This window comes from Pediococcus ethanolidurans (assembly GCF_964062635.1).
In the GTDB taxonomy this organism is placed as follows: domain Bacteria; phylum Bacillota; class Bacilli; order Lactobacillales; family Lactobacillaceae; genus Pediococcus; species Pediococcus ethanolidurans.
Genome location: NZ_OZ061250.1, coordinates 1,960,833 through 2,018,503 on the forward strand (window position 1 = coordinate 1,960,833; position 57,671 = coordinate 2,018,503).

Genomic DNA, 57,671 nt, shown 5'->3' on the forward strand with positions numbered 1-57,671 from the left:
TCCCAACCTATCTACCTGATCATCTCTCAGGGGTCTTACTTCCATAAATGGAATGGGAAATCTCATCTTGAGGCGAGTTTCACACTTAGATGCTTTCAGCGTTTATCTCATCCATACATAGCTACCCAGCGATGCTCCTGGCGGAACAACTGGTACACCAGCGGTATGTCCATCCCGGTCCTCTCGTACTAAGGACAGATCCTCGCAAATTTCCTACGCCCGCGACGGATAGGGACCGAACTGTCTCACGACGTTCTGAACCCAGCTCGCGTACCGCTTTAATGGGCGAACAGCCCAACCCTTGGGACCGACTACAGCCCCAGGATGCGATGAGCCGACATCGAGGTGCCAAACCTCCCCGTCGATGTGAACTCTTGGGGGAGATAAGCCTGTTATCCCCAGGGTAGCTTTTATCCGTTGAGCGATGGCCCTTCCATACGGTACCACCGGATCACTAAGCCCGACTTTCGTCCCTGCTCGACCTGTCTGTCTCGCAGTCAAGCTCTCTTCTGCCTTTACACTCAGCGAATGATTTCCAACCATTCTGAGAGAACCTTTGGGCGCCTCCGTTACTCTTTAGGAGGCGACCGCCCCAGTCAAACTGCCCACCTGACACTGTCTTCCGCCACGCTTAGTGGCGCGAGTTAGAGGGTTCATACAGCGAGGGTAGTATCCCACCAACGCCTCCACCGAAACTAGCGTTCCGGTTTCTATGGCTCCTACCTATCCTGTACAAGCTGTACAAACACTCAATATCAAGCTACAGTAAAGCTCCATGGGGTCTTTCCGTCCTGTCGCGGGTAACCCGCATCTTCACGGGTATTATAATTTCACCGAGTCTCTCGTTGAGACAGTGCCCAGATCGTTACGCCTTTCGTGCGGGTCGGAACTTACCCGACAAGGAATTTCGCTACCTTAGGACCGTTATAGTTACGGCCGCCGTTTACTGGGGCTTCATTTCAAAGCTTCGCCGAAGCTAACTCATTCACTTAACCTTCCAGCACCGGGCAGGCGTCAGCCCCTATACGTCATCTTACGATTTTGCAGAAACCTGTGTTTTTGATAAACAGTCGCCTGGGCCTATTCACTGCGGCTGATCTTGCGATCAGCACCCCTTCTTCCGAAGTTACGGGGTCATTTTGCCGAGTTCCTTAACGAGAGTTCTCTCGCTCACCTGAGGATACTCTCCTCGACTACCTGTGTCGGTTTGCGGTACGGGTAGTTAAACTCTAACTAGAAGCTTTTCTCGGCAGTGTGACATCAGGAACTTCGTTACTTTAAATTTCACTCCCCATCACAGCTTGTCCTTAAGACTGAAAGCATTTAACTCTCAATCAGACTTGCTGCTTGGGCGCACATATCCAACCGTGCGCATTCCTTAGCCTCCTGCGTCCCTCCATTGTTCAAACAAGTTTAACTAGTACAGGAATCTCAACCTGTTATCCATCGTCTACGCCTCTCGGCCTCGACTTAGGTCCCGACTAACCCTGGGTGGACGAGCCTTCCCCAGGAAACCTTAGTCATTCGGTGGACAGGATTCTCACCTGTCTTTCGCTACTCATACCGGCATTCTCACTTCTAAGCGCTCCAACAGTCCTCACGGTCTGCCTTCGTTGCCCTTAGAACGCTCTCCTATCACGCCACCTTACGGTGGCATCCACAGTCTCGGTAATATGTTTAAGCCCCGGTACATTTTCGGCGCAGAATCACTCGACTAGTGAGCTATTACGCACTCTTTAAATGATGGCTGCTTCTGAGCCAACATCCTAGTTGTCTATGCAACTCCACATCCTTTTCCACTTAACATATATTTAGGGACCTTAACTGGTGGTCTGGGCTGTTCCCCTTTCGACGATGGATCTTATCACTCACCGTCTGACTCCCGGACATAAATCAATGGCATTCGGAGTTTATCTGAATTCAGTAACCCAAGACGGGCCCCTAGTCCAAACAGTGGCTCTACCTCCATGATCCTTAATCCGAGGCTAGCCCTAAAGCTATTTCGGAGAGAACCAGCTATCTCCAAGTTCGTTTGGAATTTCACCGCTACCCACACCTCATCTCAGCACTTTTCAACGTACACGAGTTCGGTCCTCCAGTGCGTTTTACCGCACCTTCAACCTGGACATGGGTAGGTCACTTGGTTTCGGGTCTACATCTACATACTCAGTCGCCCTATTCAGACTCGCTTTCGCTGCGGCTCCGTTTTTTCAACTTAACCTGGCATGTAAACGTAACTCGCCGGTTCATTCTACAAAAGGCACGCCATCACCCCTTAACGGGCTCTGACTTCTTGTAGGCACATGGTTTCAAGAACTGTTTCACTCCCCTTCCGGGGTGCTTTTCACCTTTCCCTCACGGTACTGGTTCACTATCGGTCACTAGGGAGTATTTAGCCTTGGGAGATGGTCCTCCCGGATTCCGACGGAGTTACACGTGTTCCGCCGTACTCAGGATCCTGAACTGAGGGATCTTCATTTTGCCTACGGGGCTATCACCCGCTCTGGCCAGTCTTCCCAGACTGTTCGGCTATGAAAATCTTTGGTAACTCAAATGTTCAGTCCTACAACCCCAGGAAGCAAGCTTCCTGGTTTGGGCTGTTCCCCGTTCGCTCGCCGCTACTTAGGGAATCGATATTTCTTTCTCTTCCTGCGGGTACTGAGATGTTTCAGTTCCCCGCGTCTACCTCCAACCACGTTATGTATTCACGTGGTGGTAACAACGGATTAATGTTGTTGGGTTTCCCCATTCGGAAATCTCCGGATCAAAGCTTACTTACAGCTCCCCGAAGCATATCGGTGTTAGTCCCGTCCTTCATCGGCTCCTAGTACCAAGGCATTCACCATGCGCCCTTTATAACTTAACCTAACTTTACCTGCGGTAAAGTGGTCTTGAGTTTAGCGATTATTTTTTGAACTAATCTTGTTTTAAAACTCTATAAAACGCAGTGTTCTCGGTTTAATTACATTATAATAAATAATTAAAATTAGAAAATTTTTCGATATTATTTAGTTTTCAAAGAACAAGTTTTGAGAGTAAACCTCTCAAAACTAAACAAAGTTTCGACAATGTGTAGGTTTCCGTTTCTAAATATCCTTAGAAAGGAGGTGATCCAGCCGCAGGTTCTCCTACGGCTACCTTGTTACGACTTCACCCCAATCATCTGTCCCACCTTAGACGGCTAGCTCCCGAAGGTTACTCCACCGGCTTTGGGTGTTACAAACTCTCATGGTGTGACGGGCGGTGTGTACAAGGCCCGGGAACGTATTCACCGCGGCATGCTGATCCGCGATTACTAGCGATTCCAACTTCGTGCAGGCGAGTTGCAGCCTGCAGTCCGAACTGAGAACGGTTTTAAGAGATTAGCTAAACCTCGCGGTCTCGCAACTCGTTGTACCGTCCATTGTAGCACGTGTGTAGCCCAGGTCATAAGGGGCATGATGATTTGACGTCGTCCCCACCTTCCTCCGGTTTGTCACCGGCAGTCTCACTAGAGTGCCCAACTTAATGCTGGCAACTAATAATAAGGGTTGCGCTCGTTGCGGGACTTAACCCAACATCTCACGACACGAGCTGACGACAACCATGCACCACCTGTCATTCCGTCCCCGAAGGGAACGCCTAATCTCTTAGGTTAGCAGAAGATATCAAGACCTGGTAAGGTTCTTCGCGTAGCTTCGAATTAAACCACATGCTCCACCGCTTGTGCGGGCCCCCGTCAATTCTTTTGAGTTTCAACCTTGCGGTCGTACTCCCCAGGCGGAATGCTTAATGCGTTAGCTGCAGCACTGAAGGGCGGAAACCCTCCAACACTTAGCATTCATCGTTTACGGCATGGACTACCAGGGTATCTAATCCTGTTCGCTACCCATGCTTTCGAGCCTCAGCGTCAGTTGCAGACCAGAGAGCCGCCTTCGCCACTGGTGTTCTTCCATATATCTACGCATTTCACCGCTACACATGGAGTTCCACTCTCCTCTTCTGCACTCAAGTCTCCCAGTTTCCAATGCACTTCTTCGGTTAAGCCGAAGGCTTTCACATTAGACTTAAAAGACCGCCTGCGCTCGCTTTACGCCCAATAAATCCGGATAACGCTTGCCACCTACGTATTACCGCGGCTGCTGGCACGTAGTTAGCCGTGGCTTTCTGGTTGGATACCGTCACTGCATGAGCAGTTACTCTCACACACGTTCTTCTCCAACAACAGAGTTTTACGACCCGAAAGCCTTCATCACTCACGCGGCGTTGCTCCATCAGACTTGCGTCCATTGTGGAAGATTCCCTACTGCTGCCTCCCGTAGGAGTCTGGGCCGTGTCTCAGTCCCAATGTGGCCGATTACCCTCTCAGGTCGGCTACGTATCACTGCCTTGGTGAGCCTTTATCTCACCAACTAGCTAATACGCCGCGGGTCCATCCAGAAGTGATAGCCGAAGCCATCTTTTAAAAATCAACCATGCGGTTAATTTTGTTATGCGGTATTAGCATCTGTTTCCAGGTGTTATCCCCCGCTTCTGGGCAGGTTACCCACGTGTTACTCACCCGTTCGCCACTCACTTTATAGTTAAAATCATCTTCGATGCAAGCATCTCAAAATCAATTAACGAAAGTGCGTTCGACTTGCATGTATTAGGCACGCCGCCAGCGTTCATCCTGAGCCAAGATCAAACTCTCATATTATACTTGAGTTTTAACAAGCTCATTTGTTGTTTCATTGTTTAAAGCGAATTGACTTCGCAAATTGTTTGCTTCAAAATTTTCATTTGAAGACCCTACACATTTTGTTTCGTCGAAACTTTGTTCAGTTTTCAAAGGTCTACTATGTCGCAGTTGGAAGCGCTAAACGTCTCAACGCAACTATTTAACTTTATCATCTGTTTTTGTAAAAGTCAACAACCAAATTCAACTTTTTAAAAACATTTGATTATCATTTTCAGAAGCAACGTCTCTCAAAACGACCTTGAACATCATATCAAGTAATCCGGCTACGGTCAAGCCTAAATCTTTCAAATTTTTTAAGTCAGCTTTCAAAGCTCTTGTCTCCCTTGACATAGAGCTGTTTTTATTTTTTTGAGATAGATAGCAAAACCGTCCTTTCAAATGAAAGGACGGCTTATAAATTACCACTATACTTTTTTACAACCGTTCGATTTAATTTGTCTGGTCTCGTCACCAACGCAAATATTCCACCAAACATACCAAAGTAATAAGTTAATAAACGCCAAATTAGCATTGCAAGAACTAACTTACTATTACTGTGAATAAAACTGGAGAACAAGACATCAAAACTATATTCTGCGCCACCCGAACCACCAGGAATCGGGAAAATAGAGATTACCATCACAATCAAAACATGTAATGAAGTTACCATAATGATATTTATACCAGTATAGCCAAGCGACAACATAATATAGTATGGGACTAAGTAGTAAAACAGCAACTGAAAAAAGGTCATTACAAAAACTTTAATCAGTAATTTCCACTGCGATTTAATGCGGACACTTTCCAAATAAAAAGTATCTACCTTTTTATCAAGTGAAACTTTCCACTTATCATAACGATCTTTCTTCACAAACCAACCAATTGGAATCATGATCCAACTAATTAATTTTTTTGTAAAACCATGCCAGTACATGACCAGCAACAATCCAATAATAACTGCAAAGTGAATAAGAAAGCCAAATACCACAAATAAAGACAAATAACTCATTTTTTCAGCAATATAGTTAAATCCAATCAACAAACTAAACATAAAGTTAATCACTATCATTGCTTGAAAAACCACAAATTTCATTAAAAGGACCGAACTTGCTCTACCAGCTTCAACACCGCTTTGCATTAATGCCACTAGCTGTGCCGGCTGTCCTCCTGATGAAAAAGGTGTAATTCCATTAAATAACTGTTCAATCAAAGGAATCCGAATTGCATCCCGGATGGAAAATCTATCCCCGTTACTGACAACAAACATTTTGGTAATCACGGCTTCAATCCCAAAATAAAGTAACATACAAATTACGGCAACCAATAACCACTGAACATGAATATGCACAATGTCATGCAGCAATTGATTTAAATTGACATTTCGCAACGAAAAAGCAAAAATACCGACTCCTAAAGCCAGCATAATTACGAGTACAATTTTATTTCTCTTTGACATTGATTTAGCCCTCTCTTGCCTGACGCATATAAAAGCCATGCCAGATATTTGCTAAATGCGCTTCCGAGTACTGTTCTGATGCTTCATTGGATTTTTCACGAAGTTTCGCTAACGCAGCCGGATTTTTAGAAAGATACTCAATTTGTTTCTGCATATCCGTAACATCTTTTGCTGGATCGTAATAGCCTTCAATAATGGCATGATACAAGTCTAAGTCACGAAGCAGAACCGGTGTCCCGCAACTAAAAGCTTCTAACACCGACATCGGAAATAATTCATTATATGAGGGAAGTAAAAAGAGATTAGCAACGTTATAGTAATTTACTAACTTCTCCCGATCAACAATTCCCGTAAACTTCAGGTTTGCAGGCGGGTTGTCTACCACTTTTTTTAATTCTGTGTAACCATCTGTCATTCGACCAAAAGAAAAGCCTCCAGCCCAAATAAAAAGGATGTCTGGATTATCTTTTGCGAGTTTAATAAAGTCTTTAACGCCTTTTCGTTCTTGAACTTGGCCAATTCCCAAGATCACAAATTTATGTTCGTCAATATGCATTTGTGCTCGTAATTCTTTTTTCTCTGCCAAATTCATTTCATAAAATTCACTCTTATGCACAAAGTTAGGAATATAAGTTATCTTGTCTTCGGGAATTCCATAAGCCGTTAATTTAGGAATAAAGGTTGGATTAACTACCACAATATGATCCATCCGTTTATAGAACGCAATTATATATTTATAAAAAATACCCCGAAACGGTTGTGGAATCTTTAGACTTCCGTCAATCGTCTCAGGCAAAAAATGGACATAACCAATCTTTCTACCTCTGCCTGGCATAAACGTCGACAAGTAGAACTGTGGGTCTATCGTATGATAATGACTAATTTCAGAGCGACTATATTTATTGATACTTATTTTAAATTCATCCGGGAAATGTGTCTTGAGCAATGAAACCAATTCTTCATATGCGCTACCTACACCTTGACCCTTAACTTTTGTTGCTGAAGAAAACATATTAATTCGCAAATCTTTTCCCCCTTAGTCAGAAAAGCTTGAAGACTCTTCTCGATCTGCATATAAAACTAGTGAATCTTTGTAGAAATCGACAACCTGTTTACCAAAATGATCCGCTGAAATATCATAAAGTTTGCGTTCCCGTGGTTCTGGATCCTCAAAACTAACCGGATGGGTTAAATAGTTTTCCGCAAAATGAATGAATTGTTTCTCAGTTTCAAAGGTAACACCCAAAGAAGGATCATCTAACAATTGATCTGTATATGGACTAGATTTAACAACTACTTTGAGTCCAGCCGCAAGTGCCTCAATATAGGTTAAACCTTGCGATTCTGAATCTGATGCAGAAACAAATAGATCTGCCATTTGATAATAGCGATAAACAATATCATTATTAATTTCACCGGTAAACCTAACATGATCGGTAATACCTAAGCTCTTTGTTTGTTGTTCCAAACTTTCTCGTGCTGGACCATCCCCAACAATTACCAATAAACTATCGGGAACCTTCTTTAAAATTTCGGGAAATGTTTTAATAACTTCTTGAATATTTTTTTCATATGCTAAGCGGCTTAAAGAAAGTAAAATTTTCTTTTCTTTAGGAAAGCCGTACTTTTTTCGCCAATCAATTTCTTCGTGTTGTGCATAATGATTCACATTAACACCAGTTGGAATGACGCGAATTGGTGCCTTCACACCGTAACCATTCAAGGTTTTGATCACACGTTCACTTGGTGCAATAACCCCAGTCAAATGATAGCAAAAAGCGCGTGTTCCTTGTTTAACATGATAAGGTCGCAGCAAATGACCATTTGCCACATAATGTAAATAGTCTTCATACATTGTGTGATAAGTATGCACACAAGGAATTTTTAAATTTTTAGCAACAAATTTTCCAATCCAGCCTAAAGAAAACTCAGTCTGAGTATGAACAATATCTAAATTTAATTCTTTTGCAACTTGATAAGCCTTGAACAAACCGCTCACAGCTATTCTTCGATCTGTAAAAGAAACAAAAGGAATGCTTGGAAAACGGAAAATATTTCTCTCATACACATTTTTATCCACTTTGGGATCTGTTGTGGTAAAAATGTACACTTGATGCCCCTGTTTTTCGAGTTGCTCTCTCAGTGTTTTAATGGATGTTGCGACACCACTCACCTGCGGGTAATATGTATCTGTAAAAATTCCTATATTCACAAGTATCCTCCCAAAAAAACTATCTACTTAATCAAGTTTAATTATATTGGTTTCATACGCGTTATGCAAACAACTCTAATATTTAATCCTACTCTGACAAAAATTCAAGTAAAAGCTGATTAAATTTTTCTGATTGTTCTGCCATAACAATATGACCACTTTCATTCACAACTTTAGTTCTTATCTTAGAATTTAATTTTTGAACTTCAAAACCAAAACGATAATCGAAATAAGGACTTTGTTTTCCAACTACCAACAGCATCGGAATTGATAACCGTCTTAACACATCACGCCAATCTTGAACTGCGTGATTAATTAAAAGCTCGTAATCCAGCCTGCTATCAAAAGGATGACTTTCCGTCACTTTTTTAACAAGGATAAAGGTGTCATCATCAATATGTTTAAATGTTGATGAGCCCAGTGGCTGTTGTAACCGTTGTTTGAAGTTTTGCCAATTTAGACCTTTAAAACCAAAATACCAATCGTGATCATTAATCATTTTTGGTGATTGATCAACTACCACCACTCGCTTAATTTGGTTACTCGAATACAAAGACAAATAGGCATAAACAACCGCCCCGCCCATCGAGTTACCTACTAAGATTATCTCCGTTAGTTTTAGTAACAAACACAATTCATGCACATCTGCGGCTAATCGTGAAACACGTAACCCCCAATTGACATGTTGTGACACTCCCTGATTGCGGAAGTCCATGGTCACAACTCGATAATTATGCTGAATCAACGCTAATTTTTGTCGATGCCAAATTTCTTTTGATCCACCGAAACCAGTCAAAAAAACGATTACCGGACCCGATCCTTCATCTTCATAATTTATCTTTACTTCGTCACTTGTCTTAAAATACATTCTTCTTACCTCATTGTTTAATCGGTTTTAGTATACCAAAAAAATCTCCTCAGGATTCTATGATCCGAGGAGATTTATACAAATCTAAATTTTGTTACTTAAGGGCATCGTTAACGAGTTTAATTACATCATCATTAGTTTCTGCTTCAGTAACAGCTTTTTCAGCTAATTTCTTCATTTCTTTAGTGTCAAGACGTTTCATCAATGAACGTGTCTTCAAAACTGAAGTTGCACTCATTGAGAATTCATCCAAACCAAGTCCCATTAAAATTGGAACAGCAGTCTGATCGCCGGCCATTTCACCACACATACCAGTCCACTTGCCCTCTTTATGAGAAGCATCAATTGTGTTTTTAATTAAACGCAACAAAGATGGATTGTATGGTTGATACAAGTAAGAAACTTTTTCATTGCCACGATCTGCAGCAAATGAATATTGAATCAAATCGTTTGTACCAATACTAAAGAAGTCAACATATTTTGCCAACTTATCAGCAATCATTGCAGCGGCAGGGATTTCCATCATCATACCAACTTGAATGCCGTCACCAATTTTAGTTCCAGCTTTAACCATCTTCTGTTTTTCATCTTCATAGATAGCTTTAGCCTTCTTAAATTCAGCTACAGTAGCAATCATTGGGAACATGATTGCCAATTTACCATAGGCAGAAGCCCGCAGCAATGCGCGTAACTGAGTTCGGAATAAATCAGTACGATCCAAACTAATACGAATAGCACGATAGCCTAAGAATGGGTTCATTTCTTCTGGAAGTGGTAGGTATGGCAATTGCTTGTCTCCACCAATATCCATCGTTCGAACGACAACTTGTTTGCCCTTCATGCCTTCAACAACTTTTTTATATGCTTCGAATTGGTCATCTTCGCTTGGAAGTTCACTTGCATCCATATACAAGAACTCTGAACGGAATAAGCCAACTGCTTCAGCACCATTATCAACAACACCCTTAATATCATCAGGGGTACCAATGTTAGCAGCTAAATCAAAATGGACGCCATCCTTCGACAATGTTTTTTCATCACGAAGTTTTTCCCATTCAGCTTTTTGAGCCAAAAAGTCTTTTTCCATTTTTTCATACTTAGCAACTTCATCAGCATCTGGATTGACAAGTGCAAGTCCATGCATCCCATCAATAATAACTGTGTCGCCGGCTTTAATATCAGTAGTTGCTTTTTCACTTCCAACAATTGCTGGAATTTCCAAAGTTCGTGACATAATTGCTGAATGAGATGTACGACCACCAATATCTGTAATGAATCCTTTAACATATTTACGATCCAACTGTGCAGTATCGCTTGGTGTCAAATCATGAGCAACAATCACTACTTCTGAGTCAATTAATGCTGGATTAGGCAACTTAACGCCGAGTAAATGACTCAAAACACGCTTAGTTACATCGCGGATATCACCCGCACGTTCTTGCATGTATTGATTATCAGTCATCGCTTCAAACGTTTCAATAAAGCCATCTGTTACATCTTTTAATGCTTGTTCAGCATTTACACTGTCATTTTTGATCTTGTCTTCAATATTACCAATCAATTCTGGATCTGAGAGAATCGTAATGTGAGCCTCAAAAACTTCGGCTTCTTCTTCACCAAGGCTTTTAGCAGTCTTACTTTTAATTAACTCTAGTTCTGCTTTAGATGCATCCAAAGCGTCATGGAGGCGCTTAATCTCAGCATCTGGATTATCAATTGTTTTCTTATCAAATGACAGATCAGGGTCGACAAGCATATATGCTTTCGCAATTGCAACGCCATCACTGGCTGCAATTCCCTTCAATTGTTTTGCCATTAGTCAGAAAGTCCTTCCTTTTTCATTGTATCTGCAAGTGCTTCAATAGCTTCTTTTTCATCGTCACCATCAGCGGATACTGTGACATCAGCATTTTGACCAACACCTAATGACATAACACCCATGATGGACTTCAAGTTAACTGATTTGTCTTTGTATGTTAATTTAACATCAGCATTGAATTTGCTGGCTGCCTGTACTAATAAAGTAGCTGGACGTGCGTGAATACCTGTTTCTGCAATAATATGAAAGTCTCGTGTTTCCATTATAAATCGATCTCCTTTAAAAATATAAGTTTTAGTAAGGGCTTTCTTTTTAAGTTATAAAACGAACATAGCATTCATCTTACTAACAATTAATCAGCCTTTCCCATTGATGATAGCAATTTCTCGAATTTTTTACAAGCCCTTTCACGAATAAAAGCAAAATTATTGCTCACCGTTTTCATTACTTTCAAAGTGATAAACTACTTTTCCATTCCGTTGGGCTGATCCAATAACTCGTTTCCGTTGATCATACTTCATATAGATAGGTTGAAATTCTGAAAATTCATCAGGTTCGACCGTCAGTTCCTTAATTGTCCCCTGTCTTAATTGTTCCAATAAATTAGAAAAATCTCGTGCCATTCAATCACCTACCTTTCAAAGTAAACCTAGTTTAATCGAAAAAAGATGAAAGTTCAAATGTTGGCACTCTAGCTAGTAAAGTGCTAGGATAATTTTTGGACCTACAGAAGTGCCTTGCAAGTAGATTTAAAGACGAATTGTTTTCAATACAAATTACTTGCAGATTTTTTTTGGCGCGTTATAATGTGGTCATGGTCAAAGTTGGTCAAACAATTTTTGATCTTGATTCTGTGAAAGGAGACAGCAAGATGTTATGTCAAAATTGTCATAAGAACGAAGCAACGATTCATCTGTACACTAACGTCGATGGACAGCGGATGCAGATTGATCTTTGTCAAAATTGCTATCAACTTCTAAAACAACAAGAAGGAAATAACTTAGGAAACGGAGGTGCCGCAAACATGGCACAAGACCCATTTGGATTTGGAAATTTGGACGATATTTTCCGTGCAATGCAAAATGGAAATGTCGAAAATCCACAGGGATTAAATCAACAGGTTCCCCCTACCCAACCAAGCGGTCCCACTGGTAACAACGGTGATAATCAGCGTAATGGTCAAGGTGGCCTTTTAGGTCAATATGGTCTTAACTTAACCGATTTGGCTAAAAAAGGAAAAATCGATCCTGTCATTGGTCGTGATTCAGAAATTTCAAGGGTTATTGAAATTTTAAATCGCCGAACTAAGAACAATCCCGTTTTAATTGGTGAAGCCGGTGTTGGTAAAACAGCTGTTGTTGAAGGCTTGGCTGAACGAATTGTCGCTGGAGATGTTCCACAAAAATTAATTAATAAACAAATTATTCGTTTGGACGTGGTTTCATTAGTTCAAGGAACTGGTATCCGTGGTCAATTTGAACAACGGATGCAGCAACTTATGAAAGAAGTCGAAAAGAACAAAGACGTCATTATCTTTATTGATGAAATTCACGAAATTGTTGGTGCTGGTAATGCTGAAGGCGGTATGGATGCTGGTAATGTTTTGAAGCCAGCTCTTGCCCGGGGCGATTTTCAGCTCGTCGGTGCAACCACTTTAAATGAATATCGTGATATTGAAAAGGATGCTGCCTTGGCACGTCGTCTTCAACCAGTTCAGGTTGATGAACCGAGTGTTGAAGAGTCCATTCGAATTTTAAAAGGTATTCAAAAGAAGTACGAAGATTATCATCATGTTAAATATACAGATGACGCTATCGAGGCTGCCGCAAAACTTTCGAAACGCTACATTCAAGATCGTTTCTTGCCTGATAAGGCAATCGATTTATTGGATGAAGCTGGATCTAAGAAAAACCTCACCATTAACACAGTGGATCCCAATACCATCCAACAAAAAATTGATAATGCTAAAAAGTACAAGCAGGATGCTTTAAAAACTGAGGATTATGAGAAAGCAGCCTATTACCGTGATCAAGTTAACAAACTAGAAAAAACTAAATCTGGCGCAACTAATCAAGGTCAAGTACCAACTGTCACCGACAAAGATATGGAACAAATCATTGAAGAAAAAACTGATATTCCAGTTGGCGAATTACAAAAACGTGAACAAGAACAATTAAAAAACCTCGGTGATGACTTACGAGCACATGTCATTGGTCAAAATGAAGCTGTCGAAAAAATTGCCCGAGCGATTCGTCGAAATCGAATTGGTTTAAACGGGACTGGTCGACCAATTGGCTCCTTCCTTTTTGTAGGCCCTACTGGTGTTGGTAAAACTGAGTTGGCCAAACAATTAGCTAATGAGCTCTTTGGCTCAGAAGATTCCATGATTCGGTTTGATATGAGTGAATACATGGAGCCACATTCAATTTCTAAATTGATTGGTTCGCCTCCTGGCTATGTTGGCTATGAAGAAGCAGGTCAATTAACTGAGCAAGTTCGCCGTCACCCATATAGCTTGATCTTGCTTGATGAAATTGAAAAGGCTCATCCCGATGTCATGCACATGTTCCTTCAAATTCTTGATGATGGTCGTTTAACGGATTCTCAAGGCCGAACGGTTAGCTTCAAGGACACAATTATCATCATGACTTCTAATGCTGGTAGTGGTGATGTTGAAGCAGATGTGGGCTTTGGTGCTGCATCTGAAGGTACAACTCATTCCATCTTGGATAAGCTGGGTAATTACTTTAAACCTGAATTCTTGAACCGTTTTGACGATATTGTTGAATTCAACTCCCTTACTAAGGAAAACTTAATGAAAATTGTTGACTTAATGATTGGTAATGTAAATCAAATGTTAGCCGTGCAAGGTTTACATGTTCATGTTACAGAACCAGTTGAAGAGAAATTAGTTGAGTTAGGTTACAATCCGAAGATGGGTGCGCGTCCACTGCGTCGTGTTATTCAAGAACAGATTGAAGATCGTATTGCAGATTATTATCTAGATCATCCGGATGCTAAGAACCTTGTTGCTAAGATCGCTGACGGCAACATCACCTTAGCAGTTGAGAATGAAGCCGATGCAAAGGCTACTTCAGCTTCTTCAAAGGCTTAATCACTATCTATAAAATAAATACTCGTATGAAATTGATTACGTTAAATCGTAATCAATTTCATACGAGTATTTTTTGTACATATTTTTATTTTGAAGAAGATGATGACGTTGAAGCAGAAGATGATGAAGATGAACTGCTACTACTGCTTGAACTTTCATTTGCCAATTCGGGTGCATCCGTCTTATAAAGATCTAAGGTTGACTTACCCTTATTTTTCTTCAGTAAACTAGTTGGTTCTTTGGATTGTGCTTCACTTAATTGTTTTAAGCCTGCTGATTTTTTATAGTCATAGTTAGACTTATCAACTGTCTTAAACCAACTGTGTTTAGAAAAGCGTAATAAGTCACCATTGATTACCGAGTCAGATAATGACAATTCCTTATTAACGTATGCCTGAATTTTAGCCACTTCTTTTTTCTCTGTCGCCGTTTTATTCGTTATTTGCTGCCCAGTTTTAGTAAAGTATAAATCATTCCCATACTTCGTGTACTTCGGTGAAACAAAATCACCATCTCGGAAAGAAACAATTTGATTACGATCCTTGGATAGTAAATCCTGACCAAATTGAATTGCCCCTGAATCATTGATCCCAAGCAAGTTCATTAATGTTGGCAAGACATCAATTTCACCACCATAAGTATGGTTAATTCCGCCCTTTAATCCGGTCATATGAATCATGAAAGGTACTTTTTGGAACATTGCCAAATTGTAATTATCAATTTGTTTTAATCCTAAAATCTTCGCAATTGCAGCCTTATGGTTATTTGAAATACCATAATGGTCACCGTATAGAACTAGCATGCTATTTTTCTCTAAACCAGATTTCTTCAAATAGCTAAGTAATTCACCAATTGATTGGTCCAGATAATGCGCCGTTTGGACATATGGGTCTACCGTTGGATCTCCAGTATCCCAAGCTTTAATTGAAGAATCCTTTTTCGAAATTAGGTAAGGATAATGATTAGAAACCGTAATTAATTTGGCGTAGAAGGGCTGTGGTAACTGCTCAACGTACTTCATAGCATCTTTCAAGAAGATTTTATCCTTCATCCCATAGCCACTCACATAACCTGGTTTGATTTTATAATATTCCTTACTGAAGAAGTACTCGTACCCAAACGATTTATACGCATTATCCCGATTCCAGAAACTTGGCACATCGCCATGGAATGAAGCCGTGGTATATCCATTTTGATCTAAAATAGCCGGTGCACCTTGGAAAGTGTTGCTAGTGCCGTCTATAACCATCGCAGCACCTTCAGGTAACCCAAATAATGAGTTTTCCAACATCATTTCTGCATCAGCTGTTTTACCCTGTCCTACCTGATTAAAGAAATTGTCAAAGCTTAGCGTATCTTTTTCATGATACAGCTTGTTTAAGTTAGGCGTAATTTCTTGTCCGTCCCACTTTTTATCAATCACAAACTGCTGCAAACTTTCCAAATGGATGACAAAAACATTTTTTCCTTTTGCAACACCCTTGTACTGAATGTTTGAAGAAACGTGATGTTCTTTCAAAAACTTTTCAATTGGTTTCAGCTGATTATCTGATGCTTTTGATTTCCGTTCACTATTTTGATACGTCTTAATGGCATCATAGGCTGTGTAAGTCTGTAAACCTAAATATTTCACAATATAATTATTATCAAATATTCTGGTTAAAAGCCCTGAACGGTTACTATAAGCCATTCCTAGGTTCACTCCAAACACACCAATGGATAAAATAGTAGTTGCAAGTGCATAACGAAACTTAAACGGCGTACTATCAATTCTGATAAAGCGAATAAGTAATAAGAGAATCAAAAAAGCAACATCCACGAAGACCAAAAAGTCAGTTCCCCGCATAATTGCCATTAAACTTTTTCCGAGGTTATCAGATGTTGAACCGGAACCTTTGATCAGATTAAAAGTAATAAAGTCTGAAAACTCACGATAATACAAGATATTTGCAAACAACCAAGTTGAAAGAATAGCATCCATCAGGATCATCCACCAATAAGCCCAGCGTCCCCGAAAATACAAACCAATTCCAAAAAGAAATAAAGCCGTTGCAATTGGCGAAATAGCCAAAATTAATTCTTGCATATTACCTTGAGCACCCAAATTAAATTTCATTTGGTAAGCCATGTAGGATTTTATGCAAAATAAAATAACGGCGAACAAGAAAAATCCAAATCGAGTATTTAATCCCCGTCGAATCTTATGCCACGCTTGACTCATAGTTGAACCTCCATTACGCATCAACAGTTAAATTTGAACTTTAAAATCGTTCATATATACTAAATAAGTATAACTGAAAATTAGTTTTTTTAATAGACCTTTACTCTGCATTTTAAGAGATTTTAGATAACTTTAAACTCCATTTAATCAAAATAGTTCACAAAAAAAGACCAATTCCAAGTTTTTAAAAATTGGAATTGCCCTCTTTATAATTGCTTAGATCATAGTTTAGCCGTTAACTTAATCTCTGGATACTTGCTCTTAAACCAGCGCTCAGCAAACTCATTTTCAAATAAGAATAATGGGTTATCCATGCGATCCTTCACCAAAAGATTCCGTGAAGATGACATCTTTTCATCCAATTGCTCCGGATCAATCCAGCGGGCAATTTTCTTTCCCATTGGCTCCATCACAACTTCTGAATGATATTCGTTTAACATTCTAAATTGGAAAACCTCAAATTGTAATTGTCCAACCGCACCTAAAATATAATCACCCGTATTATAATTTGTATATAATTGGACGGCACCTTCTTGAACTAATTGTTGAATTCCTTTATGGAATGATTTTTGTTTCATAACATTTTTAGCTGCCACATGTACAAACAATTCTGGTGTAAATTGCGGTAGTTTTGCAAATTGAATGTCATGCTTGCCAGAATAAATAGTATCACCAATCTGAAAATTACCAGTATCATAAAGACCAACGATGTCCCCAGCTACCGCCTTTTCCACTGTATGTCGTGCATCCGCCATAAACTGGGTTGAATTCGATAGCCGAATCACCTTACCAGTTCGATGCAAAGTAACGTCCATCCCCCGATCAAATTCACCAGAGCAAATACGCACAAAGGCAATTCGATCACGATGATTAGGATTCATATTAGCCTGAATTTTAAAGATAAATCCAGAGAACTGGGCATCATCAGGAACAATTTTTTCTTCGGCTTGATCCACATGCGCTGCTGGTGCTGGCGCATATTTTAGATACGTATCTAAAAATGTTTTAACCCCAAAGTTTGCCAACGCCGATCCAAAGAAAACAGGAGTTAGTTCACCTGAAGCAATCTTGGCCTCATCAAATAAATTACCTGCTTCACTAAGAAGATCCATATCATCTTGGGCATCTTGATAGGCACTATCTTCAGTTAAGGAATACTCAGTTGAAAGTTTACCTTCTTTATCTAGCGGCAAATACTGATTTCCTTGATCATCTTTGCGATACAAAACTACACGGTTGTTATAACGATCATATAAGCCGCGCAACCCCTTGCCCATTCCGATTGGCCAATTCATAGGATAAGCATCAATTCCTAAAACTTCTTCCAACTCATTTACCAAATCTAACGGTTCACGACCGTCACGATCCAGTTTATTCATAAACGTAAAAATTGGAATACCACGCATTTTACAAATTTTGAATAGCTTTTTTGTTTGTGGTTCAATTCCCTTAGCAGAATCGATCACCATAACGGCTGAATCGACTGCCATTAGGGTTCGATACGTATCTTCAGAAAAATCCTCATGGCCTGGAGTATCCAAAATATTAATTCGTTTACCTTGATAATCGAACTGCATCACAGAGCTGGTAACTGAAATTCCACGCTTCTTTTCGATTTCCATCCAATCTGATTTCGCGTAATTGCCAGACTTACGGGCCTTAACTGTTCCGGCCTCACGTACGACTCCTCCAAACAGCAATAATTGTTCAGTGATTGTTGTTTTTCCTGCATCAGGGTGAGAAATAATGGCAAAGGTTCGCCGTTTTGCTACTGCCTGATCTAATTTTGTTTCGTTCATAAATGCCTTCCTACTTCTTAATTGTGTTTATAATATAATCTACTACTTTTCGAGACGAGTCACCACTATTGATCGCACAAAAGCGGTCATAAAACTGCTGAAAACGTTCATTATTCGTCATATCTGCGTGTGTTAGTGCATTTTTCATTTCTGTAAACATGTCTGCTTCTGAATGCACAATTTTACCTGGAAGCTCGTGTTCATAATCTAAATAGAAACCACGCAACTCATTTTTATACATTTCATAATCATATGGATAAAATAATATCGGCCGTTTTAAATAGGCATAGTCAAAGAAAACAGAAGAGTAATCGGTAATCAACAGGTCCGAAACTAAGTATAACTCACTAATATTAGGATAATCGGAAAGATTCAAAACGCAATCCTTAAAGTCAGAAACATCAATTTGGTTTGCAATTAAATAATGCATCCGCAAAATGAGAATTGTATCTTTGCCATATTGTTCCTGAAATTTTTGCAGACTAAATGGTAGTTTAAACGTGTACTTACCAGTCGTAATAAATGAATTATCTCGATAAGTTGGTGCATATAACACCACTTTCTTATCTTGAGAGATACCCATTTTTTCTTTTAAAGCATTAATTTGATCTGCAGTTGTATTAATCAATTCATCATTACGTGGATAACCAATTTTCAAAATTTGATTTTTATATCCAAAAGCAGATCGGAAAATATTAGTTGAATAATCATTAGGGCTAATTAACGCATCCCACCGATTGGCCTCGCGAGTAAAGTTACGGTGATAGGACAAAGTATCTGTTCCCGGCATTGTCACTTGCTTAATATCTAATCCTAATTTTTTCAAGGGCGTCCCATGCCAAGTTTGTAAGTAAAAGGTAAACTTGGACTTTTTAACCCATGATGGATAACGAGCATTGCTAACCCAGCTTTGTGCACGCCGCATAACAGACACCCATTCTACACTATTTCGAACGACATACTGCATGCCGTGTTCGCGACAAAAGCTTTTAAGTTCCGGATAAATTGACCAAATTAAATTATAACCTGGATAAAACTGTTTAAACACCTGATAAACGGCTAACGGACTGTCAGAAACCTGTCGTCCACCAAAACTTTCAAACACAATTGTTGGTTTTTGGTACGGAAGTCGCTGTCGTTTGAATAGTCGTTTGATAAAATGTAATTTTACTTTTGAAAGAACCATCTTTGTCAACGAAAGCGGTCGTTTTATTTGTGAATAGAATCGCTTTGTTAGGCGTTGAGTCGTACTTTCTGGGATGGGTAGGGAAACTATCAGCATATTGTCGTAAGCCACATCTAAACAAACTAGACTGCCGTTAATATTTTTAACAAAATCACTATCTGGATCAAATTGTGTGGTTATTCCGACCCGTTGTTTCAAACTCTCGCCATTAAATTTATAACTAATCAATACTTTGTACTGTTTACCCACAATCAGTTCAGTAATTGGAATTTTAAATGCAAATAGATCTGAATAGCGACTCAAATCCTTTGTAATTTGAATAATGCGCTTCTGGTCCGTTACATCTTGCATCGTCATCACAATATTTTGTAAGTGTCCTTCATTAATTTGTTTTGTTCCAAATAACAAAATTCCATCGGCTACATGCTGTACATTTTTCAATTCAAACAAGTCGGCATTAGTGCCATGATAGACCTCGATATTTACATAACCAGCAAAGTCTGTTTCAAATCTTTGAAACAGATTTAAACCCAGTTGCTTATTTGCAACAAACTCATTTTCAACCTGAACCGTTTCAAAGTGATCATTTTCTTCCCACTGCAAATACAATTCCCAGTCAAAACGGAGCTGTCCGGGAAAGCTGCCTTCTAATTGTTCAGAAGGTAGCTTAAACTGCAGCATATTACCATCAATTTCCACATGCTTGATCATAAAGCTTTCTAATGATTCCTCTTCAATAAAAAACATGCGCAAATTTTTGACTTGTTGCGTTAGATCGATCAACTCAATTTCGTAGCGCTGTTCCTTAGCTTCTGTTTGCACATTAGACAAGATTGCCCGCATAATACTACCTCCTCTCTTAATAATTAAAGGTCTTTACTGTTTCCAAATAGGGACTCAATGGCTCAACATCTTTCAAGTCCATAAACACACCCGTATCCTGGCCGTTGTTGGTCAATTGTCGAATTTGCTCAGCATAAAATTCAAACACATCTTGATAAGGGCGCCACGTAACATAATCATGCACACTATATTGTGCATTCACAATTTCGATTTGAACCGTATTTCGTGGTGTACCTTTAAATATTTCTTGATTGATGGTTGCCCCCCGTGTTGCAAACTCACTGTCACTTGCAACTTTGAAACGATGGGACTGAGACGGTTTTACCACAAATTGATACAATTTTTGTTGGCGATTATTTAACACTTCATACGTAACTGGTTGTCCTTCTTGAAAATGAACCACTTCACGAACCTTTTGTTGATCATCAAAATAGTACTGTGCCAGTAACTTGCCATTATCAAAGCTTTTAAACAGATTCAGTTTATTAGCTCTAAAAGTCTGTTCACCAATAAGTGCATGATGATCAAAAAATCGCTCGACTGTCTTTTGTTCGGTTAAACGAAAACTTTTTTTCTGCAAGTGATTCGTTTGAACAGCCTCCAAGCCCTGCAAATCTGTCGTAATTCCTTGTTGGTCTTGTAATAACTCAAACCAATTAATAATCTGGGCTTTAAAATGACTATCATTTATTTTTCGAGTCAACTTCTCAGTTATTTTAGATGCCAAATGAAAATCTAGAATCATCACCAAAACAGTTACTTGAATTTGATTGTTTGTTAGTTTTTGTATTGTTTTTAAAAGGTACGGATTCTTAATTGAAACGGAATCCGTCACCAAGATTAAGGCTTTTTTCATCACAAATCCTCTTGTTATCTAAAATTCAATTTATTATCCATACTTTCAAAAATAGGACTAGATATAAGAAAAAACTGAGGAGAACCCCCAGTTTTTGTTTAATTGTTATTTTTTACTATCCTTTGCAAGACCTAAGTCACGCTTAATCTTTGTTGTTGAAATACCCTCGGTGCGTGGCAGGTAAACGACCTTACAATAGTCCTTTAAAAAGTCAAACTTACCTTTCCAGTCATCGCCCATGACAAAAATGTCAATGTCACGTTCCTGAACATCCTTAATTTTTTGATCCCATCCAGTTTCTGGAATCACTTCATCCACGTAACGAATGGCTTCCAAAATATATTTACGATCTTCATAACTTGTATATGCTTTTTTGCCTTTTAACGCGTTAAACTCATCAGTTGACACACAAACTGTCAAATGATCACCTAATGCTTTGGCACGTTTGAGCAAACGAATATGTCCCTTATGAATTAAATCAAAAGTCCCATACGTAATTACTTTCTTCAATGTTCATTCTCCTAAGACTGTAATATTAAATACTTTCCAATATTACCACAAATATGTTAACCCATTCCAGTAAATTCAACCTAATCACAAAGATTTTTCTAAGATTTTTCTAAAGGTTGAAACTACAACAAGACATCTCGTTGCCTGATACAAAAACGTTCGCAGTAACAAAGTTAGATTAACATGCCGTCTTCCAGCAAATTCAGGCTGGAACGTAGTGGGCACGCCTTAGAGCCGAAAACCACGTCTCTAAGCTCGGCCTTTATCTAAGCGAAACCCGCTAAGATAAATGTCACTACTGAGCCCATTTGCTTCCAGACTCAGTCTAATCTTTGCAATCAATACATCGATATAGAAGTTATGATATCAGTGTTACTGAGCATTATTGAAGCATCAAACAATCGTAGTCCGGAGGCGATTGGTCTCAGGGGTGAAATTATTCTTAGTAATTTATTACTTAGAATAAGGCCGAGTTTGAAGACAAGTGTACCTCTTGGCTTCAAATCGTGCCCACTATTACACATAAGGGTTAGTTTTCATGCCGAAAACTTTAATGTTTCATACGATGTCGATTCTTGTGGCAAAAATCAGCCGCAAGAACTCGCACCCCGTTCCAGATCGAGTGAGCCGCAGGACGGCAGTTAATCTTTTTTATAGGTTTAGCCGGTTACCAGTAGTTATTGAAGTGATTTTGATACTTTCAATCTTTAGTTAAGTTTGCTTACTCCTGACTGTTCAGTATCCAAATGTGATAAACAAATTCGACAATAACCTTAACAACTGCATATGCCGGAATCGCTAAAATCATTCCCGGAATTCCCGCAATCTTTCCAGCTGCTAACAATAAAATAATGATTGTTAGCGGATGAACCTGTAAACTTCGACCAATAATATTAGGATAAATTAGGTTTCCATCAACCTGTTGAACGATCAAAACAACCACAATAACCCAGACAACCTGCATAGTCGAATCCGTCAGTGCGACCAAAAGAGCGGGAAAAATACCAATATAAGGCCCAACATAAGGCACAATATTGCAAATGCCAGCCACAACACCCAACAACAATGCATATGGTTGCCCGATAATCACGTAACCAATTGCCGTAAACGTTCCAACAAACAGACACTCTAATACCTGACCAGCAATATATGAAGACAATGTTGCACTCATCTTATCAAATAAATCAACAATCGTATCCGCGTTTTTAGTTGGCAGTAGTCGTTTGACAGTTGGCATCAATTTCCAACCATCTTTTAACATGTAAAACAACATAACTGGAACCGTGATAATAACAACTGTGACACTAGTGATAGTTGAAATTAGCGTCCCAATACTGCTCGTCATTGTACTAAGAATTGACTCGGCATATGTACCGATTGAGCTGTTCATTTTCTTGATATAAGGATCTAAATCGACATTTTTGATCCAGTCAGAATGTTCAAGAAAATGTTGTGAAGCGGTTTGCAAATTGCTTGCAATTGAAGGCAAGCTTTCAATTAACTGCGCCACCTGATTAACCAATCTTGGGATCATCCAACCTAATGCATAACCAATGATTCCAATCAGAAGTAAGAAAACGATGACCACTGCCCAGGTATGATTAATATGAAACTTTTTATACTTAATTTTTTGAATTAATTTAACCAACGGATTCAATAAATAGAATAAAAACCCAGATAAAATAACGGGAACGAATACCGTTGAAATAAATGTCCCAATTGGTGCAAACAAAAAATTGATTTTCGTACAGACATAAATTAACGTTGCCACAATCAGTAATTCAAGTGTCCAAAACATTAAGGGAGATCGTCTAATTTTATCAAACATCGCGTGACTCCTTTTCTCTCATTAAAAACAAGAAATTTTGATTCTTGTCTTCCATTCCATAACGTTTCCATTATAGCCTATTCACCACTCTTTTTTCATAACCTTTACATTACATTGTTTGTGAAAAATAAGTAGTTATCTTTTCAATCTTTAAGTTTAAAAACAAACTGACAATATTTGAATGATCAAACATTGCCAGTTGTATTTTATGCAGACTCGGGATCAATTTACTTGATCCGTTTCATATCACGATCAAAATCAACGCTGGTTATTACGTTGAACAAGTTCCAGATAACGATGGTACCAGATGTTAATAAATTCATTTGAAAACGGTCCAGTTCCTTGATCAATCCAATCAGTCAGTGTAACTACACTAGAACGAATAATTTGATCAGTATCTTTTGGATAATGCCACTGACGGCTAAATCGTTCATATTCATCAATATCTAATAACTTTCGATCCCCATTCGGATAGACTTTTACATCTAAATCGTAATCAATATATTTAAGTGCCTCTTCATCTAACACATATGGAGAAGCCAAATTACAATAATTTGATACGCCGTTTCTACGAATCATGGTGACCACGTTAAACCAATAATTTTTATGAAAATAAACTATGGCTGGCTCGCGAGTTACCCATCGTCTCCCATCATCTTCAATGACAAGTGTATGGTCGTTACAACCAATAAACTCATCATCGCTATTCTTTAATACCATTGTATCCCGCCACGTCCGATGCAAACTACCATCGTGTTTATAGCTTTTGATCGCAATATAGTCCCCTGCTCTAGGTTTCTTAGATTTGCGATTCATTCTATGACACAGCTTTCTAATTCTGAGGGTTTAAATCTTAGAATTCCACTCATCATTATATCAAAAAAGACCAGCAGACGAAAGAACGAGTGCTAGTCTTACTTAATTTATTGTCAAACCCTGTAGTTTTAGTAAACGCCATTGAGTAAATTTTGATAAATCTGATGGCATTGCTGTACTAAAGCAGATTTTTTCATATGGTAATTGCTCAACATGATGACTGCGTTTTGGCCATCTTTACTGATCATCATGCCACTTTCTTCACCATAACCAACACCATGACTCCAATAACTATTATTTTGAGCTCCATACAGACCACCACCATAATTTTTAATGTTGCCTTCCGCATCATGTAAAATTGCCGTATTTTTGGTAGTTAAAAAGCGTGCCTGTAAAATAGCGCGGCTAACTTTGTAAAAATCACTGGCATTCATATACACATTCCCGGTTGCCAGTTCATTATGCTGATTGGCCGGTGACTCATGAAACGTTTGTAAATAGTTTACCGAATCGTCCTTCGCAGTTTGATTATGATACGGTGTGGACAGCCACTTAGCACGTTTTGCCATCATTACAAAACCTGAATGGCGCAAATGTAGTAACCGGATGATATGCTGGTTAAACAACTGATAGTAAGAATGATGAGAAACTTTTTGCAAAATCCCTGCTAACAACGTGTAATTAACCGGTGCGTAGTACCATTTATGGTTTTGCTTAGGTAAAAAAAGTACGTGATGAACAGCGTAATCTACCACCCCATCTCCGGAAAGAGAACGCGTTGAAAACTTATGAATGCGCAATCCCGTCATCATATTTAACATGGCTCGAATCGTAATTTTCTTTGCTCCGGGTACTTGTGGATAGAATTTAGATAAATGATCCGTTAAGCTCAGTCGACCTGCCTGAACTTGTTGCATCAATAACATTGCCGTCATGGATTTTTGCATAGACAGGATCTGATATTCTGAATTGACATTGTTGAATGCTTGCTTTTGAAAATTAGCATAACCGTAACCCTGATTGTATACTGGTTGCCCGTTTTGCACAATCAAGATAGTACCTACAAAGTGATTGGCACCGAGTAATGGGTTAAGCGCCTGTTTTATTTCTTTTGATCTTTGCGATAGCTTTGGTTGCTGAGAAATAATTCTCCGTGGTACAAATGTTTTCGGAACAAGTTTGCGTGCGGGAACATCTTTTGTTGAACGATCATAAAAAGTTGGATCACCCATTCGCATAACTCGATAATTGTGATAGGCAAATTCCACACTTCCAACCAACACACCAAAAATTAAGACACCTAATAATCCCCACCATAAATACTTTTTCATTTTTTCTCCCCCATAAATCTCTTATTTATTTAATATCTTCTTGTTGATCAAGTAACTGATTGATCGCATCTGATTGAAATCCTTTCCCATATAGGGTTCGTTTAGTACGCATTTTACGTTGCGAAAAAGCATAACGCCGGTTACGATGCCAAACCTTTTCAAATTCACTTTTTAATTTTTCATCCTCTAACTCAGGATCAATTTCAAAGTGCATTTGATCCAAAATTTGCGTAATCACATCTCCTGTGAACCCCTTCGTCATTAACCCCTGACGAACTTTTTGTTTCATTTTTGAAACAGGTTCACGACGATAACGATGACTTAATTTTTCACCAATTTCAATTCCATTTTCGACTTGATCTTCAGCAGAATATTCTCTTAATCCCGTTTCAATATCATTTTCTAAAACGCCTTTTGTACGTAGATTACGTTTAATAACAATGGGACCCTTATCAGAAGTTCGTGCCATTGTGCGTACGTAACTAGCCGCATACTGCAGATCATCCACCAAATCTAATTCCCTTAATTTTTTCAAAGTGGCTTCAATCGTTGGCTCCGGAATTTCATTTTCACGAAGTTTTTGTTCGACTTCTTTTTCTGTTCGTAAGTGCCCTGATAAATAAGTTAGTGCACGTGAATACACCTTAGAAACATCATCGGCTGCCAAAATTTCAGCCTTTAACTTTTTATCAATTTCCATCCCCTTGAAAATGCGATACTTAATCATCACATCTTCGCTGATTGGAAACGCATAGTGATCATCTAAATAAACATTATATCTGCCTTCACGTTTTTGTGTCGTAATTTTTGTTACCTTTGGAGTCGTTTCTTTTTCTGCCATGGTGAGCCTCCCTGCTGAAAACATTCACTAAACTGCATTTGTCTGCTATAATTCTTTAGGACTTATAAGGAAAAGAGGAACTAACATGCCAACTGCAAAAGTTGTTTTTGCAACAATTACCGGTAATAACGAAGATTGTGCCGACATCATTGCTGAAGCACTCGAAGATCTCGGTGTTGAAGTTGATGAATCTGAGATCTCACAAACGGATGCTGATGAATTTGAAAATTTTGATATTTGTGTTGTGGTTCCATATACCTACGACGAAGGTGCTTTACCTGAAGAAGGAATGGACTTTTATGAAGAACTGCCCGATTTAGATCTTAAGGGTAAAATTTTTGGTGTCGCCGGATCAGGTGATGTCTTCTATGAAGAATTCTATTGTGTTGCGGTTGATGCGTTTGCTAAAGCTTTCAAAGCTGCCAACGCTAAACAAGGCGCAGAACCCGTCAAAATAAATTTAGCACCTGAGTCCGAGGAAGATCTTAATCAACTTGATGCATTTGCCAAAAAATTAGTTGATAGTTACAATGCTTCCCAAAACTAACTAATATTTAAAAAAGATTGGAACAGTTTATCGGTTTCAATCTTTTTTTATACCTCGTTGTCTGAAAATAATTAGTTTACTGAAAATATAATTCACAACCACCACAATCACATTATCAACGATTTTTACAAGTAGTTCGTTTTGATCCATCAGGGAAATGCCAACCCACATAATTGCCACATCCATAAAGTAGGTCAATAAACGAAAGAAGAAAAAGGATCCTAGTTCGCGCCAAAACGCACGCCATGTAGTATAGCCTGAGCTAAAAACCCACAATTTATTCGTAAAAAAAGCAACTAACACAGAAGCAACCCAAGCAATCCCATTACTAATTTGATAATTCCAATTGGTGTAGGTATTAAAAAGGTCAAAAACACCAATATTGACAACGGTTGTTAAAACACCAAAAACAAGGTACAAAATGATTGCCTGATTCTTTTTTATTAAGCTTTTCATTGCTTTAACTCCGCTTATCATTAAATTTTTGTTGTAAGAAATCGAGAATATGTTGCGCCGAGTGCCCGTCTCCATATGGATTCTTCGCCGTTGCCATTTTTTGATAAACTTGTGAATTATCTAGTAATTCCAACATGGCATCCGTCACCGTCTTAGGATCCGTTCCCACTAGCTTTAACGTGCCTGCCGTAACACCCTCAGGACGTTCCGTTTCATCCCGTAACACTAGTACTGGTTTCCCTAGTGAAGGTGCCTCTTCTTGCACGCCACCCGAATCCGTCATAATGAAATAGCTTCGTGCCGATAAATTATGAAAATCGACCACGTCTAACGGATCAATTAAATGAATGCGCGCATCATCACCCAACTCCTCATGAGCAGCTTGTTGCACCGCGGGACTCAAATGCACTGGATAAATAATTTCAACATCATCGTGGGTATCCACAACTTTTTTGATCGCTTTAAATACACGACGCATAGGTGCGCCCTGATTTTCACGGCGATGCATCGTCAACAAAATCAAACGATGATTGGGATCTACTAAATCTAACACCGCATGATGATAATCTTCTCTTACGGTTTCATGAAGCGCATCAATTGCTGTATTGCCAGTGACCGCAATATTAGCCTCCGAATGATTTTCCTTAAGTAAATTCTGTTTGCTTAACGTGGTAGGCGCAAAGTAATAATCGGCCAAAACATCAGTTAATTGGCGATTCATTTCTTCCGGAAACGGTGAATATTTGTCCCAAGTTCGTAGACCCGCTTCCACATGACCTAGCGGAGTTTGATGATAAAAGGCACTGATACTGGCCGCAAAGGTGGTTGTCGTGTCTCCATGGACTAAAATCACATCCGGTTTAACCTCTTGGATAATGACATCCAGTTTATTTAAAACCCGCCCAGTAATTTCACTCAAGGTTTGTTTAGGTTTCATAATATTTAAATCATAATCTGGTGTAATTTTAAAAATCTCTAAAACTTGATCTAACATTTCTCGATGCTGAGCTGTAACTACCGTAATCGCTTCAAATTCTGCTTTTCGTTGATTCATTTCTAAAATAATGGGTGCCATTTTAATTGCTTCTGGCCGTGTCCCAAAGATTGTCATGACTCTTAATTTTTTCAAAATAATCCTCCACCACTGCCTAGTCAATAATTGTTCTTGTAAACCAGTATACCGCGCCACTCGCCAATATTTAAGTCTAAACCAAAATTCTTAATTTGAAAAAGAAATTTATTTTGAAAAGATTGTAATTTCGTCCTATTTTTAATGTTCATTTTAGTAGTTTATGCTAGGATAGATATAATTTTTAAAAAAACGATAATCAAGTATGTTAATCGGAGATACTGGAAAAAATTAACTACTTCTCATTGTGAATCCGAACGGAGGAGAAGAGATCCATGGTAAAATTTTTTTATGCCAGTTTAGTCACAACCCTTTTTAACATCGGTTTTGTTGCTGTCCTGCAGCTTTTAATTCATTTCACCGATAAGAATAATATCGGCCACAATAAATATCTCTGGCACTACGAGATCGTGTACGCTACATATTCAACCATTCTTTCCGCATTGCTATTATGGTTAGGCGCAAATGGACTTGGTACTTTTACGGCCGATTTATTGATTAGTCTCCAATTTCTCACCTTAACTGGGCTAACCTCCGTATCGATCACTTTACGAACAATTTTAATTGCTACGGCAGCCAATTTCTTACTATTTATAATTGCCAATGGTGGTCTAAATTTACCATTAAGTATTTTCATAGCTTTCACGTTCCTACTTTTAATTCTAGAGCGTCATTTTCTTTATCCCATTGACGGTCACCGGCCATCCCGGGTCTTTGTTAACATTCTGATTAGCAGTGGTCTTTGGCTTTACATGTACGTTGCCAATCGAGCGGACTTTCAAAACGCCATTATTTTTTCACTGACATGCATCATGGCCAACATTTTGACTTATTTCTACACCAATCTATTACGGCAAGATCACAAAAAGAAAGTCAAGATCGAAATCGAGGCAACTTTCGATGATCTTACTGGTGCTCGTAACTGGCGAACCTTTGAAATGGATCTACAACATCAATATCAACTCCATAATAATAACCAGCAGTTAAGCTTGGTTTCGTTTGATATTGATCATTTCAAAGCAATTAATGATAGTTATGGTCATGAAACTGGCAATGTTGCGTTATCCACACTCAGTCATGCGATTCAACACGTTTTGAATAAAAACGGTCTTGGAAATAACTTATACCGAACCGGTGGCGAAGAATTTTGCATTCTAATTCCTGAAAGCTCTTCAGAACACGCAAATGATATTGCTGAACAATGCTTAAATAAAGTGCACGCTTTACAAATTCCCAATCAAATCGGTGAAAAATTTGGTTTAACTATCTCACTCGGTGTTTCTCAACTTTATCAAGAAGACACGGGTGGTGAAACCCTTTTTGAACGCGTTGATAAAAACCTTTATCACTCAAAACAAAATGGACGTAATCAAATTACCGCTGAATAATGCTAAACTCCTAACAAAAAGATTCGCAAATTTCGACAATCTGTTTGATCAGATTTGAAATTTACGAATCTTTTTTAATTTACTTCATTTTTACGTTGCAATTTAAAAATTAAGTTTAATAAAACTGCCACAATACTTGTGACCACAACACCATTGCCAAGAATTAAATATAATTCTGATGGTAAAGCCTGAAAAATGCTTGGCACACTGGAAACTCCCAATCCGGCACCAATCGAAACAGCAGCGACAATCAAATTACGACTATCATCAAAATCAACGCTTTTAAGAATGCGGACACCTTGTAACCCAACTGTCCCAAACATCACAAGCATTGCGCCGCCTAAAACTGGGGTTGGTACAACCGTTGCCAAGGCACCGACTTTTGGTAAGAGGCCAAGAATTAATAAGAATAATCCGGCAAAGTAAATTGGTTTACGTGTTTTAACACCGGAGAATTGAACCACGCCCACATTTTCTGAAAAAGTTGAGTATGGGAATGTATTAAAAATGCCACCCAAAATTTGGGCAATGCCTTCCGCACGATACCCACGTTTTAAATCATCGCCCGTTAAATGGCGATTAGTCATGTCACCTAGCGCAAAAAATACCCCCGTTGATTCGATCATCGTGGTCAATGCAATCAGAATCATCGTCACTGAAGATGACCATTCAAAATGGGGAACACCAAACATGAAGGGTTCTGGAAAACGGAACCAGCCACTTTGCGATACCGTACTCAGTTTAATCATCCCTAAAGCACCTGCCAGGACAGTTCCCCCAACTAAACCAATCAAAATAGCAATTGATTTGATAAAACCGCGTCCCCACACATTAATTGCAATAATTAACGCTAACGTGAAGCCACCAACAAGTAAATTATTTAAGGAACCGAAATCATGTGCACTAACGGTACCGCCACCCAAATCGGTAATGGCTACTGGCATTAACGTAAAACCAATCACGATAATCAATGAACCTGTCACAACTGGTGGAAAAAGATTACGCATCTTCGAAAAGACGCCACTCATCAGTAAAACAAATAGCCCAGAAACAATAATGGCTCCGTACATGGTGGTGATTCCTAACGTCTTACCAATCGTCCCCAATGGTGTGATTACCTGTACTGCACATCCCAAAACCACTGGCAAGCCGATTCCAACTAAACGAGTTCGATGTACTTGCAATAAAGTGGCAATGCCACACATAAATAAATCCATGGAAATTAGCAACGCTAATTGTGTGGCCGTAAAATGTACAATTGCACCAATTAGCAACGGCACCATCACATCTCCGGAATACATCGTCAGTAGATGCTGCAATCCCAATACTGCTGCATGCCCATTTGAAGTTGAACTCTCTAATGGAACTCCCTCACCAGCATCAAAATCTATCTGTTCTTGTGCCCACTTCTCCTTTGAAACCAACTTGTTACCCCCTGTTGAATCCATATATAACCTATCGCACTGCAAAACAAAAACGATGTCCGCAAATAGAAGACATCGTTTGATGAATTTATTGCGTATAGTCCAGAATTTACGGTTCTGGGTAGAAACTCGCCAACCATATTAAGGCGTTTATATATGCATTTCGTTTTTAATTACTAAAGTACTATACCACCGAATTTTTAGTTTATCAACATCAGATCGTTTTCACTAATGCCCGAACATAAAAAACGGTGTGCTCCAAAAGCTGCTCTGGAGCACACCGTTTAACTTATTTAGCTGGTTGTTTTACCTTTACACTTTGAACTTCGTAGCTCAAGTTTTTAACAACCTGTGCTAATGCATCTGCTGTATTGGCTGTATCATCAAACTCAATTTTTACTTTACTAGCATTGAAGAGTACTTTTACTTTTTCAACACCAGCCTGTTTTTCTAATGCGCCTTGAATTTTTTGCATGCATGATGGGCAAGTCAACGCCCCTAATTGTAAGATTGCTTTTGTCATTTTAAATTTCCTCCTTATTTACTTTATACATTTATTATAGTGTTCAAGTTATCAATTAAAATTGATCATCGTCAAGTTTTGAAAAGTTTTTTATTTATTTTGCACCAGCTGCGTGATAACGAATTAAACGCATCGCATTGAAAATAACGACCAAGATACTTGCTTCATGAACAAACATCCCACTTGCCATGTAGATATAACCAAATATCAGACCAATGAACAGGAAGACTACCGTGCCAATCGCAATGATAATATTCTGACGTGTGTTAGCAACGGTCTTTTTGGCCAAACCATACGCATGAACCAATTCGTGAAAACTAGATTGCATCAACACAATATCAGAAGTTTCAATAGCCACATCAGTTCCACCGCCCATTGCAATACCGATATCAGCAGTAGCAATCGATGGACTATCGTTAATCCCATCACCAACAAATGCTACCTTATGGCCTTGGTCTTTAAGTTGTTTAACAAACGTGACCTTGTTTTCAGGTAAGAGATTGGCATGAACTTCATCGATACCAAGTTCTTGGGCAACGTGATTAGCCGTAATTTCATTGTCACCAGTTAACATCACTAGTTTTTTAATTCCGAGTTGTTTCAAAGCGGCCAAATTCTCTTTGACATTATCACGAATAACATCAGAAACCCCAATAATTTGTTGAATCTTATGATCTACAGCGACAATAACAGTTGAACTTCCAGTTGCTTGCAAATTCTTCAAATCGGTTTCTTCTGCTTCAGTCAATTGAATTTGATTAGCAGTCATCAATTTTTGATTACCAACCAAAATTTGATGTTGGTCGATTTGAGCCTCAATCCCTTGACCTTTAATGGTATTATTCGTCGTTATCTGTAAATTCTGAAACGCAATCTTTTGTTGCGTGGCATAAGTTGTAATTGCTTTGCCTAAAGGGTGATCAGATTGACTTTCCAATTTTGCTGCAAACGCTAAAACTTGATTTTGATCATCAGCATAGTTTTTAAGATCAGAAACTTCTGTATTACCTTTGGTTAAAGTCCCAGTCTTGTCAAACACCAATGTATCAATCTTGGCAAAGGTATCCACCACTTCGCCACCTTTGATCAAGACACCATTTTTGGCACCATTACCAATTCCGGCTACGTTTGAAACTGGTGCACCGATTACCAAAGCACCAGGGCAACCAAGCACCAGAACCGTGATCGCTAATCGAAAGTCACGCGAGATGAATCCAACTAAGATCGCTAAAATAAGTACTGCTGGTGTGTAATACTTCGCAAACTGATCAATAAACTTTTCAGCATGTGATTTTGTATCTTGAGCATCTTCAACTAATTCCACAATTTTGGCAAAAGTTGTATCATCTCCGACTTTAGTTGCCTTAATTTTCAAGGTTCCGTTATCTAAGATTGTGCCTGAGAAAACGCCGTCGCCGACCTGTTTAGTCACTAGTTTAGATTCACCCGTAACACTTGCTTCATTTAAGTATCCAGAACCCTCTACAACATCACCATCAATTGGGACTTGACCACCCGTTTTAACAAGCACGATGTCGCCCTCATCTACGTCATCCACATCAGTTTCAACGATTGAACCATCGTCTTGAACAACTTCAGCAGTGGTTGGTGCCATTTCAGTTAACGTCTTAATTGATTCACGCGTTTTTGCCAACGTCTTCGCTTCTAGAAAACTCCCAAATAAGAATAGGAAAGTGACAATTGCTGACTCATTGAACTCCTGAATGACAAAAGCACCAATGACCGCGATGCTGACTAATAATTCGATTCCAATTACGCGTACTTTTAAAGCTTCGACTGCTCGAATAATAATTGGTGTGGCTGCAATGATTGAAGCTAACACAAAAGCGACCGTATATAGCATTTGCGATCCTACTGCCTCACCCAGAAAACCAATCGCGATTAATGCCGCTGACGTCCACGTAATCGCATTAACATTTTTTTGAATAACCTGCTCAAATTTCATCATATTTCTTAACCCCTCGCCTTTATTTGATAAGTCTAATATAGTCGGAAATAGCACTATTGAAATTGACTGGGGTCAAGTTTTGCAAAATTCATCAATTTTTGGTCAATTTTTTAAAACTCTGAAGTTAGTGTAAGGTTTTCCTAGATGGTCAATAAAATTCTAGGAATATTCATTTTGAGTTGAATATATAGAAAAAGACCTGTAGCCTTTTAATCGACGAAGATTAAAGGAAAGGATACAGGTCTTTCATGTATATTTTAGCAGATTTTATTGAATCATTGGGAAATTTAGACAGTTTATTTGATTTAGAGGAGCAGGTAATTCTTCATCTTAGGAAGTCATTCCAGCTGGTTGTAGCTGAATATCTGAGGCAATTAGATGAAACGCTCGTTCCATCAATTCCGGCGGAAAATACATTCATTAATCGACAGGCTAGAACAATTGAGTTTATGTTTGGGGCCGTTAATTTTGAAAGAAGATGTTATCTTCGACCAAATGGAAGCTATTACTTCCCGTTGGATGAACAGCTTCAGTTGGAAGAAAGAAAAAGAATTTCACCTTATTTTAAAAGTGTCGTTGCCAAAATTGGGCAAACGACAACGATGAGAAATACGGCAGCGATGATCAATCTGGCCAGTCAGACGGATATTAGTGCTTGGTCAGTAGACCGAATTATCAGAGACATGGCAGATACCGTGAAGACAGAAGAAAAATCGTCCGAAAAGAAAATAGTTAAGAGACGAAAAGTTGAGAACTTAGTGGTTGAAGGCGATGCCTTTGAGATACACAAAATTAATCGACGAAGACAGGACGTCCACCATTACATTGTTTTTGAATCAGGTTTAGATGGAACAAGATCAAACAAAGTTGAATTCGTTGGTATCAATCAAAAAAAGGTTCAAAAACGAGTAACTGACTACATTGAGAAGTATTATAGAATCAGTGAAATGACCGTGTTTACAGCAAGTGATGGTGGCCCAGGGTATAATCCGGAAAGTATGCGAGAAATAGTTCCGAGTGCTCAAAGAGTTGAATTTACTATCGATCGGTATCACTTTGTTAAAAAGATTAAACAAACCTTTGGTTTATTTAATCCATTGGTTGAAAAAGGCCGTTAAGAGCGTTAGCTTGTATGATCAGAATCAGTTAAACGTTATTTTAGATACGTTTGAGTCGCAAATTAAAACTGATAAGGAGCTTGAGAGCCTAAGAACCCTAAGGCAATATTTGGCAAGAAATTGGCAGTTTATAAAGTCTCCACACGATCGTGGCTTCATGAAGATCGGCAAATTAGGATCCATTGAAAGCTCACACAGAGCGTATACGTATCGGATGAAAAAGCAAGGTAAAGTATGGTCCGAAAAAGGCCTTGAAGCTATGTTGAAATTAATTGAAGCTCGGGTAAACGGTAAGCTGAATAAATACTTACGTGGTGGTTTAAGAAAGTTACAAGAGATAAGGATTGAGATAGCGACGGAACCATTGAAGACGTTGAGTTCAGCCCAGCTGAGCAGCAAGCACCATTCTAAGCATATTGGCGTTCTTGCAGGTAAAATACCAGTTGATGCCCCAACAAGTAGCCCCATCGGAGCAATAGCAAAAATATTTTCAAACTAAGAATTATGTATAAATATTTGGTTGATTATAAGGTACCTAGGAAAACTTGACACATACACTCGGAAAGCTGACTTGATTATCCCTAATATCTATGGGAAAATACGAAAGGAACCTTGTCCTCGTGGCTCAACTGGATAGAGCAATCGCCTCCTAAGCGATAGGTTGCGAGTTCGACTCTCGCCGGGGACATAAATAGTATATTCATCAAATACCTTACATTTTTGATAGAGCAGTCTCTTCCATTGTTACTATATGGAAGAGACTGCTCTTATTTTTTGAAAAACTTAAATAAATAGACAAACATAATTGATAAACTAGCGTATCTTAAGAATGGTACAGCGCTTATATTGGGTATATCAATTAATATTCCAACACTAACTTAATTTGTCAAAGCTGAACCAAGTTCTGCTATTTCAAAATCTTGGTTTGCACTCACAAATAACGAAACATGATTAGGTTATTACAATAATTTTCGATGCACAAAAGAATAATATGGTTATCGAAGACTAACATTTATGTTAGTGTAAAGTTTTAGTAGGAAAGTGAAAAAAAGCCTTTTCAAAACACGAGAAGACCGTTAATCTTCTAATTAGGTATAGCAGCCAAAAATTAGGAGGTAACGGTCTTCATGTCTCAGATTTTAACAGAAATCATGACAGTTTTAAAGGAAAGTAATAGTTTATTTAATGCGGAACAGGATTTAATGATTCGGTGCCAGGCATTGATTGCCACGGCTTTAGGCCAAGCATTAGAGGATTTAGATGATCTTTTAATTGGAGAAACAGAATATCGAGAAATTATTGGCAAACGACAACGAACGTTAAATTTTATGTGCGGAACAGTTACTTTTAGACGTCGTTTGGTTAGATTAAATGACAAAACCTATGTCTATCCTTTAGACCGGTACTTACAGTTAATTCCACGAAGTAGGTTTTCACCTTTGATGGTTGAAAAGGTCGCTAAGCTAGCTTCACATAGTGTTTTACGGACAACAGCCTTGGCTGTTAACCTTTTGACCCCACTTTCCATCAGTCATCAAAAGGTGGATCAACTTTATCAATCAGCGGGTGAACAATGTGAAAAACAACGTGAAGAGACTACATTAGTGAACATCGAAAAGAAACGACAAGTTCCTTATCTGTATTTGGAAGGCGATGCCTTTTGTGTGGCCTTAAAGGCTAAGCAACACCATAAAAATGTCCTTATTCATCGACTGCAACTAACGGAAGGTATTAGCCAAAATGGCCGACGACGTCAGACGTTAAACCGGCATGTATTTACGGGATTAAACCGGCAAGCAGTTTTTAATCAAGTACAAGATTATCTCGATCAGAATTATGATTTACGAGCAACTATAATGATTACCGGTAGCGATAATGGGAGTGGCTATGAACCATCCTGCTTTGATGAATTAGCGGTTGGGGCCAAAAAACATGAGCACTTTTTAGATCGTTATCACTTGAACCGAAAAATTCGTAGTCGATTAAGCAAGATGCCTAAGATTCTGCAAAGTAAACTATTTCAGGGTGTGCATAATTGGGATAATGATCAAGTTCAAATTGTCCTTGATACGTGTGAGTTTCAAGCCAATGATGCAGATAGTCTGGAAGCAATTCAACTTTTACGGAGTTACTTGAAACGTAACTGGAATTATTTAAAGCCAGCCAACAAGCGAAGCTTAGCTACCGAAACCGTGTGTTTAGGTGGCTGTGAAAGTAATCATCGACGCTTTACCTATCGGTTAAAACATCAAGGTCGCTCTTGGAGTAAAGCTGGATTGAAGGCGATGATTGCGGTGATTACCAGTGAAATTAACGGGCAATTAGAAACAGCAATGATAAAGATGACCAATACCTTGCCAATAAGCATCATGCCAGTTAAAGTGGCCGCTAGTTATTTTCTTAAACAGCCTTTTACACAACATCAAGGAATTAGGCACGGCAGTATTTCATTAGACGCAGCAACTAGCAGTGCTATGGGTAATTTGGTGAAGGCTATTTCATAGGATTTGAATAACAGGTGGAGTGGAGGCGTTGGTGAAAGAGTGTGTCGATGTCACTTAGCGATTTATCGCTTAGAGACATGGGAGACTGGAGAGATCCACTTCTGGCCTGAAGGGCAAGAAGTTAGCTCGTAAGCGACCCACACGACCCCGCATCAACGCCGGAACGAAACAAAAAGTAGTTAAAAACATAAATAAAATCTAATTAGAAGCACTACCTACTAAAACTTGACACATACAACATTTATACACTTATTATAAGAAAACAGCGTTTATATGTTAGAATATATAAAGAGGTGATGATAATGTCTAATAAAGAGAAGATCCTCTCGCATTTAAAAGCGCATAACGGCATGATTACTGTTGAAGAAGCGGCTTCTATGGGTGTCAACCGTTACTTCTTGTCAGAATTAACCGACAGTGGTCAACTTGAGCGAGTTAATCGTGGTGTTTATATTGATCCAGCTATATTTGAAGATGAAATGGCAATTTATCAATATCGCTTTGGTAAGGGAATATTTTCATATAATACCGCACTATATCTCCATGGATTAACAGATCGTACACCGCGTAAATACGATATGACATTTCCTTTGGGCTATCATTCTGCTCGAATCTCTGACTATAACATACGATTCTATACGCAATCTAATAAATATTATCAATTAGGAATTGAATCTGAAATTACGCCAAATGGAAATACAGTCCGTGTTTATTCAATTGAAAAAACACTGTGTGATTTGATTCGTGGCAAGAATAAAAAAGATTCAGAACTAATTTCAATGGCAATGAACGGTTATGCTGCACTACCTAATAAAGATGTTAACTTGTTGATAGAAATGGCCCAAAAGATGAATGTGGAAACACAAATCAGAACATATCTGGAGGTACTTCTGTGAAACAACAATTTAGAAACGGTATGCAATTTAAAGCCTACGTAAAAAAGCTTGCTAAAGAGAATGATGTTACTGCTCAATTGATATTACAAGAAATTATGCTTGATGAGCTTTTAGAACGTTTATCAGTTTCCACGTATAAGAACAATATGGTACTTAAAGGTGGCTTTTTAATTGCTTCTCTAATCGGCGTTGATACTCGGTCAACTATGGATCTAGATACAACGTTAGTAGGATACCCATTGAGTTTAAAAAGTATTACAAATGCATTTACTGATATTTGTTCGATAGAAGTTGATAATGATCAAATTGAAATGACGGTTGTTAATGTTGAACCAATTAGAAAAGATGATGAATACGGTGGTTATCGTGTACACATCGATGCAGTTATTTTAGATGTGCAAACTGTCATCAAGGTTGATGTCTCGACTGGTGATAAAATGACACCCAAAGAAATTCATTACAAGCATAAACTAATTACTGAGGATAGAAAAATTCCTATTTTAGCGTATAATCTTGAAACAGTTCTTGCCGAAAAATTAGAATCGATTGTGGCACGGGGTAATGCCAACACACGGGCCAAAGATTTTTATGATGTTTATCAACTAAATAAATTAGAGCAACAAAATATTGATTTTCCATTACTAAAAAAAGCAATTTTGAGAACGGCTGAAAAACGCAAAACAACTTCATTTCTAACTGATTATTCCTCAAGATTAGATTCAGTAAAAGAGACACCTGTTTTGATACGTTTATGGAAACGATATGGTGAAGATCATGATTATGCTGAAGGAATTGATTTTGTGGATACGGTTGATGCTGCTAAAGAGTTACTTGATTTTGCTAAGAGAAGTATGTAAATTATTCTGTAAAATATTGATACTTAAATATTATTAGTCAGGATATATCAATAAGTGAAAATTACGTCCGTTTTCTACTCACAACACATGATAATTTGAGTAGAAAGCGGATTTTTTATCACTAGTTTAGAGAAAATTATACTTCTTTGGCACCAACGACGTATAAAACTCACTAATCACACCGACACTAAAAGCAAGTAGCGATTAATCGAAATTCTCTACCATGCATATTCTAATCACTCTAACTAATCATCATCCCGTTCAGAAACATCCGTAACGGCGTAATCAACAATCAAGTTTAATAAACGTCGTGGTAATTTTCCACAGATTTGAAAGTATGAGGTCTTCTCCAAACTAACATTGGCGGCTTCAATTCCATGCCGTTTAATATGTAACATTGTTTTATCTTTTTCCACCGTGGTTACGCCCAGCATTTCCACTTTTCTAATAAATTCGCTTGTTTTCATTATTTTCACCCTATTCTAACGTCTAATTTTAGCACTTTGCTACAAAAAAACGCTAAAGTTGAGTTATCCACCAATGTGGTCAATTTCCTCTAACTTTAGCGTTTTTTGTTATTTCTTCAAATCTTTTAATTGACTCTTCTTGATCCCCGTGACAGCTTCCATTCCCTCACGTGTCACAATCAGTTGTTTACCGAATTTACGAATGGTTCCTTCTGGAAATCGTTTTGGATACTTATTATAGATTGTTCGGACGTAATCTTTTTGTTTGCCCCACATAGAGCTTGCTTCATGACTACCCATATAATCTTGATCGTTTAAATCGATTTTTAATTTTCTCATGTTTTTTGTTCCCTCACTTCTGTCTCTTTAAATTTCTTCTTTGACCCATAGAATGGCGACTGCCCCTGGTCCCAGATGTGCACCAAGAACCGGTCCAATTTGACCAGTTTCCACTGCCGCGACATTCGTTAATTTCGATTGAATGTTTTCACGCCATTTTTCAATCGCAGGTTCATTATCCGTGCCACACAGAAACACACGCACTGCATATGGAAGATCTTTCGTTTCATTAATAAAACGATTCACAATGTTTGCTTTGGCCTTTTTCAACGAACGCACTTTATCGACAGCCTCAATATTATACCGCTCTTTATTCAAAGAGAGAATTGGTTTGACTTTTAACAATGAACCAACAAACGCCGAACCACTCCCTAAGCGGCCACCATGAACAAGATTCTTCAAATCATCCACAATAAAATACTCCCCAATTGTTGCTTTTAACTCAGTTAACTTAGCGATGATTTCGGTCACCGGCCTTTGTGCCAGTGCCATTTTAGCAGCTTGAATAACCAAATATCCCAATGGCTGTACGGAAATCTGTGAATCCACCACATGAACCTTAATTTCTGCAACACTCTTCGCGAATTGCGCCAAATTGGTGACAAAACCACTAACACCACCAGTTAAATGAATACTAATAACTTCTTCATAGCCTTCTTTTGCGAGTTGGTGGTAAATTTCTTCCATGACTCCCATCGAAGGCGGAGCTGTGGTTGGAAAACTTTTTTCTGTTTTTAGTCGTTTATAAAACTCGGCATCACTAATGTCAATTCGTTCTCGATATTGATGATCACCAAAGCCTACTGAAATTGGTGCCACAGTAATTCGTAATTTTTCACAAACATTTTGAGGAAGATAGGCCGTACTGTCGGTCACAATCGCAGTTTTTGTCAAATTCTTTCACTCCTAGATTGATTAAGTGTTCAAAGTATACCGCTACTATCCAAGATCTAATGACATTGTGATGCATAATTACGACAAAAGCCCATTCTACCAGGTTTGTGACTACTTTTAACTCGTGACACCTAAATTTGAATTGTCACAATCTAACGCAGGTTGAAAGTTATGCTAAGTCGGTTTCTAACTCAATTAACTTTTCGCCAAAACGGGTAGGTTTTTCATTTGATTATTTTTTAGCCCACATTAACTTACACCATTGACTACCCTGAATAGAGCGTAGCAAGGTCCTCTCAGAAAGTCAAAAATTGTGCACACAACAAAAGACTCAGAATAGCCGCTAACTCGCAGTCATCTGAATCTTTGCGTGATCTATTTTTCTACTTATAGACCCTGAAATGTCTTGTTTTTGAGATATAAAATAGTTAAAAACAGATACAGCTTTAATTTAGTGGAGTTTTTAAATCTGGAGTTATTTTTATGTTTAGAATTTGCTGCTTATAAGGCTGTTGAGGTACTACTCCGTTATTGAGAGAAGAAGGGCAAATAAACTTAACAATAGTGAACATACGGCAGATCCATATAAACCAATAGCTTTTTGGATTTCTGCTTTTTTTGAAATAAGTGGTGGTAATTTTTTCGTTAAAGTATATTTTTTAAATAACTTTTGTTCAAAAAGATGTGTTAGGACTTGTATGAATACAAATAAAAATAGTAATGCTTCAAACATGAGTGAAATACGTAAATCCTTTTTGATTATAAGTGTATAGAGCGCACTCACAACAATAAAAAATCCCACTAAAAGGCATATATAACGGAATTTTTTAATAGTAGCTGAATATTTATGATAAAAAGCAGAGGACTTATTTTGTTTTTTTAGTATTTTTTTTTCTTTTTTTTGTGGTATAAGGTATAAGAATGCAAAAATAAAAAGTAAAAGTAAAAGTAAATACATTATGGTTTGTCCTTTCTAAAGCTAAGTTTTAGTTTTACATAAAAAAATAGCAAAAGCAACAATATATCATTGTTGCTTTTGCTCAATATTTAGGCGAAGGCGAGTAACAGTAATAAACCTCCCCCAAATCCAATTAAAAGCGCAGACGCTTCAGTTTCAGTTGGAATGGATTCTAATGCACTAGATAGTAAAGTCGTATAATATTGCTCTAAATTTGTAGCATATTGTTTTACGTTACTTGCAGCGTTGACTAAATTATCAAGATTATTATTATATTTTTTAACATCTGTGGCTGTAACACCAACTGGGACAGAGGAACCAGTATATTTATGCATATGAATTTTTAGAGTTACGGCATACCCCAGGTCATAGGTCGTATTATCTGACCCTTTGTGTTTAATTGAAGATTCAAGTCGTAAAGTGAGGACATGTTCACCAGCACTAATATTGCTGGTTGTTGTAATTGATCCATTTTCTATTTTTCCACCAATTGACGAAATTTGAGATAATAAAGCATTCGGATCAAAAGCCAATTTGTTTTCTTCAATAACTTTTTGGACGGGGTTGTCAAATGAGAAGTCAACATGATGATTTTTGATACTATATGTCGTGCTTGCTAATCCTTTATCAGTACTTATTTGACCTTCAAACTCAGCTTCTAGAGTAATGGTTGCAAATAAAGTATTAACAGTATAAATATCGCCTGCCACAGATATCTTAGTTCCCTTAAAGAGATGAAAAATGTTTGTTCCATCAGCTAGACTTTGAATAACCTTATTTACTTTATCAAGATCATCAGAAGTACCAATTTTATCAGGAGTAAGCTTTTTGACTGCAGTTTGCCGCTCCTGTGTTGTGGCAACTTTATCGATTGCAAAATCTCCGATTGATATTTCTGAAAATTGATCGAATGACCATACTGTTGGAATAGCAAAGCCTAAGTTACCTGAATAACCGGTTGACATATCTGAAACAAAAGCTTTAGTGGCTAAACCAGCTTTAATAATTGTTTCTGAAACATTCCGAGTTCCATATATTCCTGTTTTATAACCATAACTTGCAACACTGCTCTGAACAGCTTTAAAGTATGGAGTAGCTGATCCAGCAATATCACCGTTTTGAATATCAGCGTCAACTGCAAAATAAATCACAGTGTTAGTAGGAAAGCCCAATCTTCTTGCTGCTTGCCCGGCCTTACTACCATCCGAAAGACCACGAGAAGTAGTGAAATATGTTTCTTTATCAGACGCCCCATCTTGAAAAATTGGGAAAACTGATAACCCGGCACTAGTAATGGCTTGAAGTTCAGTTGCAGTCAAATTTTTATTTCGTTCTGTATTGCCACTACCTACGGTTCCGGTCAAGTAACGACCAACGATTGAATAACCAGCATTTTTAAGAGTAGTAACTCGAGAAGCATTTAGTTGGTATGAGGTGTCACATGCAATTGCAGATCGATCTGGATTACCAGCTGAAGTCAATAGACTCATAAAAACATCTAATCCAGCAGAAGTACCACTGGTAGAATTTAAGGCCATTGTTGTTTCAAAAGAAGACACTGCACTAGAAATAGAAGCGCCATATGAACCATCAAAGGCTCCTGTATAAGTTTTATTGTTTGCATAAAGCCCCCACTGTAGAATTCTGACGAAATTGTTAGTTTGGCCTTGAGCAACAGTTGGTGTTTTATCTTTTGTAGCTGGCCCATAATAACCATTGGCGGTTCCGACGGCCAAACCCTCTTCCGCTTGTAGAGCGTAAATTAAAGCCGTATTTGTATCTCTTTGATAAATTCCGTCACATGGTAGAATACCAGTGTAAGCTTGATAGTCATGATTAAGCTGTTGTTGCATTGAACGAATTTTGGCGTCCCCGCCAGGAACTAGCACAAAAGCGCTCATTGTCAATAAGGCTTGCATAATATCTGAGTTTACTTTGGCGCTAGTATCTTTGATACCGGCGTCTTTTTTTAGCTCAACTACTGCCGCAGCAGTAGCGGTAGTGAATTCTCCAGTAAAATCTTCCGGGTTGATCCCTTTACACCAAAAACCACCTTGAATAATTTTGACGACATTATGCTTAAAACCGGTTTTAACTTTGCCAGCAAATTGAGCATCCCATTTAGCCGCAGTGGAAGGACCAAAGTTATCGACTAGATTTGTGATCCCTAATTCGTGCTGTAAAGCTCTCGTTAAGCCATAAACTGTGTCCCAACCAGTATTACCATTTTCAGGCACTTTGCCAAATCCAGCTACTTTACCATAAGTTTTGTTTAGCCAGATTTGTGTTTCTTTTACCATTTCATCCATAAATAAAACTTCCTTTCTGTACTTGCTTTTAATTTAGCACTAAAAATAAAATCATCAAACATAAGTTCGAATAAAAAACAAAAAATTTTTTGAGTAAGCTTGTTAAATAAGGCTTATGCACCCCTTTGGTTCTGTTTTTAGACTTACTACTTTTGGTTTGCGGTTTAGAAATTTTCTGTGTGACATGCTTTTGGGTAGGTTTATTTGCAATATAACCTTTGTGCGTAACTCCTAACAGATCAACGTTTCCATCTAAATCTCCAGCAACATAATTTGAAGTAAACTGCCAAATAGCCACGCCAGGTAGGCTAGGAAAAGAATGATAATCAGGGGTCGTAGCTAAATTCATGTCCCGATAACCAGCAACCCATAAGCAAGCTCCAAATTGTTTTAATATTGTCTCTAACTGAACGTGAACTAATAAAAAATATTTTGAACTATATAACATTGGAGTATATCCTTTGGCCTTGATTTTGTTCATGGCGTATACAAGCAGTTTAGTGTTTGTTGCTTTAGCAGCTGGCCCAGCCTCAAAATCAATAGCTATAATCGAGTCATGTGGTGTTTTAACTTTAGGTAGAACATAGGCCAGTAATTTATCTACTTGTTGGCGCGCAGTGATATCTTCCCACCAAAAATAAGAATGAGCATGTAAGTCTTTAGCACGTGCTGCTTTGATTTGGCTTGCATAGGTTGTTTGTGGATATAAGCCAGTTTTAGCGGTATAACCACCGATTTGCGCAAGCATAAAAGTATCGTTTGCATAGCCAAATTCGCCTTGTGCAGTTTGATAACGGGACCAATCAACTCCTTGCGTCCGATTTGCGCTTACCGTTCCAGTAGATAAAAAAGTAGCTCCTAAGGTAATTACTATTAAAAGCACCAAACCTGTTTTTACATCATTTTTGATTGTCATCCCCTCCCTTCATATATTTATTTTTGTTGTTAAGGCTCTAAACTATCTAAACGGTAAACACGCAAAGAATTTTCATATTTAGTTCGGGCGGCATAGGTGGGTGTCGCTTCGAATAGTAAAGTATGTTCTGAGATGTTTTGTCGCCTTGATAATTCAGATAAGGTTCCAACGTCAATAAAAAGATCACCACGATATAATGTGTAAAGTGCTTTTTTTCTAGTCATAGATTAGCCTCCCCCAAACAAATATCGTCTATTTTTTCGAACGTATGTTCGAAAAAAGAACAATTAAATATTAGCATGAAAAAATATTTAATCAAAGGTTATTTTTAGCTTGCTTAAAATTTGCTGATTTAAAAAGCACCCACCTAATTAAATATAAGGTGAGTGCTTTAGGTTTATTTCTTTTCAGTGATAAACAGTCGGTCTACTTAAGTTCAAGAGCTTGCTTGGAATTGCTATTTGCATCCTGAGAATCGTCAATTTCGGGTTTTACTTTATGTCCTGCATTATCTTTTATGATCGTACGCTCATTGGGTTTTGTTGTAGGTTTTTGAGGCTTTATTAGCTGACCAGTGTTGTCTTTTACAATAGTTGTTTCACTTAAAAGAAGTGGTTTATTAAAGAAAAGAACTCCAGCTATGACAACTGCAGTGATTAATCCTAAGACAAGAAAATTTCTTTTGTTTTTCATAGTGTTACTCTCCCGTTACGTGATAGTTTTGTCCACTAACCGGATTGTCAGCAAAAAAGTAAAAATATGTACCTGTATTCATTGTATAAGGGGAACCGCTTAGAGGTAAGTTAAAGTATGAACTTATGTTTACGGGATTTCCAGGTGTGGTAGTTGTATATAAACCGAATCCACCTTTATTAACTGAAATCTTGAACTTTTTAGTTCCATTACCTACGAATAAATATCCACCATAGCGACGTCCAGATCCTGTAAAACCATTTGAAAAATAAGAGGCATGTTTTTTAATTCGCCAAATAGAGGTTGGTCGTATTTTTGCCTTAGGAGATATCGGATTAGTATCGATCGTAGTAGGTTGTATTACGCAGCCGTTTTTATCATAGATAACAGTTGTCGTTGAGTTAGTGTTAGTTTGATTAGCACTGGCGTTAATACTAAAGATAAAAAGTAGCGGTAATGTAAAAAGTAAAGTTTTAAAGAATAGCTTTTTCATTAGTTTAAGCTCCTTTCATAAATTTTATAATCGAGTTTATTATAAAATGAATATCTTTTTTATAACAAGAATTAGGTTTGCTTACAATTGCTATTTTGACTTAATCTACGGAATAGAGAGGGGCTATTTCTCACGTAGACACCCTTCCAGTTCCAAGGAACACCGGCAGTGTTATAAATATAGCCTTTAACTTTTGTATTGATTAATTGTGGAACCACACCATTATACAATGGCGCATTTCCTTGTTGATTCATCAAAATCTTTTCAGCTTTGACCATATCTTCCCAACGTTTCTGCGTATTATTTGCATCCGCGTTGTTTGCCTTGTCAATTAACTTATCGTACTCTTTGTTGCCCCACTTACCATTGTTGAAACTGTTATCGGAAGTGAATAAGCCTAAATCAGAGATTGGATCGGAGAAGTCAGCTCCCCAAAGCGTGATAACCAATTGGAATTGTCCCTTAGCTGAACGAGCCAAACGTGTTTTGTAAGGAATCGTTTGAACATTGATCTTCAAGCCCGGTAATTTTTCCAACTGTGATTGTAAGAATTCGGCAGCTTTCTTGCCGGCATCGGTATCATCAGCCATCAGGGTGTAAGTTACACTCTTTTTACCTTCTGCTTTTAATCCCTTTGCCCAAAGTTTCTTGGCTTTTGTCAGGTCATAGTTCACACCAGTACCAGTGTAAGCCTCTTTGGCAAAGTCTTCACCAGTCTTAGGATTGCTTGCTAAACCATCAGTAACGAAGCCCTTTGGTACTGTTGATCCATCTGCCAAAACATTATTAACCAGTTGTTTGCGGTTAATTACTAACGACATTGCTTGACGAATATCTAAGTTTTGGAAAGCTTTGATCTTCTTGTAGTTGTATTCAAGATAAGCATTGCGCGCTTCACGGCCTAAGAAGAAGGACTTGCTACTCTTCATATTTGCCACTTGGGTTCCGGATAAAATGGTTTGATCCACTTGTTTGCCTTGGAAAAGGTTCAATCCGGTTTGTGTATCTTTAACAACTTGATCGTTTAATTTATCTAAGTAAACGTGTTTTTTATCCCAGTAATTTTTATTCTTAACTAATGACCATTTATTATTGGTTCCCGTCCATCCCTGTAAGGTAAATGGACCATTGTAAACTTGATATTTACTTTGCGTTGCGTATTTGTCACCGTATTTCTCCACTACTTTTTGATTTTGAGGGAAGAAACTTGGGAAGCCCATTAACAACTTGAAGTATGGAATGGCTTTTTCGAGGGTAACCGTTAATTTATAGTTGCCATCAGCTTTAATTCCTAAGCTGCTAACTGGTTTCTTGCCAGCTTGGATCTGGTCGGCATTTTTAATACCGCTGTATAAGTACGCATATTGAGAACCCGTTTTCGGATTATTGATGCGTTGCCAAGAATAAACAAAATCTTTGGCTGTTACTTTGTCACCATTACTCCACTTCGCATTTTTACGAAGAGTAAAGGTGTACGTTTTACCATCTTTGGATACTTTGGTCTTGGTCGCAATACCTGGAAGAATTTTATTGTTTTTACCCAAACGATATAAGCCTTCATTGGTATTGTTCATCACATTAAAACTAATCTGGTCAGTTGCAATTGATGGGTCAATTGAAGGTAATTCTGATTTTTCTGTCCAATTGACAACCTGTTTTGCAGCTAAATTACTCTTATCTACGCCATTGCTATTTGATGAAGATGACTTACCGTTACCACATGCAGCTAATAACAGCAGGGGAAGTGCAACTAATAAAGTTACCGAGCCTTTTTTGAATTTCATCTACGAAACAACTCCTCTATATTTTGATTCTGATTATGAGAAACTATCTAACCAAAATTTAATGTTAAATATAGCGTATGGTTGCATTCCTGCCAATACAAAAGTTAAACGAATATTAAAAAGTGTCATAAATGTGTGAATTTTATGAGTAATATTAAAATTACCAAAAAAGATTCGTAATGAACTGTTATTTCAGTCATCACGAATTTTTAATTTTGATCTAATTGCCAATTATTTGGTTACATACATACCCTTCCAGTTCCATGGCACACCGGCTGTATTGTAAACATAACCTTTTACTTTAGTGTTGATCAGTTGTGGTGCGACACCATTGTAAAGTGGTGCATTGGCTTGTTGACTCATCAAAAGCTTTTCAGCCTTGACCATGTCTTCCCAACGCTTTTCAGTGTTGTTAGCATCACCATTATTAGCTGCATCAATCAACTTATCGTATTCTTTGTTACCCCATTTACCATTGTTAAAGCTGTTTGTTGAAGTGAACAAACCTAAATCAGAAATTGGATCGGAGAAATCAGCTCCCCAAAGCGTCACAACTAACTGGAATTGTCCCTTTGCAGAACGCGCTAAACGTGTCTTATAGGGGATGTTTTCAACGTTGATCTTCAATCCTGGTAATTTTTCGAGTTGTGTTTGCAAGAACTCAGTAGTCTTCTTACCCACATCTGTATCATCAGACATCAAAGTATAAGTAACACTCTTCTTGCCTTCTTGTTTCAAACCTTTGGCCCATAACTTTTTAGCTTCTTTTAAGTTATAGGTAACTCCAGTTCCACCATTGTATGCTTCCTTAGCGAAATCTTCACCTGTCTTCGGATTGCTTGCCAAACCATCGGTAACGAAACCTTTTGGTGTGGTTGAACCATCTGCCAAAACTTTAGTTACTAACTGCTTACGATTAATTGCTAATGACATTGCTTGACGAATATTCAAGTTTCGGAAAGCTTTAATCTTTTTGTAGTTGTATTCAAGATAGGCATTTCGCGCTTCACGGCCTAAGAAGAAGGATTTACTGTTCTTCAAGTTAGCTACCTGTGTTCCGGAAATGGCAGTTTGATCGACTTGTTTACCTTGGAACTGATTCAAGCCCGTCTCAGTGTCCTTCACAACTTGATCATTAATCTTGGTTAAGGTCACATGTTTTTTATCCCAGTACTTTTTGTTCTTTACTAAACTCCACTTGTTGTTAGTACCCGTCCATCCTTGTAAGGTAAATGGACCATTGTAAACTTGGTACTTACTCTGTGTTGCATACTTACTGCCGTACTTCTGAGCCACTTTTTGATCCTGTGGGAAGAAGCTTGGAAAGCCCATTAACAACTTAAAGTATGGAATTGCCTTATCCAATTTTACAGTCAATTTATATTTACCAGTAGCTTTAATTCCTAAAGTTGAAACTGCTTTTTTGCCTGCTTGAATTTGATCCGCATTTTTAACTCCACTGTACAGGTATGCATACTGTGAACCTGTCTTGGGATTGTTAATTCGTTGCCACGAATAAACGAAATCTTGGGCGGTTACTGAGTCACCATTACTCCATTTGGCATTCTTACGTAATGTAAACTTGTAAGTTTTGCCATCTTTTGAAACAGTGGTCTTAGTTGCCATTCCGGGTTCGATTTTATTATTCTTGCCTAATCGATATAACCCTTCATTGGTGTTATTTAAGAGGTTAAAACTAATCTCATCAGTTGCTAACGATGGATCAATTGATGGTAACTCTGAAGATTCTGTCCAATTGACCACCTGTTTAGTTGCCAAATTGCCCTTGCTGCTCGATGCAGAACTCCCATTACCACATGCAGCCAGTAGTAACAGTGGAACGACTGCCAAAATCGTTGCTGTTCGCTTCTTAATTTTCATTACTTGTACAACTCCCTTGCCTGCTTACATTTAATTACGAGAAAGTATCTAATCATAATTTAATCTAAATGCAGTTCCGTTTAGGTGCTGTGTCAACCCAAAATTAAATAAAAATGTGAATTATATTAAAACAGCGTAAAAAAGAAGGGATTTGCTTAACTAGCAGATCCCTTCATTTCAAAAAACGACGTTCTATTTATCTCAATAATACATTATGCTTCAATCTTTTTAGCTTCCGCAAACCGGACAATTACTCGTCCATGTAAATCGTGTAATTCTTCGCTGCGAGCCTTAGCCACCGTATCAGGATCGATATCAATCAAGATGGAGTTTTCATAAACTTTGCCAACTTGTCCGTCAAATCCAGTTGGTAGCAAAGCAGTTTTTTTAACGTGTACTTTATCGCCAACGTCAAAAGGCTTCTTGACTGGTTCTTCTTCATTTTTTTCCATTATTAGCATCCTTTCGTGGGTATCCTCAAAAACTTAATTTATGTTTCAAAGCTTACTCCTGTCTCAGAAAAGTTTCTCTGGCAACTGCACTATGTTAGCACAGATTACCAACTTCGAAAATACTTTCATCACAGTGCTCCTACTATTATAAAGATTTTAACCCAAATGGTAAAGCCAGACGCTAGAATTTCTTTTGACCATTCATTAATTTAATTGTTTTACGCCATGATAAACTATGATGTTCATTTTTATTAAGCTTCTTGTAATATAGTTGTGCTTCAGGGCCTTGACCCCACATTGCCAATGCCTTGTATTTGCGCCCATTCTTTCCTTTAACCGTGACTAATTTGAAGAAGAAACCAAATCCCCATCGTTTATCAGAAAGTGAATAGCTGCCCTTATAGTAAGGTTTGAATACCATATACTTACCGTATGTCTTTTCCATAACGGTATGATTTAAACCAACCATTGACGTCTTTTTTACGTTCAATCCTGTTCGTTTAGTTAAGTACCATTTGCCTCGCATTGCGACTGGTACAGAAGTTCGGGAAGCGGCCTGAGTTTCCGTACTATTCGTTAACATAAACATCCCCATTGCTAATCCAACAACCAATAAAAAGCGCATTACTTTTTTCATCAAAACCGCCTCCAAATGTTACATAAATATTACAATCTCTTTACGAGTTCATCATATAGCTTTCTGAATTCGAATGCAATCTTTTTTTGAAAAAGTTTAAGGAAGTACAAAGATGTTTAGAAAAAGTTAACTAAAACCCTTATGCTTAAAGGTTCTATTCTAGTTAAATATGCGATATAATTAAAACATTAATCAATTTGGGAGGTGGTTCAATGATAATACTTCAATATTTACCGTTTGTAATAATTTCATTACTAGTTGCCGTCTATAACATCAAAAAAATGCGTGTAAATCCGTCACCATTTTCAATTTTAGTAAGAACCACCTTCATCATCTATGTCATTAGTGTTTTTTACTTAATTTTCACGCCTGGTACTTATTCATTCAGTATGAATGCTGTTTTTCAAACCGTTCATGTGGGTTACGCAAAAGTAGTTGCAATGCCCTACCGTGATTACAGTATGCAGGCTATCTTAAATGTGATTATGACTATTCCAGCTGGTGTCTATCTATATATCTTTGGTTTTAGGGATCGACCAGTTTTAGTTGAAGTTTTGCTCATTGCTTTGGGCATTGCCGTATTCAATGAAGGCGGTCAGTTTGTCTTAGATCAACTTGTTCACATCAATCGAACTGTAGATATCATGGATGTCATTCATAACGGATTAGGAGTTGTCCTTGGTTTCTATCTAATGACCCCGTTCAATTTATTTATACGTAGTGAAGAAAAAAGCCTTCAGAATGGTAAATTCTGAGGACTTTTTAAATATTTATATTTAAACATGAGTAGTCTCCGATATTATTATAAGCGTATTCGTTGCGCTTTTTAATCTAAAAAGTCGCGTTTACTATAGATCTATACCAGAATTGAAATACAAATAAAAAAGCAGAAAGAATCTCATCTTTTTGACCATACTATAGAAAATATAAATTTTCTTTGCCACAAGTGATATTGATAAATCAACATTCGTTAGATCCATCTAAACTCAAAACTCAGCTCGCTTCCAGATATTGTTTTAACTTGAATATTGTGAATTTCAAATGTGGCGTAGACGTTAGAAAAAAAGATTTCAAACTCATAGTTTTCAAAGATAAAAATAACGTTTTCGTCTTACCAATCAACAACTCGTTCGCTCAACCTACTCCAATTATTCATATTCATTGCCTTTACATGCTGGGTATCCTTATTATTTAATACCCATAAAATAGTTCTGGCAGCGGACTGTACTTCTCGAGCTGATGTTTCTGAAGCAAAATCTAAAGTATATGATATTCCATGCGAAAGTGAGCTGACAATATCTAGTGCTCTTGATATATCTGTTCTTTTGGTCAAGGGGATTTCATAAGCGTTCATGATGCTATCTAGTGATGCATTTGTGACATTTTCGATATTATAGTTTGTCCTAGCGTGTGTTTCAAATAAGAATCGACATTTATTTCCAAATTGAAGATAGTTTGTACTCTGTTTTACTTTGTCGCGACCTTTCAAAGCAAAATTAACAATTTCATTAAACGTTGAACGATATTCATCACTGTAGTTTCTAAATTGATTTGGATCTACAACCTCGATATAGCTTTGATCATTATCATCCTTAAGAACTCTGTATCTTGTTATGCCTTTATTCATTCGGAATGCAAAATTATGAAAATCAAGGAGTGAATGAGTAAAAATAAAAATATTAATATTTTGAGTTTTCAATTCATCAAGAATTTGATTAATCAAAGTTGTTAAAAAATATCGATTATTAGAATCAATACTGGTTATCGGATCATCCAAGATAATTGAATTAACACTCATATCAAATTTACGTTCATTTTTTTCCTATCGTCATTTGGAATATACTGTTCAAATAAAGAAAAATAAAATTTGATAAATGCTAGTAAACGAATTTCTCCCTCACTTAATGATGAAGCACTAATCGATTTTTCATCATTATTTCGTAAAACAATATCAAATCCATTAGCCTCCCGTTCACTAAATTTCAATTTAAAACACAAACCTAATGATTGAAGTGTTTTATTAACCAGTTCCATAAATCCTTCCAAATCATTATTTTCATTTTTCAAATTCGTTATCTTTTTTTCAAGCAACTGAAGCGATTTAGACTGCTCATCTAAAATACTTGTAGAATTATTAAGTTTATCAATATTTTCTTTAATACTAACATCTTCGGACAACCTTTTACCAATTTGCTTTTTTGTCAAATTGCCAATTAACGTCTTTTCTTGATTTTTTTCATTAATTTCATCATTAATTTTTTTTAATAACATTTCAATAGCAGAATTTAATAAATGCACATTACTAAATGCCTTTTGATTTAGTTCTATAACCTTATCCGTTGATTTAGATTTTTTCTCTAAAACAGCAAGTACAATCTTAATAGACTCTTGCGCAGACCTAACTTGTTCCACCAAGCTATCTTCTTGAATACCACTAAGCTGTGTTAGTGCGTCGTGCAGCTCCTTAACTGCATTATCAATTGTGCTAATTAATAATGCATATTCTGAATTAATACGATCATGAACATTTTTACTAACAGTTTCTGTAAAGAATTCATTTCCACAAAACAAACATATCTGCTCATCTGGGACTTCCTTCTTTTCCAAATTATGTAACTCAGCACCACGTTTTAGCCATTCAAACACACTACTTGTGACACTACTTTCAGGTTTTAACACTACTTGTTTCAAAGAGCCCATAAGTTCTTTTTCTCGAACTAAATTAAAATTTGGTAAAATTTTCATGAGATTGTTTTTTCTATTATTAAGACTAACCAATACATTATCTATCTCTTTAGAAGACGAAAAATTCGATTTAATCTCTTTATATTTATCAATTTCATCTATCCATAAATTATACGCGCCAAGAGGATCATCCTTTGAATTCGGTTTTTGATAAACCTTATGCGTGTGAAAATCATTTTTTACATCGTCAATAATTGCTCTCATTTGTTTATTAAAGAGTGATTTTGTTTTGGATATGTCATCTTGAGTTTTAAAAATTGAATCTTTCAGTTGTTCAATTTTTTCACCCGTTTTTCTAATAGAATCACTTTTGTCAATCTGAGCTTTTCCTATAATTAATGTTGTTCCAAATATGGTCTCACTTTTCTTTATATTTTCCTCAACATAAATACTATCAAATGTTCGCGTATGCTCAGGATTTAGTTTTTTGATGTATTTAGATAAGGCTGTTTTGCCACTACCATTCTGTCCAAAAAAAACACTAGTCTTGTCTAATGGTTGATCAAATGTATAATTATGAAATGACTTTGAATCAACTTTTGAAAGTTTATACTCCATTAAAAATCCTCCTAATATTTGTAACAGTATTAGCTCATAAATTATCATCTGAAATATTGATTTATCAATTAGATACAAATCTTTCACCGATGAAATAAGAAAACCCAAGCGTTTAGCTTATCTACCACTTTAAATACTTATTTTCATTCAGAATATAATCGCAGATTTTATAATCAAGTTAGCCACCTTGTAAAAATGGTCAAATAAAAAGACACCAAGACGAAAAAATCAGGTATCATTGAAGTTCCTACACTAAACAATGAAAGAGGTTTTCGTCTTGGCGCAAGAACAGCTTACCATATCTCACTCAAAGGGTCATCATTTAACACCAATTGAACGTGGAAAAATTGCGGGATTGCTTGCTGCAGGCAAATCTGCTCGTCAAATTGCGACGGAACTTAGTGTTTGCCATCAAACTATCAATAACGAACTCAAACGTGGCTGTGTTCAACAGGTAAAGAAGATTAATGGTAAAGAACAGTACTTCAATATCTATGCTCCTGATACAGCTCAAATTCGTTATGAAATGAATCGTCAGCACTGTCATCGACCATTAAAATTGCCCGATTTACAATTCAAGTGCAACACCTGATCAACTAGACCAAAAATAGACAAAATAGGCCATGGAGACCTAAACTTAAAGTGACTAAACTCAAGAAAGGAGTCTCCATGACCCAAACAAAGAATAGCACTATGTCCGGTTATCAACAACTACAACCTGAAGAAAGAGGCATGATTCAAACTTTAAGTCGCCAAAATGTTACTGTTCGTGAAATTGCTAGAGAGCTCTTCACAGAAGCCCTAGTACGATTAGCCGTGAGTTACATCGCGGCACGGTTAAACAACGTGATACTAACTACTTATTCTTCACTAACTACTATGCTGATGCTGGTCAAGCTGTCTATGAAAAGCATCGTTCACACTGTCATTCAAAAGGCTTATTAAAGCCGTGTAAATACTTTTTTAATCTCTTAACCAAGACGCTAAAAAAGCACTTTAGATCAGCTGGTGTCGATGGATTCGTCCACCAATTTCAAGCCGACTATCCGCAATTCAAATGTCCTTCGGTTCCCACTGTTTATCGTTATATTGATCAAGGCCTGTTGAACCTTCGAAATAGTGATTTGCCCAAAAAACTTAGACGACGAGTTAAGGGCAAGCACAATCATGATCGCTATAATAAGAAGATATTAGGTACTTCGATCGAAGAACGTCCTGAAAGTGTCACCAAGCGCACAGCGTTTGGCGACTGGGAAGGTGATCTAGTTAAGGGAAAACGCGTGGCTTCTGAGCCTGCCCTGCTTACTTTAACGGAACGGGTGAGCCGCTTTGAAATAATCATAAAGTCCCAGATTATCACGCACAAACTTGCTTAGAGGCTCTTCAAAAAGTCATCAATCAACATCCAGATTGGTTTAAATCTATCACTTTTGATAATGGCAGTGAATTTTCAAAGCTTGCACAAGTTAAGGGTCCTAAAATTTACTTTGCACATCCGTTCTCGCCTTGGGAACGTGGTAGTAATGAGAATGCCAACGGGTTGATTCGGGAGTATATTCCTAAAGGAAAATCATTGAAGCAGTTTACTGAAACCCAAATTGCTCAAATCCAAAATGCCATCAACGACAAGCCCCGTAAGATCCTGCACTACCTGAGTGCTAAAGCATTCAGTAAAGCTTTTAGATCAGCTTCCTAGACCAATTCCTATTTTATTTAGTAAGTGTTGCACTTGATTTGACAATTCGAGGACCATTAAAATTCAAACACATTACTAATTTTTTGGCCTACTTTGATGATCATTTCCATCAAGATCAGTGGTCACCTGATGCAGCAGTTGGCTTCGCCCACAAACATCATTTATTTAAGCGTACAGAGATGGTCTGCACTAAGACCCTCTATAACTATATTGATGCGCAATTATTAGAAATCCGCAATCTTGATTTGCTTGAGAAAACCAAACGGCGTACGAAACATCACTGGTCGCATAAACATCGACGTTTGATTGGTAAAAGTATTGAAGAACGACCTAAGCGTGTCGACAAGCGCAATGAATTTGGCCACTTTGAAATTGATACCGTGGTTGGTAAACGTAGTGGCCATGAAAGTGTCCTATTGACCTTCACTGAACGTAAAACTCGTTTTGACTTTATTCGTTTGATTGAAGGCAAAGATGCTGACTCCGTAGCCTATGCCATTAAAGGGATTTGTGCTGAATTTGGTGATCTGATCAAATCCGTTACCGCTGACAATGGAACGGAGTTCACAACATTGGAAGAAGCTTTAACTGGCATTGCTGATATCTATTATGCCCATCCGTATAGTTCTTCTGAACGAGGAACCAATGAAACTCATAACCGCATGATTAGACGTTATTTACCTAAAGGATATTCATTAGATACAATTAGTCCTAAGACTGTTGTCCTGGTTGAAGCACGTCTCAACCAACTACCACGACGTATCTTAAAGTACCAAACACCTGAAAAAGCTTTTCAGATTGAAGCAGCGCGCGCTCGCAAAACTCGCATTGCTTAATCATTTATTCCAATCTTCAATAGATATTCTGACATGCCCCGCAACTTCGCCTGCGGGGTGGCTAACTTGTTCTTGCAATTTGCGTTCAGAATATAATTAATTTTTTAGGTAAATTAAATTATTAAATTTCTTTTTTCTTATAATTTTTTATAATTCGAAGACACAAAAAGGCACATTCATAAAAGTGAGTGTGCCATTTAATATCTACACCAATACGATTTGACAAAAAGTATCTGACTATATCAATTTTTCTTAATTTCCAGCATTCACATTATCACTCTCTACACTACTATTAGAAGTAGAACTCGAAGAAACGTTCAATGCAATATTACCGGTTTTAGCATGTGCCAAACCAAGGTTAGAACGGTTAAAGTTTGTGACTCGTTGTAACTCGCTTTTTGCCATGATTTCCATACTCTGACCATTAACAGTCTCACCAGTTCCCTGGAGATGAGTTTGTGAAACCGTCTTTTTTGCTCCGCGATAATTTTGTGCTAACGCGGACAAATCACTAAACGTCAAATCAGTTTTCATTGAAGCCGAAATAGAATCTAAGAAGTTCTTATTTAATAGAGTCGAAATGGAACTTGATTTACTCATAATTGCCATAATAACTTCTCGTTGGCGTGTTTGGCGTCCGTAATCACCTTTGGGATCGCTATAACGCATTCTCGAATAGGCTAGAGCTTTTTTGCCATTCATATGGGTAGATTTACCCTTCGTAAACTTATACCCATCATAGCTAAAACTAAGCGTTGGTGTGATTATCACACCACCAACTTCATTAACAACCTTTTCCATA

General features: G+C 37.8%; 45 protein-coding genes, 1 tRNA gene, 2 rRNA genes, 4 pseudogenes and 1 riboswitch (2 of these 53 cut by a window edge). Of the genes and pseudogenes, 12 read left to right on the plus strand and 40 right to left on the minus strand.

Going from position 1 to position 57,671, the window contains the following annotated elements:
• From AB3219_RS09755 to AB3219_RS09800, 10 genes are all read right to left on the minus strand, one after another.
• Positions 1 to 2,866, minus strand: a 23S ribosomal RNA gene (locus tag AB3219_RS09755); it reaches 58 nt to the left of the window's first position.
• A 234-nt stretch (positions 2,867 to 3,100) separates the two neighbouring features.
• Positions 3,101 to 4,678 (minus strand): 16S ribosomal RNA (locus tag AB3219_RS09760).
• The 16S and 23S rRNA genes sit together here, the layout of an rRNA operon.
• Positions 4,679 to 4,900: 222 nt before the next feature.
• On the minus strand, positions 4,901 to 5,029 hold the full coding sequence (locus tag AB3219_RS09765) for a hypothetical protein (protein WP_367369413.1): 129 nt from the start codon (positions 5,027 to 5,029) through the stop codon (positions 4,901 to 4,903).
• An 82-nt stretch (positions 5,030 to 5,111) separates the two neighbouring features.
• On the minus strand, positions 5,112 to 6,155 hold the full coding sequence (locus AB3219_RS09770; RefSeq protein ID WP_263749905.1) for a lysylphosphatidylglycerol synthase transmembrane domain-containing protein: 1,044 nt from the start codon (positions 6,153 to 6,155) through the stop codon (positions 5,112 to 5,114).
• A gap of 4 nt (positions 6,156 to 6,159) precedes the next feature.
• Positions 6,160 to 7,167 carry a glycosyltransferase family 4 protein gene (locus AB3219_RS09775; RefSeq protein ID WP_260365300.1) on the minus strand — a complete coding sequence of 336 codons (1,008 nt, stop codon included), beginning with the start codon at positions 7,165 to 7,167 and terminating at the stop codon, positions 6,160 to 6,162.
• Between the two features lie 24 nt (positions 7,168 to 7,191).
• Complete coding sequence (locus AB3219_RS09780) at positions 7,192 to 8,367, minus strand: glycosyltransferase family 4 protein (protein ID WP_216754551.1); 1,176 nt, start codon at positions 8,365 to 8,367, stop codon at positions 7,192 to 7,194.
• 88 nt (positions 8,368 to 8,455) lie between these two features.
• Complete coding sequence (locus AB3219_RS09785) at positions 8,456 to 9,235, minus strand: alpha/beta fold hydrolase (RefSeq protein ID WP_216762823.1); 780 nt, start codon at positions 9,233 to 9,235, stop codon at positions 8,456 to 8,458.
• A gap of 94 nt (positions 9,236 to 9,329) precedes the next feature.
• Positions 9,330 to 11,051, minus strand: coding sequence for a phosphoenolpyruvate--protein phosphotransferase (gene ptsP, locus AB3219_RS09790; protein ID WP_216762824.1), 1,722 nt, complete (start codon positions 11,049 to 11,051; stop codon positions 9,330 to 9,332).
• On the minus strand, positions 11,051 to 11,317 hold the full coding sequence (locus tag AB3219_RS09795; protein ID WP_057774159.1) for a phosphocarrier protein HPr: 267 nt from the start codon (positions 11,315 to 11,317) through the stop codon (positions 11,051 to 11,053). The genes ptsP and AB3219_RS09795 overlap by 1 nt, the downstream gene beginning before the upstream one ends.
• A 162-nt stretch (positions 11,318 to 11,479) precedes the next feature.
• Positions 11,480 to 11,677 carry a hypothetical protein gene (locus tag AB3219_RS09800; RefSeq protein ID WP_057807730.1) on the minus strand — a complete coding sequence of 66 codons (198 nt, stop codon included), beginning with the start codon at positions 11,675 to 11,677 and terminating at the stop codon, positions 11,480 to 11,482.
• A 248-nt stretch (positions 11,678 to 11,925) separates the two neighbouring features.
• On the opposite strand from AB3219_RS09800, the gene AB3219_RS09805 reads away from it, so the two are divergent.
• Positions 11,926 to 14,169: an AAA family ATPase gene (locus tag AB3219_RS09805; protein ID WP_367369463.1), complete on the plus strand. Its 2,244-nt coding sequence runs from the start codon at positions 11,926 to 11,928 to the stop codon at positions 14,167 to 14,169.
• 85 nt (positions 14,170 to 14,254) lie between these two features.
• On the opposite strand, the gene AB3219_RS09810 is transcribed toward AB3219_RS09805, so the two are convergent.
• The 9 genes from AB3219_RS09810 to recX all read right to left on the minus strand — a co-directional run bounded on the left by AB3219_RS09810 (position 14,255) and on the right by recX (position 26,400).
• Complete coding sequence (locus AB3219_RS09810) at positions 14,255 to 16,390, minus strand: LTA synthase family protein (RefSeq protein ID WP_216754609.1); 2,136 nt, start codon at positions 16,388 to 16,390, stop codon at positions 14,255 to 14,257.
• Between the two features lie 221 nt (positions 16,391 to 16,611).
• Complete coding sequence (locus tag AB3219_RS09815; protein ID WP_367369414.1) at positions 16,612 to 18,189, minus strand: peptide chain release factor 3; 1,578 nt, start codon at positions 18,187 to 18,189, stop codon at positions 16,612 to 16,614.
• A gap of 10 nt (positions 18,190 to 18,199) precedes the next feature.
• Positions 18,200 to 20,218 carry a CDP-glycerol glycerophosphotransferase family protein gene (locus tag AB3219_RS09820; protein WP_367369415.1) on the minus strand — a complete coding sequence of 673 codons (2,019 nt, stop codon included), beginning with the start codon at positions 20,216 to 20,218 and terminating at the stop codon, positions 18,200 to 18,202.
• 16 nt (positions 20,219 to 20,234) lie between these two features.
• On the minus strand, positions 20,235 to 21,074 hold the full coding sequence (locus tag AB3219_RS09825; RefSeq protein ID WP_263807549.1) for a hypothetical protein: 840 nt from the start codon (positions 21,072 to 21,074) through the stop codon (positions 20,235 to 20,237).
• A gap of 105 nt (positions 21,075 to 21,179) precedes the next feature.
• Positions 21,180 to 21,584, minus strand: a complete 405-nt coding sequence (gene tagD, locus AB3219_RS09830) for a glycerol-3-phosphate cytidylyltransferase (RefSeq protein WP_057807742.1) — start codon at positions 21,582 to 21,584, stop codon at positions 21,180 to 21,182.
• Between the two features lie 721 nt (positions 21,585 to 22,305).
• Positions 22,306 to 23,412, minus strand: a complete 1,107-nt coding sequence (locus tag AB3219_RS09835; protein WP_216762828.1) for an AI-2E family transporter — start codon at positions 23,410 to 23,412, stop codon at positions 22,306 to 22,308.
• 258 nt (positions 23,413 to 23,670) lie between these two features.
• Positions 23,671 to 24,228, minus strand: a complete 558-nt coding sequence (locus tag AB3219_RS09840; RefSeq protein ID WP_216754578.1) for a DUF402 domain-containing protein — start codon at positions 24,226 to 24,228, stop codon at positions 23,671 to 23,673.
• Between the two features lie 128 nt (positions 24,229 to 24,356).
• Positions 24,357 to 25,559 carry a serine hydrolase gene (locus AB3219_RS09845; protein WP_216754579.1) on the minus strand — a complete coding sequence of 401 codons (1,203 nt, stop codon included), beginning with the start codon at positions 25,557 to 25,559 and terminating at the stop codon, positions 24,357 to 24,359.
• Positions 25,560 to 25,584: 25 nt separating this feature from the next.
• The gene (gene recX / locus AB3219_RS09850; RefSeq protein ID WP_216754580.1) at positions 25,585 to 26,400 is read right to left on the minus strand and encodes a recombination regulator RecX; all 816 of its coding nucleotides are present in this window, start codon (positions 26,398 to 26,400) and stop codon (positions 25,585 to 25,587) included.
• A gap of 85 nt (positions 26,401 to 26,485) precedes the next feature.
• Between recX and AB3219_RS09855 the strand changes: the two genes are divergently transcribed.
• Entirely contained in the window at positions 26,486 to 26,947 is a 462-nt protein-coding gene (locus tag AB3219_RS09855; protein WP_216754581.1) for a flavodoxin, read from the plus strand.
• Between the two features lie 36 nt (positions 26,948 to 26,983).
• Here the strand turns inward: AB3219_RS09855 and AB3219_RS09860 are convergent, their stop codons facing one another.
• Both AB3219_RS09860 and wecB read right to left on the minus strand, forming a co-directional pair.
• On the minus strand, positions 26,984 to 27,403 hold the full coding sequence (locus tag AB3219_RS09860) for a GtrA family protein (protein WP_216762832.1): 420 nt from the start codon (positions 27,401 to 27,403) through the stop codon (positions 26,984 to 26,986).
• Between the two features lie 4 nt (positions 27,404 to 27,407).
• The gene (gene wecB, locus AB3219_RS09865) at positions 27,408 to 28,532 is read right to left on the minus strand and encodes a non-hydrolyzing UDP-N-acetylglucosamine 2-epimerase (protein ID WP_216754583.1); all 1,125 of its coding nucleotides are present in this window, start codon (positions 28,530 to 28,532) and stop codon (positions 27,408 to 27,410) included.
• A gap of 275 nt (positions 28,533 to 28,807) precedes the next feature.
• Between wecB and AB3219_RS09870 the strand changes: the two genes are divergently transcribed.
• The gene (locus AB3219_RS09870) at positions 28,808 to 29,920 is read left to right on the plus strand and encodes a GGDEF domain-containing protein (RefSeq protein WP_367369416.1); all 1,113 of its coding nucleotides are present in this window, start codon (positions 28,808 to 28,810) and stop codon (positions 29,918 to 29,920) included.
• A gap of 74 nt (positions 29,921 to 29,994) precedes the next feature.
• Here AB3219_RS09870 and AB3219_RS09875 read toward each other — a convergent pair whose 3' ends face one another.
• The 3 genes from AB3219_RS09875 to AB3219_RS09885 form a co-directional block, all read right to left on the minus strand.
• Positions 29,995 to 31,368, minus strand: coding sequence for a nucleobase:cation symporter-2 family protein (locus AB3219_RS09875; RefSeq protein ID WP_216754585.1), 1,374 nt, complete (start codon positions 31,366 to 31,368; stop codon positions 29,995 to 29,997).
• Between the two features lie 54 nt (positions 31,369 to 31,422).
• A riboswitch (purine riboswitch) is annotated at positions 31,423 to 31,522 on the minus strand.
• 111 nt (positions 31,523 to 31,633) lie between these two features.
• A complete protein-coding gene (locus AB3219_RS09880; protein WP_216754650.1) occupies positions 31,634 to 31,867 on the minus strand; it encodes a heavy-metal-associated domain-containing protein in 234 nt (77 codons plus the stop codon).
• Between the two features lie 94 nt (positions 31,868 to 31,961).
• On the minus strand, positions 31,962 to 33,833 hold the full coding sequence (locus AB3219_RS09885; protein WP_216754652.1) for a heavy metal translocating P-type ATPase: 1,872 nt from the start codon (positions 33,831 to 33,833) through the stop codon (positions 31,962 to 31,964).
• Between the two features lie 251 nt (positions 33,834 to 34,084).
• Here AB3219_RS09885 and AB3219_RS09890 point away from each other — a divergent pair.
• From AB3219_RS09890 to AB3219_RS09910, 5 genes and pseudogenes are all read left to right on the plus strand, one after another.
• Positions 34,085 to 35,453 (plus strand): annotated as a pseudogene (locus AB3219_RS09890) (ISLre2 family transposase).
• Positions 35,454 to 35,568: 115 nt separating this feature from the next.
• Positions 35,569 to 35,642 (plus strand) — tRNA-Arg (locus AB3219_RS09895).
• A 439-nt stretch (positions 35,643 to 36,081) separates the two neighbouring features.
• Complete coding sequence (locus AB3219_RS09900) at positions 36,082 to 37,458, plus strand: ISLre2 family transposase (protein ID WP_263766193.1); 1,377 nt, start codon at positions 36,082 to 36,084, stop codon at positions 37,456 to 37,458.
• 302 nt (positions 37,459 to 37,760) lie between these two features.
• Entirely contained in the window at positions 37,761 to 38,354 is a 594-nt protein-coding gene (locus AB3219_RS09905) for a type IV toxin-antitoxin system AbiEi family antitoxin domain-containing protein (RefSeq protein ID WP_057808040.1), read from the plus strand.
• On the plus strand, positions 38,351 to 39,211 hold the full coding sequence (locus tag AB3219_RS09910; RefSeq protein WP_236698999.1) for a nucleotidyl transferase AbiEii/AbiGii toxin family protein: 861 nt from the start codon (positions 38,351 to 38,353) through the stop codon (positions 39,209 to 39,211). The genes AB3219_RS09905 and AB3219_RS09910 overlap by 4 nt, the downstream gene beginning before the upstream one ends.
• A gap of 245 nt (positions 39,212 to 39,456) precedes the next feature.
• Here the strand turns inward: AB3219_RS09910 and AB3219_RS09915 are convergent, their stop codons facing one another.
• From AB3219_RS09915 to AB3219_RS09975, 13 genes are all read right to left on the minus strand, one after another.
• Positions 39,457 to 39,678 (minus strand): hypothetical protein, encoded by a 222-nt coding sequence (locus tag AB3219_RS09915; protein WP_216754648.1) that lies wholly within the window; start codon positions 39,676 to 39,678, stop codon positions 39,457 to 39,459.
• Positions 39,679 to 39,786: 108 nt separating this feature from the next.
• Entirely contained in the window at positions 39,787 to 40,017 is a 231-nt protein-coding gene (locus AB3219_RS09920; RefSeq protein ID WP_057784943.1) for a helix-turn-helix domain-containing protein, read from the minus strand.
• Between the two features lie 27 nt (positions 40,018 to 40,044).
• Complete coding sequence (locus AB3219_RS09925) at positions 40,045 to 40,911, minus strand: DegV family protein (protein WP_057808044.1); 867 nt, start codon at positions 40,909 to 40,911, stop codon at positions 40,045 to 40,047.
• Positions 40,912 to 41,431: 520 nt separating this feature from the next.
• Entirely contained in the window at positions 41,432 to 41,869 is a 438-nt protein-coding gene (locus AB3219_RS09930) for a hypothetical protein (RefSeq protein ID WP_056972778.1), read from the minus strand.
• Between the two features lie 89 nt (positions 41,870 to 41,958).
• On the minus strand, positions 41,959 to 44,178 hold the full coding sequence (locus AB3219_RS09935; protein ID WP_367369417.1) for a glycoside hydrolase domain-containing protein: 2,220 nt from the start codon (positions 44,176 to 44,178) through the stop codon (positions 41,959 to 41,961).
• Positions 44,179 to 44,206: 28 nt separating this feature from the next.
• Positions 44,207 to 45,094 carry a GH25 family lysozyme gene (locus AB3219_RS09940; RefSeq protein ID WP_216754498.1) on the minus strand — a complete coding sequence of 296 codons (888 nt, stop codon included), beginning with the start codon at positions 45,092 to 45,094 and terminating at the stop codon, positions 44,207 to 44,209.
• 29 nt (positions 45,095 to 45,123) lie between these two features.
• Positions 45,124 to 45,318, minus strand: coding sequence for a hypothetical protein (locus AB3219_RS09945; protein ID WP_216762837.1), 195 nt, complete (start codon positions 45,316 to 45,318; stop codon positions 45,124 to 45,126).
• Between the two features lie 202 nt (positions 45,319 to 45,520).
• Positions 45,521 to 45,787, minus strand: a complete 267-nt coding sequence (locus tag AB3219_RS09950) for a hypothetical protein (protein WP_367369418.1) — start codon at positions 45,785 to 45,787, stop codon at positions 45,521 to 45,523.
• A gap of 4 nt (positions 45,788 to 45,791) precedes the next feature.
• Positions 45,792 to 46,280, minus strand: coding sequence for a hypothetical protein (locus AB3219_RS09955; protein ID WP_216754501.1), 489 nt, complete (start codon positions 46,278 to 46,280; stop codon positions 45,792 to 45,794).
• A gap of 71 nt (positions 46,281 to 46,351) precedes the next feature.
• A complete protein-coding gene (locus AB3219_RS09960; RefSeq protein ID WP_367369419.1) occupies positions 46,352 to 48,064 on the minus strand; it encodes a peptide ABC transporter substrate-binding protein in 1,713 nt (570 codons plus the stop codon).
• Between the two features lie 231 nt (positions 48,065 to 48,295).
• Positions 48,296 to 49,945, minus strand: a complete 1,650-nt coding sequence (locus AB3219_RS09965; RefSeq protein ID WP_367369420.1) for a peptide ABC transporter substrate-binding protein — start codon at positions 49,943 to 49,945, stop codon at positions 48,296 to 48,298.
• Positions 49,946 to 50,157: 212 nt separating this feature from the next.
• Positions 50,158 to 50,397: a hypothetical protein gene (locus tag AB3219_RS09970; RefSeq protein ID WP_057784947.1), complete on the minus strand. Its 240-nt coding sequence runs from the start codon at positions 50,395 to 50,397 to the stop codon at positions 50,158 to 50,160.
• A gap of 181 nt (positions 50,398 to 50,578) precedes the next feature.
• Complete coding sequence (locus AB3219_RS09975; protein WP_367369421.1) at positions 50,579 to 51,034, minus strand: DUF2715 domain-containing protein; 456 nt, start codon at positions 51,032 to 51,034, stop codon at positions 50,579 to 50,581.
• A gap of 212 nt (positions 51,035 to 51,246) precedes the next feature.
• Here AB3219_RS09975 and AB3219_RS09980 point away from each other — a divergent pair, with 212 nt between their 5' ends.
• A complete protein-coding gene (locus AB3219_RS09980) occupies positions 51,247 to 51,789 on the plus strand; it encodes a VanZ family protein (protein ID WP_263766171.1) in 543 nt (180 codons plus the stop codon).
• Positions 51,790 to 52,145: 356 nt separating this feature from the next.
• Here AB3219_RS09980 and AB3219_RS09985 read toward each other — a convergent pair whose 3' ends face one another.
• Entirely contained in the window at positions 52,146 to 52,832 is a 687-nt protein-coding gene (locus tag AB3219_RS09985) for an AAA family ATPase (RefSeq protein WP_367369422.1), read from the minus strand.
• On the minus strand, positions 52,829 to 54,337 hold the full coding sequence (locus tag AB3219_RS09990) for an AAA family ATPase (RefSeq protein WP_367369423.1): 1,509 nt from the start codon (positions 54,335 to 54,337) through the stop codon (positions 52,829 to 52,831). The genes AB3219_RS09985 and AB3219_RS09990 overlap by 4 nt, the downstream gene beginning before the upstream one ends.
• A 259-nt stretch (positions 54,338 to 54,596) precedes the next feature.
• Between AB3219_RS09990 and AB3219_RS09995 the strand changes: the two are divergent.
• The 3 pseudogenes from AB3219_RS09995 to AB3219_RS10005 all read left to right on the plus strand — a co-directional run.
• Positions 54,597 to 54,896 (plus strand): annotated as a pseudogene (locus AB3219_RS09995) (helix-turn-helix domain-containing protein); the annotation flags it as partial.
• Positions 54,897 to 55,006: 110 nt separating this feature from the next.
• A pseudogene (locus AB3219_RS10000) lies at positions 55,007 to 56,033 on the plus strand (IS30 family transposase).
• A gap of 53 nt (positions 56,034 to 56,086) precedes the next feature.
• Positions 56,087 to 56,869 (plus strand): annotated as a pseudogene (locus tag AB3219_RS10005) (IS30 family transposase); the annotation flags it as partial.
• A gap of 252 nt (positions 56,870 to 57,121) precedes the next feature.
• Here the strand turns inward: AB3219_RS10005 and AB3219_RS10010 are convergent.
• Positions 57,122 to 57,671, minus strand: the 3' portion of a protein-coding gene (locus AB3219_RS10010; protein WP_367369424.1) for an LCP family protein. Its footprint extends 479 nt past the window's final position; the window shows 550 of its 1,029 coding nt (coding positions 480-1,029); its start codon lies off the right edge, out of view; the stop codon is at positions 57,122 to 57,124.

What these genes read in the sequence shown, in the direction of transcription:
- AB3219_RS09770 (WP_263749905.1), bottom strand. Translation starts at nt 6,155, where the DNA reads ATGTCAAAGAGAAATAAAATTGTACTCGTAATTATGCTGGCTTTAGGA.
- AB3219_RS09775 (WP_260365300.1), bottom strand. Translation starts at nt 7,167, where the DNA reads ATGTTTTCTTCAGCAACAAAAGTTAAGGGTCAAGGTGTAGGTAGCGCA.
- AB3219_RS09785 (WP_216762823.1), bottom strand. Translation starts at nt 9,235, where the DNA reads ATGTATTTTAAGACAAGTGACGAAGTAAAGATAAATTATGAAGATGAA.
- ptsP (WP_216762824.1), bottom strand. Translation starts at nt 11,051, where the DNA reads ATGGCAAAACAATTGAAGGGAATTGCAGCCAGTGATGGCGTTGCAATT.
- AB3219_RS09795 (WP_057774159.1), bottom strand. Translation starts at nt 11,317, where the DNA reads ATGGAAACACGAGACTTTCATATTATTGCAGAAACAGGTATTCACGCA.
- AB3219_RS09800 (WP_057807730.1), bottom strand. Translation starts at nt 11,677, where the DNA reads ATGGCACGAGATTTTTCTAATTTATTGGAACAATTAAGACAGGGGACA.
- AB3219_RS09805 (WP_367369463.1), top strand. Translation starts at nt 11,926, where the DNA reads ATGTTATGTCAAAATTGTCATAAGAACGAAGCAACGATTCATCTGTAC.
- AB3219_RS09810 (WP_216754609.1), bottom strand. Translation starts at nt 16,390, where the DNA reads ATGAGTCAAGCGTGGCATAAGATTCGACGGGGATTAAATACTCGATTT.
- AB3219_RS09815 (WP_367369414.1), bottom strand. Translation starts at nt 18,189, where the DNA reads ATGAACGAAACAAAATTAGATCAGGCAGTAGCAAAACGGCGAACCTTT.
- AB3219_RS09820 (WP_367369415.1), bottom strand. Translation starts at nt 20,218, where the DNA reads ATGCGGGCAATCTTGTCTAATGTGCAAACAGAAGCTAAGGAACAGCGC.
- AB3219_RS09825 (WP_263807549.1), bottom strand. Translation starts at nt 21,074, where the DNA reads ATGAAAAAAGCCTTAATCTTGGTGACGGATTCCGTTTCAATTAAGAAT.
- AB3219_RS09835 (WP_216762828.1), bottom strand. Translation starts at nt 23,412, where the DNA reads ATGTTTGATAAAATTAGACGATCTCCCTTAATGTTTTGGACACTTGAA.
- AB3219_RS09840 (WP_216754578.1), bottom strand. Translation starts at nt 24,228, where the DNA reads ATGAATCGCAAATCTAAGAAACCTAGAGCAGGGGACTATATTGCGATC.
- AB3219_RS09845 (WP_216754579.1), bottom strand. Translation starts at nt 25,559, where the DNA reads ATGAAAAAGTATTTATGGTGGGGATTATTAGGTGTCTTAATTTTTGGT.
- recX (WP_216754580.1), bottom strand. Translation starts at nt 26,400, where the DNA reads ATGGCAGAAAAAGAAACGACTCCAAAGGTAACAAAAATTACGACACAA.
- AB3219_RS09855 (WP_216754581.1), top strand. Translation starts at nt 26,486, where the DNA reads ATGCCAACTGCAAAAGTTGTTTTTGCAACAATTACCGGTAATAACGAA.
- AB3219_RS09860 (WP_216762832.1), bottom strand. Translation starts at nt 27,403, where the DNA reads ATGAAAAGCTTAATAAAAAAGAATCAGGCAATCATTTTGTACCTTGTT.
- AB3219_RS09870 (WP_367369416.1), top strand. Translation starts at nt 28,808, where the DNA reads ATGGTAAAATTTTTTTATGCCAGTTTAGTCACAACCCTTTTTAACATC.
- AB3219_RS09875 (WP_216754585.1), bottom strand. Translation starts at nt 31,368, where the DNA reads ATGGATTCAACAGGGGGTAACAAGTTGGTTTCAAAGGAGAAGTGGGCA.
- AB3219_RS09880 (WP_216754650.1), bottom strand. Translation starts at nt 31,867, where the DNA reads ATGACAAAAGCAATCTTACAATTAGGGGCGTTGACTTGCCCATCATGC.
- AB3219_RS09885 (WP_216754652.1), bottom strand. Translation starts at nt 33,833, where the DNA reads ATGAAATTTGAGCAGGTTATTCAAAAAAATGTTAATGCGATTACGTGG.
- AB3219_RS09900 (WP_263766193.1), top strand. Translation starts at nt 36,082, where the DNA reads ATGTCTCAGATTTTAACAGAAATCATGACAGTTTTAAAGGAAAGTAAT.
- AB3219_RS09905 (WP_057808040.1), top strand. Translation starts at nt 37,761, where the DNA reads ATGTCTAATAAAGAGAAGATCCTCTCGCATTTAAAAGCGCATAACGGC.
- AB3219_RS09915 (WP_216754648.1), bottom strand. Translation starts at nt 39,678, where the DNA reads ATGAAAACAAGCGAATTTATTAGAAAAGTGGAAATGCTGGGCGTAACC.
- AB3219_RS09920 (WP_057784943.1), bottom strand. Translation starts at nt 40,017, where the DNA reads ATGAGAAAATTAAAAATCGATTTAAACGATCAAGATTATATGGGTAGT.
- AB3219_RS09930 (WP_056972778.1), bottom strand. Translation starts at nt 41,869, where the DNA reads ATGTATTTACTTTTACTTTTACTTTTTATTTTTGCATTCTTATACCTT.
- AB3219_RS09935 (WP_367369417.1), bottom strand. Translation starts at nt 44,178, where the DNA reads ATGGATGAAATGGTAAAAGAAACACAAATCTGGCTAAACAAAACTTAT.
- AB3219_RS09940 (WP_216754498.1), bottom strand. Translation starts at nt 45,094, where the DNA reads ATGACAATCAAAAATGATGTAAAAACAGGTTTGGTGCTTTTAATAGTA.
- AB3219_RS09945 (WP_216762837.1), bottom strand. Translation starts at nt 45,318, where the DNA reads ATGACTAGAAAAAAAGCACTTTACACATTATATCGTGGTGATCTTTTT.
- AB3219_RS09950 (WP_367369418.1), bottom strand. Translation starts at nt 45,787, where the DNA reads ATGAAAAACAAAAGAAATTTTCTTGTCTTAGGATTAATCACTGCAGTT.
- AB3219_RS09955 (WP_216754501.1), bottom strand. Translation starts at nt 46,280, where the DNA reads ATGAAAAAGCTATTCTTTAAAACTTTACTTTTTACATTACCGCTACTT.
- AB3219_RS09960 (WP_367369419.1), bottom strand. Translation starts at nt 48,064, where the DNA reads ATGAAATTCAAAAAAGGCTCGGTAACTTTATTAGTTGCACTTCCCCTG.
- AB3219_RS09965 (WP_367369420.1), bottom strand. Translation starts at nt 49,945, where the DNA reads ATGAAAATTAAGAAGCGAACAGCAACGATTTTGGCAGTCGTTCCACTG.
- AB3219_RS09970 (WP_057784947.1), bottom strand. Translation starts at nt 50,397, where the DNA reads ATGGAAAAAAATGAAGAAGAACCAGTCAAGAAGCCTTTTGACGTTGGC.
- AB3219_RS09975 (WP_367369421.1), bottom strand. Translation starts at nt 51,034, where the DNA reads ATGAAAAAAGTAATGCGCTTTTTATTGGTTGTTGGATTAGCAATGGGG.
- AB3219_RS09980 (WP_263766171.1), top strand. Translation starts at nt 51,247, where the DNA reads ATGATAATACTTCAATATTTACCGTTTGTAATAATTTCATTACTAGTT.
- AB3219_RS09985 (WP_367369422.1), bottom strand. Translation starts at nt 52,832, where the DNA reads ATGAGTGTTAATTCAATTATCTTGGATGATCCGATAACCAGTATTGAT.
- AB3219_RS09990 (WP_367369423.1), bottom strand. Translation starts at nt 54,337, where the DNA reads ATGGAGTATAAACTTTCAAAAGTTGATTCAAAGTCATTTCATAATTAT.